This window comes from Solibacillus sp. FSL K6-1523 (genome assembly GCF_038005225.1).
Lineage (GTDB): Bacteria > Bacillota > Bacilli > Bacillales_A > Planococcaceae > Solibacillus.
Genome location: NZ_JBBOSU010000001.1, coordinates 3,108,917 through 3,166,587, shown reverse-complemented (window position 1 = coordinate 3,166,587; position 57,671 = coordinate 3,108,917). Strand labels below are relative to the sequence as shown.

The window sequence follows — 57,671 nt, the reverse complement described above, 5'->3', positions numbered from 1 at the left end:
ATGGGGAAACGAAAGTAGTGAACCAAGAAGATGGACAAGAAGTTGCGTGGAATGGGCAAGAACTTGGTGAAATTGTTACGCGTGGAAATGTGGTCATGGATGGTTATTATAAAGATCCGGAAAGAACAGCGGAAGCAATTAAAGACGGTTGGTTCTACACAGGGGACTTAGCCGTAACGTATCCTGATGGTTATATCGAAATTCAAGATAGAATAAAAGATATGATTATCTCTGGCGGTGAAAATATTTCATCCACAGAAATTGAGGGGGTACTATATAAACATCCGGATATTTTAGAGGTGGCAGTTATTGCGATTCCTGATGATAAGTGGGGGGAAGTTCCAAAGGCAATTGTTGTCCTACATGAAGGAAGAACAGTTACGGAAAAAGAAATAATCGACTATTGTCGTTCGAATATGACTCATTTCAAAGCGCCAAAAGTAATCGAATTTGTAGAGGCATTACCAAAAACAGCTACAGGGAAATTGCAAAAATTCCGTTTGCGTGAAATGAACTTGAATTCCCCTAACAAGGTAAATTAACAAATAAACTCACTCAGGTATTATTTGTGCACGGGATACAAGAATAATTTACTAGAAAAGAGAAACTCAATCGTATAGGTGTACCTAATTATTGCAATTGCGTTATGTTTGGAGCGGCGGTAATTATTAAAGAAATATTTAAAAAGGACTTGCATATATGAATTTTAATCATATATGCAAGTCCTTTTTGTCTTCAACTAAAGAATTCTTTATTGATAAATAAAACTCAAATCAATGTAAAGTTACACCAATCAAAAATGTACTGACTCAAGACTATTTAACCAGCTATGAACTAATGCATTAAATACATCGGTTTGTTCAATTTGCAGATTGTGACCAGCCATATCTAGCACTGCAAAGGTTGCTCTCGGATAATCTTCAATGAGTCGCCAAGCATCGTGGTATCCGACTACATTGTCTTGACGACCCGTAATAATGAGTGTAGGATATTCAAAATTAGACGCAATTTCGAATGTAAAGCCATATCCATTTTGACGGACTTGGTTTAAGAATTCATAATTTGTTTCCTTAGAAGGAATTAAAATTTCATTTCGAAATCTCTCCCACTCAGCTTGACCTTGCACGACCCCAATGGAGCAAAATTCATTAGCATCCTCAGGTGACAAATTTGATATCAAGTTGCTATCCCTTTTTAGAACGGTTTGCTGTGGTACCTTTCTATCATCGAATTCAGGTATCGTCATCGGTGCTATTAGCAGTAACCCGCGAACTGTGTCTTGCCGTGAATGGATTAATCCTCTAGCAATGTACCCGCCATATGAATTGCCACAAATAATAAATGGTTGATTAGGGATAATCTCGTCCAAAAGACGCAATATCGCTTCCAACATATCATCAGAGTTTTGAATAGAAGGATTTGACTTGGAAAGCCCCATACCTGGTAAGTCTATGTATATTCTTTTCCAACCGCTACGATTCTCGAATAATGGTTCCATTGCATGTAACATTACTTGATGGTCAAGTGTCCAACCGTGCAACATGACGATGGGATATCCTTCGCCAATTACTTCATAGTGAATGGTCATATATTTGCCCCTCCTCTTCCTGTGAACGGTTTTACAGCTACTAGTTTGTTCGCGGCATGACAGTGATGAATATTGTTTTCGTGCTCATCTTCAAACGTATAAGATTTGTATAAAGGTATTGTCCAATCTTTATACAAATTTTGTAACTCGCCATCTTTAAAAATACCATGAACAAATGGTGCTAAGTCATCGGGAATAGGGATCTCATCCGTGAAAACGGTGATAATATTGCAACCATTTTCATTTGTATGCTTCTTCATTTGATGAATTAAATGTTCCCAATCATTGCGCGGCATAAAATGAAAGACGCCATGCGAAATAATGAGATCAAACGTTTTTTCAAATGGGTAAGATGCAGCATCCAGTACATATGCGTTTAAATTATGTAGTTGATGAAGCTCTTTATACCGGTTAATTTTAGCAATTCCTGATTCTGAAACGTCAATTGCTTCCACGTTAAATCCTAATTTAGCTAAATAAATAGCATGTCTTCCATCTCCGCAACCAATATCTAATACGGTAGCGTTGGGAGGTAAATTTTTAGTTTGCTCAATCACTTCAATACTTGGATTCCCAAAAGCGTAATACCCATCTTCTTTATAATCTTTTTCCCAAAACGGTTGCATAAATATAGCCCCTTTTCTTAATTAACTGTAAATTCTCTTAGCAAAAAAATTATATCATGGTAAAATATAGATTGGTATATTTATGGTAAATTGCATAGTGAAGTATATTCAAAATCCAATACAAGGAGCGAAAATACATATGGCAAGGAAGAGAAAAACGTTACCGAAAAATTTTAATGAACTAATCGAAGCGGGCGATATTACAGCATTACAAGAGGTATTTACAAAGTGCGAGCTCGAAGCATATGGCGGTTATAGTAAAACAACAGCCTTAAGTTTTTTCAAAGTACCGGATGAATTGGTTCGTTGGCTCGTGGAACAAGGAGCAGATATAAATGCGAGAGACAATTATAAAAGAACGGCTTTACATAATCAGGCGATAAGTTGGCATGGGAATATAGAATTACTTCTGGATTTGGGTGCGGATATAGAAGCGTTGGATTCTCAAAATGAGACCCCTTTATTTGCCGCGGCTACTTTTTTTAAACCGAATGCGGTGCGCACGTTAGTTGCTAAAGGCGCAAATATTAGCGCGGTAAACAGGATGAATGAGACGCCTTTAGAAAAAGCTTTGGCAGTATGTAGAAATTCAAATATTGTTGATATGGTGGAAGTTGCTGAGATTTTGCTTAACGCAGGTATAACTGTAACGCTGGAAAAGCAAGAAGCGGTTAAGCGAATCGGAAAAAACTTTGAATTTCATAGAGAAGGGTTTAATAAAGAATATTTGAACGAAACGGATGAGGCACTTTCCCGTCTTTATGAGCTATTTAAAGTACCCCCAGTAGTGAAGCGAAAAACGCATGATGGTATGTCTCCAATTACCGTTAGTACAAAGGGCTGGCAGGCGCAACATAATGAACTTTGGAATTTACTAATCCCTTCGCGGGGCCATGCGCAAACTGTCCAAGGAGAGATTATCCGTATTACTGGTAAAGTTTCGTATGAAATATTAAATAACGGCGGCATGAATTGGGATAATGATTTCCGTAAAATGCTCAAAAGTTTGAACGACTATTTTAGCCTAGGGACGCCGTTAAATCCCGATGCACTTCAGGAGGCAGTCACGTTGGCGAAAGAACTTCACAAAGGGGATGGAGATGAGGAACCTGCGAGACTATGCGAATTGGCCGTGCAATGGGTACTCAGCAATCCGAATCCGATTATTTTAGAACAGCCTGAATATACGCGCTAATATTATATACGACTTATTCATGAGCAGTGGAAATGTGGCATTATCGGTTAAGTAAAGAGTCATTTATTAGAATGGAGGGAACTTACTTTGATGAAATCCGAAATTCCTAAACTTTTGAAAGAACATGAAAACCTAATTAAAGGCACTTTTAGGTATAGTAACGAAATAAATTTTAAGCGTGAAGAAACAAAACCTTGGGATAGTAAATTAGGTGGATGTCCCTATTTAGAAAATAGTAAAGATTATCCAACAGATCAAGTTGGAAAACCTATGTTGTTTTTAGCGCAAATTAATCTGGCGGATCTTGAAAGTATAGATGAATTACCAGAAAAGGGATTACTACAATTTTTTGTTGCGAACGATGATATGTTTGGTTTGGAAGACCCAATACTAGTGAAATACATTGAAGGTTTTGAAGAAGATGAAGAACGTTTAGTAAAGAAACATCCTTATGAAAATGAAGAATATAACTGGAATCTTCCTTTTTCACATAGCGGTAAAATGTATTTTAAATCAAGGGAGATGCCGATGTCTTCCTCATTAGATTTATTTCGAGAAACTTTTGTAAATAAGCTTTCAGAAGTAGAATATGAGAAGTTGAGCGATGAGTGCTGTAGTAGCAATAGTAGAATTGGCGGTTATCCTTATTTTGTTCAGAATGACTATATCGGTTTTGATGATGACGATTTTCTTTTATTGCAACTGGATATTGATGAAGAATGCGGCATTATGTTTGGTGATTCAGGGAATTGTGTTTTCTCTATTCCTAAGGAAGCTTTAAAAAATAGGGATTTTTCAAAAGTAGTGTATGACTGGCAATGTTGCTAGTAAGTTGCCAGTATGATGATCTATTCACAGTACAGGCGTGGATGTTCAGCAATTTTCAGGAAATCGACTTGGAGGATAAAAAATGACTGAAGAAGTAAACACAACTGGATGGGATGCCATTGAAGAATCATTAACGAAGCTATACGGGGAACAGGAACCGAAACATTATGGTACTGCCATTTCATATATGCTTGGTGGTCCAGATCCATTAGATGGTCTTAGTGCTTATAAGGCGGAAACACCTTCTCCACACTGGCATATTGTAACGTTTGGTTTTTCAGAGCTTTACGAGAAGGAATTGGAGAATATCGAATATAGCGGCTATGGGTTTGAGCTTTCTTTTCGAGTGACCCACAGTCAAGAGGAGGAAGAGCCTCCAGCATGGGCATTGAACTTGCTTCAAAACATGGGACGCTATGTGTTTAACAGCAATAATATTTTCGCTTCAGGTGATTATTTAGATGCAAACGGTCCAATTTGCTTAGGAGCCGATACACAGTTAACTGCTCTTGCCTTCATACCTGATCCAGAACTAGATACACTGCATACGCCTAACGGACGCGTGGAGTTTCTTCAAATGGTTGGGATTACAGAGGATGAGCTAGAGGCAATGAAAGTATGGAATACAAGAGGGGTACTTGAAGCTGGAAAAGCCGAAATACCTGGCTACATTACAGATTTATCTCGAAACTGTATGCTGCAAGTGCCAGCAATTCAGGAAAGTGTTCAAATCGGAATCGATCGTGACGGTTCGAACACAGGCTATTTATTTGTGGATCAATTAGCTTGGGAACCTGGTAAAAATGGTTTGTTCAAAAAGAAGCCAGCTGTGTTTACATTAGGAGCGAAGCAAGCGAGTACGGTTGGAAAACTGTTGCGCGGTCGTTTACTTAAGGGGAAAGATTTGATGTTAGTGAGTGAAGGTTTAAGCGTAACATTAGAGCACGCTTCAACAACTGAACTCGAAACAGGTGAGGGGACGGTTCATTTAAAACTGGATGAAGCGGTTGTCAACGAGCTCATACATAAACTGCTGCCTAAAGAAGGAGAAATTCGAATGTCTTCATCTAAAGACTTAATGATACAAGTTGTTAAAACGTACATTAAGGATCAAGATGGAAACGTGACATCTACTATTGGATAAATGAGCGAAGGTATCCATTATCTCTTGTTGTGAATTTTTTGATGGACATCAGTTTCTAATTGTAAAGTTGAGTGAATTATATTCCGAATATGGATTTCAAAGATTATTGTACATTTGGTAAAGGAAGAACGTTTGGCACCTTGTTAATTGGAGGGGCCAAGCGTCTTTCTTTTTCTAAAGAAAGAATATCTATGCAACCTGTAAGTAATAAACTGTCGATCTCATCAATATTCAATTTATCCATACATACAGTACTACAGGCTTCTCTCCTTGCATTAGAATGGATGGTACACTACAGTAAGTTGGACAGAAAAAATAAGGGCTAGTAAACTTAGACTCTACTTATAAGGGAGCGTGCTATTATGACACGTGAACGTCGAACTGGAGTAGAAAAAAGGAGATAGAAGATGAAACCCAAAAAATCATTAAAATATAAAATTATTACTGGAAGCGCGATTTTTTTCATACTATTAATTTCTGGATTTTTTATTTATGTGAATTCATACTACAAGGCTGGTTCGTTAGCTTTAGATAGTTTGAAAACCGACGCTTTTGTTAAAGTTGAGGAAAATGGAGATATATTATTTGAACCCGTATCTCATGCAAAAAATATAGGATTTATTTTCTATCCAGGAGCAAAGGTAGAAGCTTCAGCATATGCAAGTTTAGCAAATGAAATAGCATCAAAAGGGTATCCTGTGATTATTGCAAAAATGACATTTAACTTAGCCATTTTATCGCCTAATAGAGCAGATCATATAATAAGTAATTATGAAAATATTGATACTTGGGTTATAGGTGGACATTCTTTAGGGGGAGTGATGGCGTCAAATTATGCTCTTGAAAACAATAAAATAAAAGGCTTAGTATTGTTAGCATCCTACCCACAAAATAAAGTAGATTTTACTAATAAACCAATGAAAGTATTATCATTATGGGGAAGTAATGATCAAGTTGCAGATTTAAATAAAGTAAAAAAGGCTAAAAATGTAATGCCAAGTGACGCAGAATTTATAGAAATAAAAGGTGGAAATCATGGAGGTTTTGGAGATTATGGACATCAAAAAGGTGACGGTGAATCTTCCATAACAAATAAACAGCAAATGATGGACTCAGCAACTTACATTATTGAACTTTTGGATAGTTTAAACTTTGAGTAACATTTTAACGGTGTATCTGTAGTCTAAATTATGCTTAACATCGGTAAGTCCCCCTCGAAATAAGGAAAAATAAAGTATGAGGTTATGGCATCTATTGTCTCGGCAGTAGAATAATATGAAAACCATAGCATGTGCAAACGGTTCATCATACATATGACTGAACAATTTGTGGTGATGAATTCACAACTAAATTAGCACGTACTAGCAAGCCTTACAGCCATCCCGGTTGCAAGGTCTTTTTTCATTTAGCTGCATAAAATTATCCGTGCCCCCCCAAGAACAATCCCTACTCAATAAAACGAAATTTAATACTTAAAAATAATATGGAAATAAATCAAACGGGAAAATCATTTTATGATAAAATATTCTATAAAACACTTAAATTTTCTCATATTTCTATGTTTGTTGTAAATTTCGAGGAGGTTGTCAATTGTGGGGATGAATAATTATATACAGCAAGTGATTGATGAATATAAAAACGATATTCAAAATTTTTTCGTATTATGTATTTTTGATGAGCTTGAAACGCATTATGATTATCTAACTTTATACGAACAGCATATGGCAGACGGATCGATTATTGCTTTAGATCACCATGATAGTACTGCTAATTCAAAAAGGTATGTATTAAGTGAAGAAGCATACTTACAAAATGAGGAGCTGTTTTATAAACTGCGCATTGAGGCGAGAAACCGTACCATCGAGAAAATGGCGAAATCGGTTATTTTTTATGTTGTGGCACAAAATGACGATGCGAATCATTCCATTTTAAGTAATAAACAGTTACTTGATGAGGCACTTAACAAGACGAAAAGAATCATCCGAAAGACAACATTCATTAGTGACCCGATAACATGGGATTATTTTTATAGCTGGTGTAGAGCACAGCTAACGACATTTGTTTTTGAAGAAATGATCATTACAAATGGAGTGAATGGTTTGAAAAATTTAACTCCAACCGAATTAAATGAGTTATTTGTCGAACGGTTAACGAGTAATTTGACGAGTAATAGGGAGTTTATTAATAAATTTTCACGTGCCATCGATTTATATATTCAAGAATGGCAACGGAAAATCATTCATGAATTGAACAATAATATTCAAACGTATTTACGAATTGAGCATGCTGTTGAAAAGCAAGAGGTTGCACGAGTAGAACGTGAAAATATACAAATAACAACGATACCAAATTATATTTTTGTATTAAATAGTGTCGTTTATCATGCAGTGCGAGAAGCCATATATCGAAGAAGTTTTACACAAGGTGAACCGGATTCTTGGCCACAGTACAACTTTATTAAAGGCAAAACAAAAGGGCATATACGAATTATTCCAAAGCTTGAAAATGATAAAAATACGATGAATTTAAACGAAGAATCTATAATAATGGCGCATAATATTGTGCAGCAATTATCGACGATTGATGTCGATGTATTGGATATTTTATGTAGCATATTTTTGCACAGGTCCAAACATCCTGATGAAATTATCGAAATTGAGTTAGCCGATATTTTAGTAATGCGCGGCTTAAAAGCAAAGTTAGGTGGCGAGGGAAGACGGGGTGGCTTTGAAGCAAAACAAAAAGAGCAAGTCATCACGGCTTTAAGTAATATTCAAAGTTTATGGTTAACAATTGAAAAAACGGTCATATATAAAAACAATCAACCGATTCAAGTTGGCGTGCAAGGGAGAACGATACTATTTAAACAAAAAGATGGAAAAGAATATAGAGTGAACAAAGAAAATTGTAGTAAAACAATTTCATTTACACTCGACAAAGTATTGGCAAAATACTTAACATCCTCGCAAAGGCAAGTAGCCTTGTTACCACTACAGGCACTTACGTATCATGCCTACCGGTTTAGTTGTGAAAAGCAGCTATGCCGCTATTTGAGCTGGCGTTGGCGTACGCAAGCTTATAAAGGAGACTTTTTACAGCTAAATAAAATTAGCACTTTACTCGAGGCAAGTGGTGAAACTTTAAACAAACGTTCCCCAATGCGTACTCGTGAACGATTTGAGAAGGCATTGGATCAATTAACTGCCGATAAGATCATTGCAGATTGGCATTACGTGAATTGGGACGAAGATGTAGCGTTAAGTAGAGGTTGGACAAAATATTGGCTCAATACATCTGTTGTCATTGAGCCATCGCATGTTGTGAAGGACCATTATCGCTCCATTAAAAAAGTGGATAAAAATGCAGTGCTACAGGAAGAAACGGTGATGAAAAAAAATGCCATGCTTAGAAAAATAGGTGAGCGCCTTCTAGAAATTCGAAAGGAGCATAAACTCACATTGTTAACAGTAGCAGAGGCACTTGAAGTGTCAGCTTCCTATGTTAGTAATATTGAACGTAGTCAGGCAAAGCCATCTGCAAAGTTAAGAGGAAAAATCGTGAAGTGGATGGAAGCGTTTGATTGAGGGAACATTAGATCTCCATTAGAGAAAATAATTAAAAAAGTGCAAGGCTTTGCTGAAGTTAATAACTTCTGGCAAAGCCTTTTTTGTATGAATGCGCTTACAGGGTGTTAGTGTCGAGGTTAACTCGCGTAGTTGTCGGGGTTATAACGTGCATAAATTTTTTTGCTCATTTTTTTAGCCCAGTCATATCAACGGCTGAGGTACTTTATTTTGAAATAGTATGGTCTTTATAAGTATATAAGTTTATACCTAACAATTTTCTGATTATTTAAAATTCTATTGGTAAAGTAATGCTACAGATGTTAAATCTGATGAAACACTAGGGGTGTGAGTGGATGACTCAAGAAGTAGTAGGTTATGAAACTTTAAGACCGTTGTTAAACCCAAAGTCAGTTGCTGTATTAGGTGCATCAGAAAATAAATATAAAATCGGACATTTACAAATCAGGGCGTTAATTGATGGTCAGTTCCAAGGAGAAATTATTCCAATTCATCCGACCGCGACTGAAATTGCAGGATTAAAAAGTTACTCATCCTTAGCAGATGTGCCAGGTGAGATTGATCTCGTTATTTTTTGCGTAAGTTACCATCAAATAAAAGCAGGGCTCGTTGACTGTGCCAAAAAGAAAGTAAAATCAGCCATTATTTTTGCGGCAGGTTTCTCTGAAGCAGGTGAAGAAGGTCAAAAATTACAAGAAGAATTAGCCCAGTATGCAAAAGAGCATGGCATCCGTTTAGTTGGTCCTAACTGTGTAGGTCTTGTAAACACATCAAACGGCTTAATCGGTACATTCTCTCCATCTTTTTTAACAGTACCGATGGATGGAAAAAAAGGGGTAGGGTATGTTTCGCAAAGTGGCGCATTTGGTGTTTTAACGTATATGGCAGCAGCGCAAAATGGGGTTAACTTTAACTATTTCATTAGTACAGGCAATGAGATGGATACGAGTTTTGAAGATTTTGTGGAATACATGGTGCACGACGAAGAGACGAGCATGATTAGCGGCTATTTAGAAGGTACAAAAAAACCGGAGAAATTCAAGCAATTAGCGAAACAAGCGTTAAATAAGAAAAAGCCTATTGTGTTAATGAAAACGGGACGCAGTGATGCAGGAAGTCGTGCTGCAGCTTCTCATACGGGTTCATTAGCAGGTTCGGATATGATTTATGATGCCTTTTTCAAACAAAATGGTATTGTCCGTGCTGAGGATTTTGATGATATTATCGCCTTTTCAAAATTATTTAATCCAGAAAGACTGCCGACCGGGAAAAATACGGTCATTATTACGAGCTCAGGGGGGCGTGGCATTAATGAGGCCGACCGCTGTGAAAGTTATGGATTAAATATCGTGCAGTTATCTGAGGAGACAAAAGCGGAAATTCGCAAAACTTTACCAGATTATGCAAGTGTCAGCAATCCGATTGATTTAACAGCTGCCGCTTCCGTAACGAATCCAGAATTTTATTTAGAAGCAATGAAGGGGTTAGTGAATGATCCGGGTGTGGATAATATTATTTTCACGGATTTTCCATTCAATTGGGATGCAAATACACCTCAACTACAAGAGTTTGTATCGGTTGCAAAAGCAAGCAATAAAGTAATTGCTGTTTTCCCGTTCCCACTAGAAGGACTGACGTACCCGAAAGCGACGAATACGCTTGTAGCAAACGATATCGCGGTAATTTCATGTGCTTTAAATCCAGTTCGAGCGCTATCAAAGCTTGTGCAATATAGCAAGTATGTGCAGGAAAATGAACAACTATCAGATGTTGCTGCTGATTTTGGCTCGGCAAAAAATATAGATACATTATTAAAGCCTGGTGCGACTTTAAGTGAATCAGAAGCGAGTGAAGTGCTTGATCATTACGGTATACCTACGACAAAACGCTCTATCGCAAGGGACGCTGAAGAAGCAGTGAAAATCGCGAAATCGGTTGGATTCCCAGTTGTGTTAAAAATCGATTCACCTCATATTCCACATAAGACGGAAGCAGATGCGATACGTTTAAATGTAGCATCTGAAGAGGATGTACGAAATGCATTTGAAGAAGTGATGACTAATGCGAAAGCGTATAACCCTGCAGCAACATTAAATGGGGTATCCGTGCAAGAAATGTTGCCAAGTGGTGTGGAAATTATTATCGGTGCCCACAATGATGAAACATTTGGTCCAGTCATTATGGCTGGTTTAGGTGGAATATTTGTAGAAGTGTTTAAAGATATCGCGTTTAAAGTGGCGCCATTAACACGTAAAGATGCTGTTGATTTACTAGAAGAGCTACAAGGGAAAGCGATTTTACACGGCGCACGTGGGAAAGCACCAGTAGATAAGGAAGCGATCATCGACGTACTTTTAAAAGTGTCCAATTTAATGACCGACAACAAAGAAAAGATTAAAGAGCTCGATATTAACCCATTGATCGTGTATGAAAATGGGATAAAAGCGGCGGATGCCATGATTGTCGTACAAGAAAAAGTGGCAGAAATACAAGTAGTAGGAGGGTAAGTTTCATGGAATTAGCACATTTAGTTGGAAAAACGAGTAATCCCTTTATCTTTCAAGTGGACCAGCGTCATATTCGTCAATTTGCCCAAGCAATTGGTGATACCAACCCTTTATATATAGATGAAAAATATGCAAAAACGACGGTACATGGTGGCATTATTGCACCGCCAACATTTCCGGTTGCGATTAGTCCAGATAATGGAGAACAGTTCGATTTAGGCTTGGATTACCGTCGTATGCTTCACGGCGAGCAACAATTTATTTATACGCGTGCGATACGACCTGGGGATGTATTGCACTGTCAATTAAAGGTGACAGATGTATACGAACGTGAAGGGAAAAATGGCATGATGGAATTTTTAGTGCTCGACACAGAAATAGTGGACACGGTAGGAAATCATGTCGTAACGAGCCGTATGAATATTATTTATCGATCATTAGTAGTGAAATGATTTTTTATGGGCTGAGTTTCTATACTCAGCCCGATAGAGAAAGGGGAATGCTTAATGGTTCAACTGGATCAGTTAGTAGAGGGGCAACAGCTACCAACACATACAAAAGAAAAAGTGACGAAAGTGCAGCTTGTGAAATATGCAGGAGCATCAGGAGATTTTAACCCGTTACATACGGATGATGCATTCGCTCAAAAAATTGGTTTACCCGGTGTCATTGCACACGGCATGCTCGTAATGGGATTCCTTGGAGAGTACGTAAATAAACTAGCTGGTGATGTGGCAGTTGTAAAGGATTTCAAAATGCGTTTTGGTGCCATGACAGTGCCAAACGATGTCATCACTTGCCTAGGTGTTGTAAAGAAAATTTATGAAGAAGACGGTAAACAATTGGCTGTTTTAGAGTTGTTTGCAGAAAAAGGTCCACAACAAATCGTCGGTTCAGGCGAAGCGATTTTACAATTTAATTAGAAGGAGTGCTAGACGATGAATAATATTCGGAATAAATATGCCATTGTTGGCGTAGGTGAAAGTAAACGTTCTAAAAATTCTGGTGTAACGCCATTACATTTAGCATTAGATGCGGCACGGGCAGCGATTGCAGATGCGGGGTTAGAAGCAAAAGATATCGATGGCTTTATGAGTTATTCAGAGGGTGATTCTTGTACACCGCATCAAGTAGCGACTTATTTAGGGGTACGCCCTGGCGTAGTGAAAGAAATCGTTGGTGGAGGTAGTAGTACAGAATTATTAATTGCAGATGCTATCGGTTTAATCGAAACAGGGCAAGCAAAAACGGTGTTAATTTACCGCGCGATGAACGGACGCTCGGGCATGCGTATGGGGGGTGGCGGTTGGAGTACGGATTTATTACAAAATGCTTTTGATGGCGGTAGCTTCCTTATTCCATACGGCGCCGGGAGTCCTGGGCAATGGTTCGGATTATTTGCGACACGTCATATGCATCTAAACGGTTTAACACAGGAACATTTAGGTCACGTTTGTACGAGCTTTTATGAACATGCGCAGCGCAACCCAAACGCGTTTTTCCACGGCAAGCCTTTAACATTAGAAGATTACATGCAAACAGCACATTTAAGCTCACCGTTTACGAAACATGATTTTTGTTTAGAGTCAGATGAAGCGAATGCGATTATCGTCACTTCTGCGGAGCGCGCGAAAGATGGTAAGTCCACACCCGTTAAAATTATGGGAATGGCAGCACGTCAAACCGTATCTCATGCGCACTACTGGAAAAACTTAGATGAGGTTGCATCAGATTATGTGGCTCCAGAGCTTTACAAGGCTGCTGGTATTTCACCAGAAGATATTGATGTCGCGTCGATTTATGATTGCTTTAGCTGGGTAGTGTTACGCCAACTAGAGGCATATGGCTTAGCACCAAAAGGCGAAGTAGGTGACTTTGTAGCAGCAGGGAACTTGAGGCTAAATGGAAAACTACCTACAAACACAGCGGGAGGCATGTTATCGGAAGGCTATACACATGGCATGAACAATGTGCTCGAAATTGTGCGTCAAGTACGTCATGAATATGCAGGCACGAACCGACAAGTAGAAAATTGCGAAATTGGCATTTGTACAGGCTGGGCTGGTCCAGACATTGCAGGTGCGATGATTTTAAGCAAATAGGAGGATATGAATATGAGTGAAGAGACAAAAGTGAAATATGAAAAGCCAATTCCATTAAAGACAATGGATAATACGCCATACTGGGATGCCGCGGATCGCCATGAACTTGCATTGCAAAAGTGCGAAACCTGCAATTCATATAATCATCCTCCTGGCCCAAGCTGCTCAAATTGTGGAAGCGTAGATGTTGTTTGGAAAAATCATGGGAGTGACATTCAAGGAACGGTGTATTCCTATGTTGTGTCTTATCGACCATTTTTACCTGGCTTCCAAAATGATATTCCGTTAGTTATTGCGGTAATTGAATTGACGGATCTTCCAGAAGTAAAAATTATGGGGAATATTCTACATGGCAATGCAGAAAATGTCACAATCGGCACAGCTGTAAAAATGGTATGGGAAGATGTCACGGAGGATCGTGCAGTGCCACAATGGAAGCTTGCATAATTCATATTGAATAGGGGGTAGCAGCAATGGATTTTTCATATACAGCGCAAGAAGAACAGTTTCGAATGGAGCTACGTTCTTGGTTAGAAGCTAATTTACCTGAAGGTTGGGTAGAAGGTACTTTTGAAATGCCAGAGGAGCAAGCCGCTTACGGTCAATTTTTACGTGATTGGCAAAAGCAACTTTCTGACGGACGATGGGCAGCAATTGCTTGGCCAGAAAAATACGGTGGTCGTAATGCGACGCTAATGGAGGAAATTATTTACCACCAAGAAATGGTACGCGTAAAAGCACCCCCATTAGTAAACTATGTTGGATTACATATGGTAGGACCAACATTAATACAATCCGGTACACCGGAGCAACAGGAAAAATATATTCCGAAAATTTTATCGGGTGAAGAAGTTTGGTGCCAAGGATATTCTGAACCAAATGCAGGTTCTGACTTAGCAGCAGTCCAAACAACGGCTGTTAAGGACGGAGATAAATGGATTATTAACGGTCAAAAAATTTGGACGAGTTTTGCGCACTTTGGCGATCGTTGTTTTTTAGTAGCACGTACGAGTAAAGGTGAGAAGAAGCATCATGGTCTTACATGTTTCCTACTGAATATGAATCAACCTGGCGTAGAAGTTCGCCCGATTATTCAAATGGATGGGGAACATGATTTTAATGAAGTGTATTTAACAGATGCGATTGCTTATGACAGTGAAGTGATCGGTCATGTAGATGATGGTTGGCGCGTAACGATTTCGCTACTTATGCACGAACGTACAGGAATCGGTGCGCAAGTATTCTCTTTAGAGCAGCAATTTAGTGAATTAGTCGGTTTAGCACAAACGGTTACGGAAGATGATGTTCCGCTAATTCAAAATGGAGATGTTCGTAAACGGATGCTCGATTTATATATTAAATCGCGCGGCTCACTATTAAACTATTACCGTAATTTAACGAAGCAACTGAAAGTCGGACATCCAGGCGTTGAAGGCTCGATGGATAAGTTATTCGTAAGTGAAGTGACGAAAGAGTTATTTTCAGAGGCGATTTCTTTGCAAGGGCAGCAAGGTTTATTGTGGAAAGATGATGCGATTTACGGCAAGTCTTATTGGCAAAGAAATTATTTATATTCATTTGGCCAAACAATCGGTGGGGGTACGAGTGAAATTCAGAAGAATACTATTGGAGAGCGTATTTTAGGCTTACCTAAAGATGTAGGACGATAATAGAAGAAGAAGGTGAATACGAATGGATTTTTCATTAAGCCAAGAACAAGAAATGTTTCGCGAATACGTAAGAAAATATTTAACGGACATGGAACAAATGAAAGTAGCACGCGATTATATTGACAATAAAATCGAGCAGGTAAAAACAGTACTTTCAGAGTTACATGAGTTAGGTTGTACGCAATTGAATATTCCCGAGCAATACGACGGTATGGGTTTAGGGAAACTCGATTTAGTACCGATAATGGAGGAAATGGGTCGCGCATTAGTGCCAGGTCTCCATTTGGAAACGAGTGCATTTGCTGTGCCGATCATTGAACAATTCGGTACTACTGAGCAAAAAGTAATGTATTTACCGCAAATTGCAAGTGGTGAGGCAAGCTTTACGATTGCATGGCTAGAGCCAGGTCGTAGCTATAAACAACAAGGGATTCAAGTGAAAGCCACCCTCATAAATGAAACGGTTGTCATAAATGGTGTGAAAACACAAGTACCAGATGTCGAGTTAGCACAATATTTAGTTGTCCCCGTCCTTATTAACGACGAAGTGACAGTAGTGATTGTTGATAAGAGTACATCTGGCATTACTTTACGTGATCAAAAAGGATTTGATGAAACACGAAAGTTAACAGAAGTAACATTTGACAATGTGGAAATTCCTGTTCACCAAATTATCGGTCCGATTGGTGATGGTTGGGGGATTATTCAGGAAGGGTTATTGTCTTACAATGCAGCCTTGTCTTCGGTTGCGGTAGGTGCAATGGAACATATTGTTGAAATGGCAAGTGAATATGCAAAAATTCGTGAACAATTTGGTAACCCAATTGGACGATTCCAAGCGATTAAGCATCGATTGGCTGATATGAAACTAGATTTAGAAACAGCGAGGTCGCTTTCGTATTATGCGAACTGGGCACTTGAAACAGCTTCAGAAGATCGAATCGAAGCGATTTGTAGTGCGCGTATTTTTGCAACACAATCCTTTATTCGATTATCTGCACAAAATATTCAAATCCATGGTGGTATTGGTTTTACGGAAGAAATTGATTGCCATTTATTCGTCAAGCGTGCTCGTTTTTATGAAAATTATTTAGGCAGTATTGAGCAATATTACGAGCAAGCAATCGAATCATTAAACTGGGAAGTATCAGAAAAATCGATCGAGAAAGAAACAATCTTAAGCACGCAATAAATATGTTTTGTTTTAGCAGTCATTATTAAATAAATTCCATAAGTGAAGTTGTCGCAATGTTTCCGAGAGATTTCGCCTTGTAAAATACGTATTTCGTTTCTTACAGGAGAAATCTCTTTTTGTACTTGTTTTCATCATTAGCTAACAAAAATGGAGAGGGTGATATGTTTGGTCTTTAAAACAAATCGAACGGTTGAATCTTTATCGTACAAGCAAAAAGTGCTATTAATGGTTGGTATATTCCTATGTATGGAACTTGGTCTGATGGTTTCTACGGAGTTTTCTGTAGCACTACCAAAAATTATTGAAGATATTGGCGGAGTAGAATTTTATTCGCTTGTATTTACGGCTAACTTAGCAGCTTCCGCCATTGTGACACCCATTGTCGGAAAGCTGAGTAATATGTACGGGCGTCGTCAGCTATTAATTATCGGTATTTTAGTTATTTTAGTTTCAGAATTGCTGACACCGTTACTTGTTTCAAACATTTATCACTTAATGATTTTCCGAGGTATACAAGGTTTAGGGGGCGCAGCAACAGCTGTCGTAGGCCTTATTGTTATTAGTGATATTTTTGATATTGAAAACCGAGCGAAGTTTTTAGGGTTTTATGGTGCGTTAAGTGCTATAACAGCCATTATTGCTCCAACTGTTGGCGGTATTTTCGTGCAATACATGTCATGGCATTGGGTATTCTACTCAATTTTACCAGTTGGATTACTGGGATTATTTTTCGTCATTAAATTCATGCCAGAAATTCCAAAATCCAACAATTCAAGTTTAGATATTAGAGGCATAACGATTTTAAGTACCGCCATTTTAATTTTCATCGGGATTACAACATTCGGTGGAACAAAAGTGCCGTGGTTATCCGTAACAATGCTCGCATTAGTTGTCGTTTTAGTAGCAACAATTTTTATCTTTATCAAGAGCCAAAAGAAAAGTATCGATCCAATTATTCCGTTACATTTATTCAAATATCGCGTATTTATTATTTGTTTATTATCGGTCATGTCGATGATGTTTGCTGTAACGGGTTTACTTTACTTTTTACCAATGTTCTTACAAAACATGTACGGGTTCACACCGACTGAAACCGGCTTATTTTTAACTTATCGTGGGATTACATCATTTATTTTTGCTGCTGTAAGTGGCTTTGTAGTAGCTAAATTAAGAGACTTCCGTTTAGTTGCCATTGTTGCAATGATTATTTTTGCAGGATCAATCTTTGCGTTAACATTCTTTACGACAACGATTACAACATTGGCGATAACGACAATTTGTTTAGTTTGGGGTACATCAAGTGGTGTTTTAGTATCGATTTTCCATACAGGCATTCAAATGAACTTGCCGAATAAAGACATTAGTATTGCAATGGGTGTTATTCAGCTGTTTGTTGCAATTGGTTCACTGTTTGCCACATCACTATTAGGTCTATTTTTACGCAATGCGGATTTAAGTGCAGGATTTAGTTATATATTATTCACATGTTTCGGTGTCGTTTTATTTGCATTAGTCGTATTTATCGCTGTATTACAACGCCGTGATTTACGAGCTGAATCAGAAGCAGAGGGGATAAAACAACAGAGTTTAAGAGGAGAGCTAGTTTAGTTGAAAATATTTTTACTTTGAGGAGGAATTGACATGGTTGCAGTAATAGCCGAAAAGTTACATGAAATTTTTGAAAAGCAATCGAAATATCAATGGGAAGCACGAAAGTCTACTGCAAAACAGCGCGCGGACAAATTAACTCGCTTAAAGGAAGCTATTATAAAGCGGGTGGAGTGCTTTGTAAATGCTGCAAATAAAGACTTTATGATACCTGCTTCTACCGTACAAAATCAAATTTATTCCGTTATTCATGCAATTGATTATGCCATTGAAAATGTAGAAAACTGGATGAAACCAGAGCGGGTAGAGCAACCACAAAATGGTGAAGCGTATATTTTATATGAAGCGCGCGGTCGTGTTTGTATTTTTGGTACTTGGAACTCACCGATGTCTGTTACAATTTATCCACTTGCAGAAGCACTTGCTGCTGGCAATTGTGTTGTCATCAAACCAAGTGAATTTAATCCAAACCATAATAAAGTATTACAAGAAGTGATTGAATCCGTATTTGAAGAGCGGGAGGTAGCGCTTGTACAAGGGGAAGCTGATGTATCGGAACAATTATTGAAGTTACCATTTGATCATTTCTTCTTTACAGGTAGCCCGCGTGTTGGAAAAATTGTTATGCGTGAAGCGGCCAACCATTTAGCGGCAGTAACGCTTGAATTAGGAGGTAAATCTCCAGCTATTATTGAAAAAGGCTATGATTTAGAAAAGGCCGTTCAAAATTTAGTTTTTGGCAAAGTATTAATGGGTGGTCAGTTTTGTATTTCTCCAGATTATATTTGTGTGCATGAGGATGATGTTACTGCGCTTGCCGAAACGTATCGTCAAAAAACGTTAGACATGCTTTATGATGAAGGAAAAATTCGCTTGACGGAGCGTACACAAATTGTGAATGAGCAACATTACAAACGCTTAAAAAACTTATTTGAAGATGCGCTTGCTAAGGGGGCCGTTATTTTAAGTGGTGGTACTTTTGATGATGAAAACCGCTTAATTGAACCGACGTTACTCGGTGGTGTGACGGGAGAAATGCTTATTGCGGAGGAAGAGATTTTTGGTCCGTTAACATTTGCGCACACATACACGGATGTAAGTGAGGTTCTACAATATATCCAATTGAATCCGAAGCCACTCGCGTTATATATGTTCAGTGATCAAGAGGAGTTCCAGCAACAAATTTTAGCATCGACTTCTTCCGGCGGTGTCACAATTAATGGTATATTCATGCATAATGTTCACTTGTCATTACCGTTTGGTGGCGTCAATAATTCGGGAAATGGTAGCTTCCATGGTATTCATGGATTTAAAACTTTTTCTCATAACCGCGCGATTTACAAGGTGGACTAGTTAAGGTTGAAAGTAATATTCTCGATAAAATGGCACTTGCTCTCGGTAAAAGAGCAAGTACCGTTTTGTTTTATTTGTGCATCATTATTTAAATCTATTCGAATAGAGGGATTTTTTGATCTATTCCATAACAATGAACAAGCATAGCGTGTAATTGCCCTCTGTGATGATAAAGGTGCGCTACAATTTCTAATAACCATTCGTATCGTGAGTACGTAACACCCCAATAAGAAGTAATTTTCTATTGAAGTTCGATTTCTGTATAGCTCATATATTTCTCTTCTAATGATTGATAATTTTTTACCAATGCATCTTTCATTTCATTTGGGTTTTTATAAGAAACACTTGAATAAAACGTATTCATCTCGTCTTGAGACGCTCCATCAGAGATGAGTGAATCAGCTATACAAATCATCGCAATATGTTCTAATAGCTCACCGATGGAATATTTATCTGGTGAGGGTCTTTTTTGAAAGTCATGTTCTGCTAATTTTTCGATCATCTCAACAATTGTTGTTACTGCGAATTTAATTTGATTTAATGCACTCGTGCAATAGATATTCATCGTAACCAGCTTTCTATTAAATTATTTGAAATACTTCTCATAACAGACACACTGATGTTTACGGGTAGTATCGTTGAATTGTTCAATATCATTGCCAACATAGTGAGAGAACGATGAAACCGGGAATAAATTTGGAATATTTGTTGTCATTCTATTGTTCATTTCATTGCCCTCTAAATAGAGATGATAATAGGAGTCGACTTGATTGAATTCCATTTTTTCATACCACTTTTGAACCCACTTATCATCACGAGTCCATGCTTCCAAGCGATTTAGATTTAGTTCATTCGCTCGTTTTTCAGCAACTTTTAATAGACCTTCACCGATACCTTGCCGCGCATAATCAGGATGAACCGCAATATGCCAAATCATACCACCTAGGCCCTTACCTCTTGAACAAACTGTAGCTTCTTCTACTTCATATTCAACATCAAGCAAACCTACAATGATTCCATTTATTTCAGCTACTAATTCGATGGAAGAATGCGTATAATTTTCTTTTTGATTTAGCACATTATCATAATAACTTGTATTTAGAAACGCAAGAACTCTACAGCGTAGCCACCCTTGCTCATCTTCTTTTTTGTATTCTCTAATTATCAAATTAATGCTCCTTCATATTCTGTTTTATTGATTAAATGGAGGCTATTTCTATATTGGATTGTGACATAGCGCGGTTTGCTTTCAAATAGCATTACTTTTCTGTTCCATCTATCTTATTTGCTGAAACAAATATGGCAGTGGCTACTATAAAGATACCTGTACATAACCACATGGCAATGCCGTTCCACTCACTTCCGAAAATTGTAGTAGTGCTTAACAAAACAAGTTGCATTAAACAAATCGAAATATAAAGTTCTCGGGTTGGATTCATTCTTATGCCCCTTTTCTTATACAGAAGTAAAATATTGCAAACGAATTACTCTTTAATATCTAAAACCAACTGATCAAAAAATTCCCCATCAGTATACAGCAAAACCGCCCATTGTCCTGCTTCTGGAATGTTAACGGCTGAAGGTGCGTGTGCATCGGCTCCGTTATTCGCTCCACTGAGAACTATCGTCCAACCATCGGCTAGAATGGGATGGGCAGTTCCGGTTTCTCTGTGAAGACCAACGACTGTTAGTTTCGTGTCCGCGGGATTCTCGATTCCCCAAAGGTGCCACATCCATTTTTGGTTAATATTTATGCTTGGCATATCGGCGCCAATAACACCCGATTTATTTTCATTCCCTAAAATATTGTTATTGAAAGTCACCGCTTTTTTAGCCCAATCGACGGACTCCAAATCACTAACTTCAACAAAGTCTGGTAGATTTTCAGGTAAAATCAGCTTGTCTCTAATTGTTTCATTTGTAGTGCAACCTACAGTCAAAAAAAGCATACTCAAGACAATAAACAGCTTTGATATTCGTTTCAAAAAATACATTCTCATAAAATAATTTTCTCCCCAAGATTGTCTAAATCCCGTTTTAAGTTGAAAATAATAAGTATTTTATGGGATCTCTCTGTAACTCGGCCAAAATCTACAACTTGCTGAATTTCAACGATGTCATTTGTATAAATTTTTTGTGAATCCCTCACTTCTGTAATCGTTTCCCCAAGATTCGTAGCGTCCCAATGGATAATGTTAAGCTCAACAAAACCCTGAAAAGAAGCAGCTATGTTCAAATTATCATCCCCTCCACTATAAATACAGAATATTAAGTCTAATGAAATTGTAACATAACAGCGATTTATATAAGTTCAACAAAAGTTTCTATCTTTTCATTGTAAGGATTCTAATAAAGTATGCGCTAGGTTGGGCTGGCTAAGCACATGAGGCGCACAGACAATGTTAGCACAAATCTATACGACTCATCTGTGTGCGCATGTAGCAGGCCAGCCCTGAATTAAATTTTTCCGTTCTAATAAAAGCCTCCTCAATTGAGTGCGTCGCTGCCGTGGGAGGCGACGTATCCTGATTTAGATATTCATTCTAAAGAGATGTTAGTTTCATAAGTTGAACCTATATAGTTGGTAAATTAATGAAATCCTAATTGTGAAAGTGTCTAGTTTATGTAGCAAAAAAACATCAAATTTCCTAGAAATATACGTAAATACGAAACCATAACGTGACACTTTTCGTAATATTACTATACGTTAAACTACTAAAGGATGAGAACCATTTGTTACATTATAAAATATATAGCCAACAACACGAAGAGTGGGTCGTTTTAGTACATGGTGCTGGTGGCAGCTCGACGATTTGGTATAAGCAAATTCGTGCGTATCGTAAGCATTTTAATGTGTTAGTAGTCGATCTTCGCGGGCATGGTGGTTGTGTCATTACAAACAGTCCGACTAAATATACACTTGATTTAGTTAGTCAAGATATTCTAGAAGTGCTTGATTCATTAAAGATTGAAAAGGCTCATTTTGTAGGAATTTCACTAGGGACGATGTTAATTCGTCAATTAGCTGAAACGAATCCAGAACGATTCCATACGATGTTGCTTGCGGGTGCTGTGATACGAATTACTCCAAGACTGCATTTTTTACTTGGAATAGCCAATACTTTTAAAAAAATGATTCCATTTCTGTGGTTATACAAAATATTTGCGTGGATATTAATGCCGAGAAAAACGCATGAGTCTTCACGTCATTTATTTATACAAGAAGCAAAAAAAATTAAGAATAGGGAATTTTTGCGTTGGTTAACATTAACGGCTGGTATCGCAAAATATTTAGTGAAAATTAATGAAAAGGACACAAAGATTCCGTCACTCTATATTATGGGGGACGAGGATTATGTATTTTTAGAACCAGTGAAGCGATTAGTAAAAGAGCAAGTATCAAGTAAATTAGTCATTTTAAAAGACAGTGGTCATGTATGTAATGTCGATCAAGATGTGAAGTTTAATGAAGTGTCATTACAATTTTTATGTAACGCAACGAATTAGCACGGAAGTTTCCTTTAAAGGAATCATAGTTAGCTCAAACAATCTAGCAATCTTCATTCCTTATAGGATTGGAGAATTGCTAGATTGTTTTATAAATCGAGATACATAAGCCACTTTTCTGCAAGATGTTAAATCGTATTAACGCTCAAAATCCAGCCTGTTATATTCAATAAACCCGATAATAATTAGTATTGCCTCATCAAATGCTTTAACATATGTATATGAAGGGAATCAAAGAATGAAGTAAAAGGGATCTACCTATACATAACAGAAAGAGGGAAAAATAATGACACTACAACAATTAAAATATGTAATTGAAGTTGCGCGAAGTCGTTCGATTAGTAAAGCGGCTCAAAATTTATTTATTAGCCAACCGAGCCTTTCGAATGCGCTAAAGGAGTTAGAAAATGAAGTGGGCATTGTGATTTTTTTGAGAACGAATAAAGGAATTATATTGACACCAGAGGGAGCAGAGTTTTTAGGTTATGCTCGCCAAGTAGTTGAACAAGCCGCGCTTCTAGAAAATCGGTATTCAACTACGCAATCATCACAGCAACACTTCTCTGTATCCGCTCAGCATTATGCATTTGCGGTAAGTGCATTTGTACGCTTGCTAAAAGATTACGATCGCGATGAATACGAATTTGCGTTAAGAGAAACGAAAACGTATGAAATTATTGAAGATGTGAAAAACTTACATAGTGAAATTGGCATTTTATATGTAAATGATTTTAATAAAAAAGTAATTCATAAATTTCTTAGAGAAGATAATCTCATATTTCACGAGCTATTTGAAGCCAAGCCGCACGTATTTATTAGCTCACAAAATCCACTCGCCAAGCAAGATTTTGTGACATTAGCAGATTTGATTCCTTATCCGTATCTATCCTTCGAACAAGGGGACTATAATTCTTTTTATTTTTCTGAGGAAATTTTAAGTACGATTTCTAGACCGAAAAATATTCGCGTGAGTGACCGGGCTACTCTTTTTAATTTATTAATTGGATTGAATGGTTATACAATTTCTACCGGTGTGATTAGTCATAAACTAAATAGCAAAGATATCGTTTCTGTTCCTTTACATGTAGATGAACGGATTACAGTAGGGTATATTACACACAAAAATGTGAAAAATAGCCCTTTAGCAAATGTTTATATTGAATATTTAAAAGAATCCATTGCTGAAGAATTAGTTTAGCCATAGTTTTAAGCTATAGCTAGTGATACATTTTATGTGTTATCTACTAGCAATTTTCTCGTGCTACAATCTCCTTACATTACAAATTAAAGGGGATATACACAATGACAGTAAAAAACATCACTTCACCATTTCGATATGATCATGTAGGGAGCTTATTACGTCCTACAAATTTATTACAAGCACGTGAGCAATATAAATCAGGTGCAATCACATATGACGAATTAACAAAGGTAGAAAATGATGAGATTATCCGCATTGTTGAAAAGCAAAAAGAAAATGGTGTACTAGCCGTTACGGATGGCGAATTCCGTAGAAGCTGGTGGCATTTTGATTTCTTAGGTGGGCTTGATGGCGTTGAATTATACGCGAAAGAAACGGGTTTGAAATTCCACAAAATGGAGACGCGTAAAGGCGGTATCCGTGTTGTTGGAAATATTGATTTTTCAACACATTCATTTGTAGAGCATTTTAAATTTTTAAAAGAGCATGCGGGTGATGCAGTTGCAAAACAAACGATTCCAAGTCCAAATATGCTTTTATGTCGCGCGGATATCGAATTCGAAAAATACGAGGACCGCGAGAAGTTCCAACAAGATACGATTTTAGCTTATCAAAAAGCAATCCAAGCATTTTATGATGCAGGATGCCGTTACTTACAATTAGATGATACAGCTTGGGCAGATTTCTTTTCAGAAGAAGGACACAACAAGCTGCGTGATCGTGGGTTAGAACCAGCGGAAGAATTAAAAGTATTACAACGTATGATCAATGAATCCATTGCACATAAACCAGAAGATTTAATCGTAACAATGCACATTTGCCGCGGTAACTATAAATCAAACTACTTCTCAAGTGGTGGCTATGATTATGCTTCTGAAGTAATTTTCGGAGGTTTACATGTAGATGGTTTATTCCTAGAATTTGACGACGAACGTTCAGGAAGTTTCGAATCATTAAAATATGTTAACCGCAAAGATTTAAAAATTGTATTAGGCTTAATTACTTCTAAGTCAGGTGAATTAGAAGAGAAAGAATATATTAAAGCGCGTATTGCAGAAGCGGCAACATATGTACCACTTGAACAGCTTTGTTTAAGTCCACAATGTGGCTTTTCATCTACGGAAGAAGGCAATATTTTAACAGAAGAACAACAATGGGAGAAACTTCGCTTTGTAAAAGAAATTGCAGACGAAATTTGGCGATAAGGTATTCTCTGCAAAGAAGATAGCCATTACCATAAATACAATTTATATCGGAGGATATCATGAATACAGTCAACCCTATTGAAATAGTTAATCACAGTAAATTAAAAGGCTTTCATTATATTTTAATCATTTGTTTGTTTTTTATTATGATGTTCGACGGCTATGATGTTGTTATTTATGGGGCGACCATTCCTTTTTTAAAGGATGAATGGGGATTCTCTAATATCGTAGCGGGGTCAATTAGTAGTTATACAACGATCGGTACGGCAATTGGTGCGGTGTTATTCGGCTTGTATGCAGATCGTTTTGGAAGAAAAAACATTATTATTTTTACAACCTTCCTTTTTAGTTTATTTACATTATTATCTGGATTTGCAACAACGCCTCTCTTATTTATCATTTGTCGTGTCATTGCAGGATTAGGATTTGGGGGAGTTATGCCGAATGTTGCTGCTTTAATTTCAGAATATGCCCCGACAAAACATCGTGCGGCCATTATTTCATTCATTTTTTGCGGGTACTCTGTAGGTGCGATGCTTGCCTCATTTAGTGGCCAAGTATTTCTAGAAAAATTCGGTTGGCAACCTGTTTATTGGATTGCTGGTTTACCACTTCTTATTTTGCCTTTTATCGTGCGTATCATTCCAGAATCCCTTAATTCTTTAGTTCAACAAAAGGATACGAAAGCGCTTGCTGCTGTTCTTCGAAAAATAGAGCCGACGCTTCCGAAAGATGTTCAATTTACATTTGCCGAGCAGCTAGCAAGTCAAAAGTCTCCAGTACGTGATCTGTTCAAAAATAAACTTGCTTTAAGTACAACGATGTTTTGGTTATCATGCTTCTGTACATTTATCTTAATGTATTCTTTAAATACATGGCTTCCAACATTAATGATGAATGCAGGCTATGACTTAAAATCGAGTTTGATGTTTATTGTAGCGCTACAATTCGGTTCAATTGCTGGCACAATGGTATTCGGTAATTTCATTAAATATTTTGGTTTCAAACGTGTCCTTATCCCGCTTTATTTAGTTGGAGCGGTATCACTGACATTGATTGGTTTTTCAAAAAATATTTATCTTGCTTATGGGCTAATTGTTATTATTGGTGCTGCTTCACTTGGTTTACAAAATATGTCGAATGCTTATGTGGCGGAATATTATTCAGTCGATGTTCGCGCTGCAGCACTTGGTAGTACAATGGCTTTTGGACGTATTGGTTCCATCGTTGCCCCAACGTATATGGGCATTTTATTAACGTTTAATCTCCAGCCACAAATTAACTTTATGGCAATTGGTATTGCGGCAATTTTTGGTGCAATAGCGATGAGTTTTATTCGTGAAGAACGTGCAGACTACGCGGTGGAGAAGCGCGTAACGTCTAATAAAGTCACAAAAGTAAAAGCTCCTGCGAATAGTTTATAATCTTTGTCAGCTGAAAAATAAAAAATTCCATAGCAGTTTAGCGAAGCCTTATAAAAAATCAGGGACGGTTGAAAAGCGTCCCTGATTTTTTATTGCTGGGATTTCCGGTTAATAGCCAAGTAGTCGGCCTTGATAGCCAAAATTACGCAAATTATAGCCATATTCTGATCGCTAATAGCCAAACATCAGCAGGTTATAGTCAAAACAATGCAGTTAATAGCCATTCCACGTTATAATAGCCAATTTCCCTCATTTTATAGCCAAATTTGCCAACCTCTTATACTTTGCAGCTGATTTCCATTCTAAAAAGGGCTATGTGGCAAGAACAGATTTTGGTGTTGCTCCATTTATGATATACTCTATTTTGGTAAAAATTTTGATGAATTATTATACTAAACCAATACATATTTATGGTAATCGTTATTTGAGATTTACTTTTCATTTGAAGGATGGTACACTAAGGGCTATCCAACAACAATATATTGTGTTTGTTTTTTGAAGGTACTACTATATGTAGTTTAAAAGGGAAGTTCGGTGCAATACCGACGCTGTCCCCGCAACTGTGAAGCTGACGATGATTAAATCCACTGTACATTCGTATGGGAAGGTAATCAGAGAATGAAGCAAAGCCAGGAGACCTGCCTTTAGAAAACCAATCAATCATTTCTTCGGGGACTGGGAAATGGGGACGTCACCACTTTTAGGTATTATTAACGTTTCCATTTTAGGCTGTCTCTGTAAAAAGAGACGGCCTTTTTATTTTATTATTTAAGAAAAGAGGAATTTATTATGAAACTTTATACGAAAACAATTTGTCCGAAATGTCTTTGGGTGAAATCTGAATTGCAAAATGCAGGACTTGAAGCGGAAATTATTAATATTGATCATGATGAGCAAGCAAAACAAAAAATTATGGAAGCTGGGCTTTTGAGTGTACCTGTTCTTGAAGTGGATGGAACGTTTACAGCAGATGTTAAGGAGATTATTGCTCAAATTGAGTTGATTACGCAATGATTGTTTACGCGAGTCGTACAGGGAATGTGCGTAGTGTTGTTTCGAAGTTAGAAAAGGAATCCATTGAAATTTCGGAAGGATTACTATTGAAAGAGCCTTATTTATTAATCACTTACACAGATGGATTAGGAGCTGTCCCTGCAAAAGTATCTCATTTTTTAGAAGAGAACCGAGCATTTTGTAAAGGGGTAGTTGTGAGTGGTAATAGTAATTTTGGACATACGCAATTTGGCGCTGCTGGAGAAAAAATTGCGGACACTTATGAAGTACCTTTAGTGTGTAAATTAGATTTAAGGGGTTATCAGGCAGACTATGACGTGATACAAGCATTTTATGAAACGAGGGTATTAGCATGAAAACATATTTAAAGCTGAATAATGATGTATTGAATCGTTATAGTACAACGGGTCAACTAGAGTTAGAAAAAGATCATGAGGCAACGCGCCGTTACTTTTTAGAATATGTAAATGTCCGTTTACGTTATTTTATTGATCTAGAAGAAAAAATTCGCTATTTAGTTGATGAAGGTTACTATGAAAAAGAATTTATCGACATGTATGAGATGGAATTTATTAAACATTTGTACAAAAAAGCGTATGATTATAATTTCCGTTTCCCATCTTTTATGAGTGCGAGCAAATTTTACGATAGCTATGCAATGAAAAGTCGTGACGGGGAAGAAATTTTAGAAAAATATGAAGACCGCATTGTCATTATTGCCTTGTATTTAGCAAAAGGTGACAAAATTTTAGCAGAACGTTCTGTAGAAGCGATTATGGAAGCGTATCAACCTGCAACGCCGACTGCATTAAATAGTGGAAAAAAAGCACGTGGTGAATTAGTAAGTTGCTTTAAATTATCGATGGATGACTCGATGAATAGTATTTCTGAAAATATTGGCTATTGTTTAGAACTTTCACGCCTTGGCGGTGGGGTTGGCGTGAACTTAACTGATTTACGTCCATTAGGAGATCCAATTAAAGAAATTTTAAACCGTGCAAGTGGTGTAATGCCAGTAGCGAAACTTTTGGAAAACTCGTTTAGTTATTCCAATCAGCTGGGACAACGAAATGGTTCGGGCGTTGTCTATTTAAATATTTTCCATGCGGACGTTGAAAATTTCATTTCTTCAAAAAAACCGAATGCGGATGATAAAATTCGCCTCGCTACTTTATCGACAGGTATTATTATTCCGAGTATTTTCTTTAACCTTATGAAACGTGATAAAGATATAGTGCTATTTAGTCCATACGATATTTTTAAAGAATACGGCAAGCGCATGTCTGAGATTTCAATTTCGGAAATGTATTATGAGTTACTAGACAATCCGAAAATTCGTAAAATCAAGCGTTTAAATGCACGTAAACTTTATACGGAAGTGAAAAAAGCACAATTTGAATCGGGTTATCCATTTGAAATTTTTGATGATAATGTCAATGATGTGCATCCACTTAAAAATATTGGCCGTGTGAAAATGTCCAACCTATGTACTGAAATTTTACAAGTACAGCAAACAAGTTTAATTACGGACCAAGATCAACCGAATGAATACGGGCTAGATGTATCTTGTAACTTAGGTTCAATCGATATCCATGCAGCAACGAAAGTGAATGATTTTGGAGCGTTAGTCGATACGGCGATGCGTTTATTAACGAATGTTTCCCAAATGACGAACATAAAAAATGTACCGTCTGTTGTAAAAGCAAATGAATTAATGCATTCCGTAGGGCTTGGTTGTATGAATCTTCATGGCCATCTTGTTACTGAGGAAATCATGTACGGCTCGAAGGATTCTGTTGATTTTATAGATCGTTTTATGGAAGCGATGAACTACTACTCACTTCAATCATCAATGGAAATTGCCAAAGCGAATGGCGAAACATTTTACCGATTTGAGGATAGTGAATACGCTTCAGGCATTTATTTCGATCAATATGTAAATGCAGAAGAAAAAGAACTTTCGCCTGTCGTGTTAAAAGCACTTGGAAATATTCCAATCATTACGACAAAAATGTGGGAAACGTTAAAGCAGGATGTGATGCAAAACGGTTTATTCCATTCGTATCGTTTAGCGATTGCACCAACAGGTAGTATTTCATACATTCGTAGTTGTACAGCTTCTATCGCACCGAGTACAGAGCGCGTAGAAGTTCGTGATTATGCAGATAGCCGCACAATTTATCCGATGCCACATTTAACAAATGAGAACAGTCATTTATATGTGGAAGCGTACGATGTCGATCCTTATGACTTAATTGATTTATACGCAGCTTCTCAAAAACACGTAGACCAAGGGATTTCGATGACGCTTTATGTGACGGACAATTGGACTACCGAGCAATTGGCTAAAGTATATATTTATGCATGGATGAAGGGCATTAAATCCGTTTACTATGTTCGTCAACGTTTACAAAGCCTAGAGGAGTGTGTAGCATGTCAAATTTAATTTATGAAGCGGTCAATTGGAATAAACCAACGAGTGAACTTGCACAAGTGTTTTGGGATCAGCAGTGGAAGCAAATTTGGTTACCAGAAGAAATTGCTGTTAGTAAAGATATTAAGCAGTGGAGTAATTTTGAGCATCAAGACACGTATAAAAAAGTGCTTGCTGGTTTAACTTTACTTGATACGATTCAAACTAACATCGGAATGAATCAAGTTGTTGAATTTACACCTGATTTACAGGAAAAGGCGGTTCTAACTGTTTTTGATGCTTTTGAAGCAATCCATGCCAAATCGTATTCGTATATATTCACAACGCTTTGTAAAAATGAGGAAATCGATGAACTTTTTGAATGGGTCAAGAAAAATGAATTCCTTCAATATAAAGCGAATAAAATTTCGGAAGTTTACAATAGTATCGAAAAAGGCGATTCAGAGAGTCTTTGGAAAGCAAAGTTTGCATCTGTTATGCTAGAGTCGTTCCTATTTTACTCTGGCTTTTTCTACCCGTTGTATTTAGGTGGACAAGGTTTCCTAAGAAATAGTGCAGAAATCATTTCACTTATTTTACGTGATGAATCCATTCATGGTGTGGCTGTAGGCTTCTTTGCTCAAAATCTATTTAAGCAATTTTCACCGGAAAAACAAGATGAGCTTAAATTATGGGGTTATGAATTATTATTGGATTTATATCAAAATGAAATGAATTATACAGATGATGTATATGCGGAAACAGGTTTATCGCCTGAAGTAAAAGCCTATGTGCGCTATAATGCCAATAAAGCGTTAATGAATATTGGGTTTGATCCAATGTTTCCAGAAGAAGAAGTGAATCCAATTGTTATGAATGGTATTCGTAATGAAGGTTCTACTTACGATTTCTTTTCACAAAAGGGTGCGACCTATGCAAAAGCAAAAGTAGCACCAATTACAGATGATACATTTAATTTTAATCGTTAGGATGAAGAATAATGAACTTAGAAGTAAAAATTAAAAGAACGCACCCAGATGCATTGCTTCCTATGCAAGCCAATCCGGGTGATGCTGGAATGGATCTGTATTCAATTGAAGCAGTAGACATTCCGGCGGGAGAAGCGAAACTAATTAAAACAGGTATACAAATCGAATTACCACAAGGAACGGAAGCTCAAATTCGTCCGAGAAGTGGCCTAGCATTAAAACATAGTGTGACAGTTCTTAATAGCCCAGGCACAATTGATGAAGGCTACCGCGGCGAAATCGGTGTTATTTTAATTAACCATGGTAAAGAAACATTCATTGTCGAAAAATCAATGCGAATCGCTCAAATGGTCATTCAATTTGTCCCATCAGTTCGACTACTAGAAGTAAATGAGCTATCTCAAACAGTACGTGGCACATCTGGATTTGGAGCAAGTGGTACAAAGTAGGATGGTTAACACGTTAAAATAAAGTTTTAAAAAGCCCTGAAATCCTGATGAAACAAGGATTTTAGGGCTTTTTAATAGTCTGTCTGAAATAGTGCTAACTCAATCCATTTGTCGACATCGCAAAGTTTTGTAAATCATGAGAACTAAGACTATACGATTCAACTTTCTTCTTGTTTTGCTTAACTACTTCAATCGCATCTTCAGAACGATAAACAAAGAAATGAATATCCTTTTTGTCGTTTTTTACATTCATCACAAAAGGTGTAACATCCGTATCAGGATGGAGAAATAACTCTTCTTTCCCTTTTAAAATAACATGTCTTTTTAAAATGTAAGCTTCATTAAAGTATTCGATAAATGTCTTTTTTTCTTCTTCGTCCAAATATTTTCCATTAAATGTTACGGTGACATCTTTTGGATCAAGTTTTGAATATAGTTCAAATTTCTTTAAAGCCCAGGATACATACGTACTCGGTGCACTAAAGAAAAAGTTAAAAAGAAAAAATAGTACTGTAATAATGATAATCCAAACCATATTTGATCAACTCTTTCATTAATAATTCTCATGATGATATTTTTCAACATAAACACAATCAAATTTTACTTTCTTCCTATTTTAATAGTACCAATCACATCTAGTTTACAATATGACAATAGTGGAAAGTCCAATTTAGTTTTATAATAGCCTCCTCGAATTCGAAATACAAGGAGTTAAGATAGATAACACAAAATGTTCTTAAACGTAATAAAGTTTTTTGGTATAATTTTATTCTTAAAAATAGGCGCCAAATCAACGTTTTTATATGAAAATGTGGATTGAAAGTCAAAATGGATGGCTAAAGTAATGGTGAAGTGGATGGTTATTTGCTGAAGGATTTAGATTAATATTGATATTTTTTAGCAAGAATACTTAAAATTAGTTTATAAAGAAGTAATGGGGGAGTATATATGGATTGGATGCCTGATAGAAAAGCGAAAAAAGCGATCTATAAACAACTCGCGGAACATATAGAGAAGGGGATTGCGGATGGGACATTTCCACCGGATAAACCACTACCATCAGAGCGGGCTTTAGCGAATGCTCTACATGTAAATAGAAGTACTGTAGTCAATGCATATGATGAATTACAATCGATGGGGCTCATTGAAAGAAATAGAGGAAGCGGAACGACCATTAGTAAAGATATATGGGGGATAACAAAAAAACGGATTCCGAGCTGGAATAGATATATTGATGCGGGTTCTTTTTTACCTAATTTACCAGTTACACAAAAAATAAGAAAAGAAGCGATTGAACATCAATTAATCAATTTAGCTAGTGGTGAATTGTCAGAAAACCTTTTCCCGAAAAGCTTTTTAAGGGAGATCACCTCAACGCGTTCTTTTATAGGAAGTCTTGGATATGACCATCCACAGGGCAGTGAAATCCTGAGAACGACCCTTACAAAGCATGTAAAAGAATATCGGGGAATTGAAGCGGAACCTTCATCCATACTTATAACATCAGGAGCACAACAAGCTTTGCATTTAATCGTACAATGTTTGTTAAAGCCTGGAGATGCAATTGCAATAGAAGATCCTTCCTATAATTATAATCTGCCATTTTTTAAATCAGCAGGCATACAAGTACATTATTTACCTGTTGGGCAGGACGGCATTAACCCTGAAGAATTACATGGATTATATAAAAAACACCGTATTAAAATGATCTTTTTAAATCCAAACTTTCAAAATCCAACAGGTTCCTTAATGAATAGGAAGAAGAGAGAAGCAATTTTAGATATATCTTCTAAGCTTGGGATTCCAGTTGTAGAGGATGATCCATATAGTTTAACCGCTTTTTCAGGAGAGAAAATCCCTACGCTTAAATCATTAGATAAGAACGGAAACGTGTTATACATTAGTTCTTTGTCCAAAATTGTTGCCTCAGGATTAAGAATAGGCTGGATTATTGGCCCAACTTCGGTGATTGAAAGATTATCCGATGCTAAGCAGCAAATTGATTTTGGTCATTCCAGCTTTACACAATGGATTGCGAATGATTTTTTAGAATCGAATAATTTCGATGTTCATATAAAAAGGTTAATTAAAGAATTAGAAAAAAGGCGAAATCGAATTATTAAAAGCCTGGATGTTTATTTAAAAGACCAGGTTGAATACTCCATTCCTCAAGGTGGTATTCATATATGGTGTAAAATTCTTAAAGACTATAATGAAACCCAATTGCTTGAAGAATCGATTAAAAGGGGCGTCATTTATGTTCCAGGCTCGACAATGGGATCTAAAAATGGCTATGTTCGTTTTACTTTCGCAAAAGAAGAGGAAGATTCGATTGATGATGGAATTCAAAGGTTTGCAGAAGCGCTTAATTTTATATAAAATAGAGAGGTTAAATCTTCCGGTAGAAGCGCTTTTTTACGTTAACAAAGTATGTTTGAAAGTAACGAATTATAATTTAAAAATAAATTTAGCTTAGGACTAGCCAAATCGAAGTTCATGGTATATAATAAATGTAATAACATCGTTTGTAAGGAAATAATGAATTCACATATTACAAAGAGTAATCATGTATGTTTTCGATACTTTTTGTAATATGTGGATTTTTTTCTTTTGTTGAAGAATGGTATTATTAATACAATTAATGGAGGTCATTTAAATGACACAACAAGGTACAGTAAAATGGTTTAACGCAGAAAAAGGTTTCGGTTTCATCGAAGTTGAAGGCGGAAACGACGTATTCGCTCACTTCTCAGCTATCCAAGGTGAAGGTTTCAAATCTCTTGACGAAGGTCAAAAAGTTGAATTTTCAGTTGAAGATGGTCAACGTGGCCCACAAGCTACAAACATCGTAAAACTTTAATTTTAATGATGTAACCATATAGGGTTGCCCCAAAAGTCATTTATATGGCTTTTGGCGGCAGCCTTTTTTTGTTGTTTTTATTTTGAGATAAAAATGGAATATAATTCTCATAAGTAAATAAACAAGGGGAGAGAAGTATGAGAATGGGCGTACTTAAATGCATCTGCTCTCTATTCGATGTTGGAATTACTGCTAAATATCTTTAATCCAGACAAAATATTAAACGCCCTTGAAAATGAATAGATTTTCAAGGGCGTTTGCGTATTTCTACAACTGATTAGTTATTGTCGATTATCGATATTATTTGAATCAAATTCCCTTCTACTTCAAAAGCAATTGCGAGTGTATAAGGACCTTTTTCCTCTTCTGAAAGGTCGATTATAAATTGCTCAGCATTTGCTTCTAGTTGCTTAACATCTACTGGGATTTCTTTAAACGTCATATTATGTCTAAGCCCAATTTGAGTAGGGTTAACGTGTTTTCCATCTAATCCTTTTACTACATTGATCACATTGAAAATGGCGTCTTGTCCATTTGGAGCAAGCATTTCAATTATTTGTGGGTCAGCGATTAGATTTTCGAAATTAGTTAATCCTTGAAGTGGTGAGAAATCTGTAACTTCATTACCTGTAATATCTAATGTAACTAAGTTTTTAGCGTATTGTAAGCCTTCTAGACTTGTGATTCGTTCCGTTCTCATTGCAGGACCATTCAGAATAGTAAGCTGCTGCATATCACCTAAAGTGATTTCACCTGTAAGCGCTAGTGTTTGCTGGATATATGTTTTTAAAACGTTATCTGGTATGTGGATGATTTGTGTTAAATCAATTTCCACTAATGCTGCGATTGCTTGATTTAGCGTCTCTAGAGCGTAGTCAATTTCTGTTTGAGTCGCTTGCTTATTAGCAAGTACTTCTTCAGCATTTGCTAGGTTAATAAGTAGGGCATCCATACTTTCGACTGTATAGTTTTCAGCATCAATTTCATTTGCATCGTTAATAGCTGTTTCTAAATATTCCGTGAAAGTTCTCTCTGCATTCGCAAAATGCAATTTCGCATCACCCCATGTAGCATGGTCAGAACCAATGCCATTACCGCCATCAGTAACGGCTAACTTTAATTCCCCCGCGCCGCTAATATTCACTTCAACGAACTGTTGAGGATCTCTAGAGTTCATTAAGCCACTGTCGAATTGTTTTTCACCATCAACATATACTTGGAAAATAACAGAAGCTACAGAACCATACATGTTTCGGTCTACACCTACAAATGAAGTGAAGTAATCGGCATCTTTATTTGTTAAATCATAAATAATAGTTGAATTCGCATGTGCACCAATCCCTTTTTCGTAAGCGACTTCGCTACCATTCTCAGCTGTTAAACGTAATGTATTGCCGCTTATAGAAATATCTTTCGTAGGAGCGGTATAGCTGTTTTGAGTAGATGTCCAGTCAAAATTAGATAAATAATTGTAATCATCCATATTTACGACGGAAATCGTTCTCTTCGCAGTTGTTTCATTGCCGTCGCTATCTGTAACAGTATACGTAATCTCATATTTGCCTGTTCGATCGAAGTTTACTTGATCTGCCCCTGTTACTTGTACAGCAGCTGTTAGATCACCATCTTCTGCATCAAACGCAGTATATTGCTCATTGATGTCAATTGGAGTGCCTACTTTAGTTGTAACTGATTTTGGAATCGTAAGCTGAGGAAGGCCATTTGAAATATAGAACTTCGCATCTGCAAAGTCAGCATGATCAGATTCATTTCCATTACCCGCATCACTTGCAATCAGTGTTAATTCATTTACATTCTTTACCGATAGTCTTACAAGTTTTGCTTCTGTATTATAATTCATAACATCGCTGTTATAGATTTCTTCGCCATCTGCTAAAACTTTGAAAGTAATACTCGATTTATTGTTTTCTGGAATATTTCGATCTACACCTACTAATGTTTCGAAATAATCATAGTTTTTACCTGTAAGATCGTAAACAATTTCTGAGCTTGCATGTGTACCGATACCTTTAGCAAATTCTTTCGTTTCCCCATTAACGAGTACTTTGATCGTTTCACCAACTGAAGCCTTATCTTTGTTAACCGTTTTCCAAGCAGTTTGTGCAGATTTCCAATCTGTGTCACTTGCAAATGTAGCATCACTGTACACATAGATTTCTTTTGCTTTCGTAACTGTATTGCCATCACTATCCGTTACAGTGTATTCCACATTGTAAGTGCCTGTTTTATTCACATTAAAGCCATTCATTGTCACGTTTACTTGTTCAATTAAATTGCCGTCTTCCATATCGAATGCCTTTACGTCTTGAAGTACGTCAAAGTCGCTGTTTAGCTTTACGAATGTAAGATTCTCAGAAACAGTTATTGTAGGCTTACTAGAATCTTGCGTAAATTTAGCATCCGCCCATACGGTATGATCGGACGTATTTCCGTTATTATTTGCATCTGTTGTTATTAATTTCACTTCTTTTGCACCAGTGACAGGAATCTTTACAAGTTGATGTTCTGTACCCACTTTGAAAACGTCACTAGCGAATTTCTTTTCGCCATCTACCCACACTTCAAACGTTGCTGATGAAGGTTTTCCTTTCACTGATTGGTCGATTCCGATATAACTTTCAAAGAAGTTAAAGTCTTTTCCATCTAAGTCATAAACGATTTCGGAATTTGCATGTGCACCGATACCTTTAGCATAAGGAGTATCAAAACCTTGTCTCATTAATGTAATCGTTCCACCGGAAACTGATTTATCTAATTGTAATGAACCCCAACCAACTTTTACAGATTGAGCAGTTAAATCCGAGACATATGCAAAATCGCTTACTACGGTAACTTTTGTTGTCTTTGTTGCTGTAATATTTGCGTTTTTCACTTCGTAAACAATTTCGTATTCACCTTTTGTTGTAACATCAACATTATTCGATTTTACAACGACATCTGCTGTTATATCATTTCCTTGATACGAGGAAGCTTTTACATAATCCATTGGATCAAACGCTTGTCGTAATTTTAGCGTTACTTGTTCCTCAATAGATATGTTTGGTTGCTGTGAATTTATTTTTACAGGTTTTAAACTCTTTAAATTTTTATCATAAGCAACGATTTCATAAATATAAGAGTCATTCGTATCTACATTTTTATCGACAAATGAAGTATTTGCAGTATATCCAACTACTTTGCCGTCTCTCAGTATTTCATAACCCATGGCAGCGTCTTTATTAGCCGAATCTATGCCATATGTTAATGTAATCTCTTTCTTACTTTTATCTGAAGTTAGTGATTGTACAGTAATTTTCGCATCTTTTGAAAAGCCAGAACCTTTATAATCGCGTCCTAAACTATGCATGTATTCTAATTTAACATCAGGTTTAGGTAAATGAGCAACCTTTTCCTTCATCTTTTCAGTAGCTGTTACATATCCCCAGTCGTCAAAGAATGTTGTTAAATCTGTTTCAGTCGCTAAAGAGAGACCTACAACTAGTCTTTGTAAGTTACTACCTAAACCATCCATAACGCCATCTGGATTTGTTCTTGCGATTCGAGAAGCTTTTCCATAACTGTCTTCACCATAGTAATATTGTACTTGCTCCAGTACACCTAAGTAAGTCCAGTAACCGTGATTCACTTTTTCACCTGAAAATCTTTTATACATTGAATTCCAATCTACGCGATCGTCCGTACTGTTATTAAATAATTTTCTTAAGATGACAGAATAAATATTATTCGTTACTTCTGTATGTTCCATAGTAGAGTTATTTATATTATGACCCCATTCATGATAATAGGCCCATCCATCGTTTCCAGGGGTACTAAATGGTTTAACGATTTGTTTGAAGAATCCATCATCTCTTCTAGGTGAATTTCCACCGTTATAGCCTGTATATCCCCAGTCAGACCAGCCATAAGGACCTTTTGTGAATACCCTCGAAGTGAACTTTTCATTAAATTTTTGCTCGTTTTCTGTATATCCACTAATTTTTTGGAACTCTTTCCACATTAATTCCCATTCATCCATTGTGTCAGATACAGTTTTTCCTATTGGCTTTAATTCCTGAATGCCTTTTAGTGCACCAGCAGCACTTGTTGAGATTGTATTATTTTCTGAAACAAGTTCTGCGACATTGAAAACAACATCATTAGGTTTTCCATTTGCGAAGTCATTATCGTTTACACTAATTTTCGCCACATATTGTTCTAACTCTTTTTCAAATGCTGCAGGATCTGTTTTCCCATGATAGTAAACAGGGAAGGCTGTCCCACCAATTAACCTTACTTTAGGTGCATAAGCTTGTTGGCTTGGTAAAGCAGGGTTTTCTACATAAATAACTGCAGGTTTCATATTTTCATAAGAAGGGGCCGTTATTGTATTTAAACCAGGGTGTAATGGATATCTTCTTATCCAACCATTTTTATCGTCAGCGATTTGACCTAATATTAAGTTAGGCATTACACCTTTTTCATCGGCATCAACAAATACTTGAATTGTTTCACCAGGTACGGCATATTTACCGAAAGTTTCTAGTGAAAATGACGTTCTTGGAATTTGGTGCGTTTTTGCTTCTGCATTTGGATTTCCACGCTGAGAGGCTACTACGATTGCTTCGTCAGTCACAATTTCGTTGCTTAGTAATTTTTTTGCAATCGTTAAGTTTACTTGTAATTGCTCCTTAATTGGATGTTTCGCGACTTCTTTTTCTAATTGATTGATGATATCAATTGACGCAAACTCTGGTTTTAATTCATTCATTAAACCATTTGTAAATAAATTATTCACTTGATCTTCTAAAGTATCTTCTTTATAAAATGCAAGTTCTGATAAAGTCGCCCAGTTTTGATTTGATTTTTTAAACTTAAATTTAACGCGTTTAAAAGTTGTAGGTGCAAATTTAGCTTCTACTAATCCTGCCACCATGTTATGTTGACCAGTTGCAACTAGTTGATAAGTATTTCCTATTGATGTTTGAGAGGCATAAATTTCGAACTCTTCTGCAAACCCTTTGCGGTCAGAATTTCTTGCTCCGTACATAATACGATTTAACGTAACGGATTCTTTGAATTCTACTTCTACTTCATTCGAGAAATCTTTTGAATTGCTTCTATTTGTTTCCCAGTACGTATCTAAGTTGCCATCTGTGGCATTTCCAATTACAGCGCTACTATAGTGACCACCATTGTTACGGATATTCTTAATGTTTCCAATATCCATTTTAAATAACTTTGAGTAATCTTCGTTTGAATAGTGAGTAAATGATTTTGTAATGGCTGTTGTAGCTTCTGTATTTACGCCACTTATTATTGCCTTTGCATTGGCGATTCCGTCTTTAAAATTTTCATAAAGCGGATGACTTTTTGCTTCTTCTTCTAATTGGTTAAGAGCCTCAATTGTATTAAATGCTTCACTTACTTTACTGAATGTGTCATCTGTAAATAATGTCTTCATTTTTTGAGATACAGAATCTTCTTTATAGAACATAAACTCCGAAGCACTTGCCCAGTCTTGATTGGCTTTCTTAAACACAAATTTTACTCTTTTAACTTCAGTAGAGGGAAACTGAATCTCGACGATATCCCCTGTAGAGCCTTTATATTCGCCAGTTGAAAGTAATGTGAAATTATCGCCTTCATCTGTTAACGAACTATGTATTTCAAATTCTTGGGCAAAGCCTTTCCCTTTTGCGCCTGATTGACGACCAGCGTACACAATTCTATCGATTGAAATTGTGTCATTAAAATTAAATACAACTTCATTTTTGAATGTAGAGCTGTTTGGTTTACCCGTTTCCCAGTGCGTATCTAGCTTGCCATCTAAAGCATTTGCAAGAGGGGAACCAGAATAGTTTCCACCATTGTTTGTGATCGATTTGATACTTGTATGGGCAATTTTAAATGCTTCATCGTATGCATGTAAAAGGTTTGATCCGTACAAATCAAACTTACTCACAACCGCTTTAGTAGCTTCACTAATACTTCTTTCCACTGCTACTGTTGTCATTTCCCGATTAGGGGATTCACTTGCTAAAACATTCATTGGACCACCGACTAAATTGAAAGCCATGGCTGCTACTGTTGCAATTGCAACTACTCTCATCAATATTTCCTCCTTATGAACGAATCCCTAAGAAGCGCATTAAAAAAAGCCACTCAAAAAGAGCAGCTTTAATTCAAATAAAGTAAAAAAAATTAACATAAAAATGCTTCTTTTTTTATCAACTTTACTAAACAAAAAGTATAATGCACTCTTCGGCAACTGGCTGACATAGTGATACACCTTAGTCCCTATAGTTTTGCGTCCTTAAATTTCTTTAAGTTTGCCTATTCAATTTTACACTCCAAAGAATAGCATAATATCATTTATTTACCAAGAATACTTTGCACCATAAAGTTATCAGAAATATAAGGTAGTATGTATGGAGAAATCAAATAGTTGGTAAATTTATCTACCTATTATAATAGGAAATACGATGTGGATGTGTGAGGATTTATGTTTTACTTGTCAATTAACTTTAAACAAGCTATTTTTCAAACGCTCAAAAGCTCGTTTGTCAAATATCAACTAAATAATCGTGTCTAACTTACGGGGGGCACATCACTACCAAATACCTAAGTTAGCACTTATTTAAAAATATGTTGCATGTCAAAATCAACAATTTGGATAAATGAGATTTTTTTAGTCTCGAAAAAAGTTTCCGATGTAAAATGAAAAATACCTCAATTCAGTTTTGAATGAGGAAACGTTGCTAAAAGTGGATTTACAAGGGAATTTAGTTGAGCGGAGCGGGAAATGTGAAAACAAAAATAAAATAATCAATTGTGTTTAAATAATCTGAGTTGAAGCGGAATAGGGTGAAAAAGTATCCTTTTTAACGAGATTTCACATTTTTATTGGCAATTTAATTGAAAAATAGCTATGTCTTTTGATCTGCATATTGGATGTTGTCTTTTGATTATAGAGGCGATAAATGCTCTGTTTTGAGTTGTTTTTGCTCCTTTTTCAATTGTTTTTGTAAGTGTGGGAGGATATGATTTAAGTAACGTGCACTTCGGAAATGAGTAACACAATGTAATACATAAGAATTTAACTAAAATATAATTAAAAAGGACTGATCTCTATTGAACTTATTTATAATAAGTGATATTCACGGTATGTATCAGCAATTTGAACAATTAATCAAAAAGTGGGATATGGAAAGTAAATTCGTCATTTTGGGTGATATGGTTGATCGAGGCCCGCAGTCATTACATGTGATTCGCAAAGTAATGGACTTAAAGCGGACTTATGGGCAGCAAGTCATTGTATGTAAGGGCAATCATGAGGAGATGTTTTTGAACTACTTGTCATCCCCAGAAGCGAATAAAGAATTTTATTTTAGAAATGGTGGGCGTCAAACGATGGATTCTTTTTTAGATCAGCTTCCAAGCGAAATGAAAACACTAAACTTTACTGAACAGGCTTCTATTATTAAAGAAAGGTTTAAAGAGGAGACTTCCTTTTTAGCAGAGGCTGAATTATTTGTCATAGTTGGGGATGTATTACTCACACATGCTGGATTCGAAACGCAGTACGACAATTTAGATAAATCCACAGAAGATGATTTTTTATGGACGCGTGACCATTACTTAAAAGAAAATCAAACGCCGTATGTGAATGTGTTTGGACATACACCGTTAAAATATATTCATGAAAAAGACGATGTTTGGATGAGTGAGAATGGCAAGTTTATTGGGATTGATGGGGGTTGTTGCTATGGTGGGCAATTGAACGCTTTATTCATTTCAGATAAGGGAGAGGTTTTGAATACTTTTTACGAAAAATCTTCAAATACTTAGCACCTATTTATATCATACCTCCAAATGAATCTTGGTTTAATCCTATTACAATGAACGGATGGATTATATTTTTAGAACTAATCATTTTGTTTGGTACATTTCTAGTTCGCCTTTTTTGTAAGAAAAGGTATATAACTTCCGCCCAAAAAAGATAGTCATATTGGTCAAAGCTGGGGAAGAAAGTACGGGGAATAGTAGGTTTCACTTAGATGGGATTATTTTCAATTAAGTCTACTCGGGTATAGTGTTAGTAAACTTAATATTCAGTCTATTTAGGGGTTCTTTTATAATGCCAGAAAATAATTTACTTAATTTAGGAATATTTTATTTCGCTTTATTAATTTAATGATATAATATTTAATGATTCAGAATAATTAACTTATTTAATTTAGAAAGGAGTAAATGCATTGGAGTTAAAACTAGATTTAACAAATATTGGTTGTACAATTAAATTATATAGAAATCAACAAGGAATTACGCAAGAAGAACTGAGTCTAGGAATATGCACACCATCTTATTTAAGTAGAATAGAAAATTCTAATATTGTAGCAAACCTAGAAATTTATGAATTATTATTTCAAAAATTAAATCTAGATTTCAGTGCAAAAAAACAGGAATATGAAATTGTAAATGCTATTTTAGAATCCTTTTATACCGATTTACTCCTAAATAATAAGTTTAATGAGTCATCCTTAGAAGTTTTGAAGGGGCAAAATCCTCTTTTTTTTGAAAGAAATTTGAATTTGAAGCGAGAGTTAGTTTTGTGTAAGTATTTAATAACTCTAAGAAAATATGATGATGCAAAAAAACAACTGAATGCGATTAGTAAAACTATTAAAACCGCAAATTCTAGAAATAATTTCTTATATAGTAATATAGCGATTTTGTTATTTTATTTAACAAATGAATATCAAAAGGCATTTGATATGATAGAGCGAATGGAGAAGAATGATCGGTTTTTTAAAGATGGCAGTAAGTTCGAAATTGCATGCTTTCATTTCAATGCTGCATTGGTTGCTATTAAATTATATAAATATCAAAAGTGTATTGATTCGTGTAGCTTAGCTTTAGCCTATTTTAAAATCTTATATAAACCATCACTCGACTTTAAATGCCATATGATGTTGGGGATAGCTAAAAATAGAATATGCCAATTTACCTTAGCGGAAGAACATTATTTTATTTGTAATAACATACTTGAAAATATTGAAGAAGTGAGAAGTTTAGAGAATTTCAATTTGTTGTATTCAAACTTAGGATACTGTAAAGAGTGTCAAGGAGACTTCAAGCAAGCGATCGTATATTATTTAAAAGCTATCGACTATCAAGAAGATGTAGAAATATACATAAACTTATTGATATGCCATTTTAAAATAGGGAATTTTAATGAATCAATTAAGTATTTAAAAATAATTCGAAATTGGGGGGATACAGACTCTAAAATTCAACATCAAGTTGAAATATTTTCGATATTATTGACAGAGGATCATTCAATGAAACTTTCAGAACTCGCACAATTAGAAAAAAGTGCATTTAAGTTCTTTGAAGTTAAAAAACTATATGTGTTAGGAGGTTATTACGCAAGAATTTTGGCAAATTATTATAAAGATTTATACATGTATAAAGAATCCAGTGATTATTTTGAAAAAGAGTTATTGTTTAATGAACTTAAAAGAAAAAGGAGAGAAAATTAATGAAGAAGTTATTATCAATGATGGTATTAGTAGGAACGATTTGGATTGGAATAGGTAATGAGTCGGTAGGTACTTTTGATCGAGACAAAGTGCCTGAACCGTTCAGCATTATAAAAGCAGATAAATTCTAATAACGAAATTAGCAAATTCATTTGTTCCGTAAGCAAAGCGACAGGGCAAGTACAGCACTCTCTCGTACTAGATGCGTACTTTAGCATCAGACGAGGGAGTGTTTTTATTTTGAAATAAAATGCCTTTAAGTGGAGTTATTCATTATCGGAGTTTAACATTTTGACTCTTGCGAAAGTTTAAAATAATGTATGCTATAATGAAAACTATCATTCTATAAAGTCATTGAGGGATAGCATAATGAAAAGACGCTCATTGAATTTCCAGTTTTTTAAACATAATATATTTTTAGTCGTAACGGTATCATTTATTATTCTTATCCCTACTTATTTTATATTGGGAGAAATTGTTGAGCACGAAATTGGAGAACGCGCTCTAAGTGTTGCAAAAGTAACCTCTAAACATCCAAATATTATAATAGGTTTAAAGAAGGAAGAAACAACGGAGGCATTACAACAACTAGCTTTAGAAATACAAGAAAGTGTCGAAGCCCAGTATGTTGTTATTGGGGATGAAAATGGAATTCGTTACGCTCACCCAGTAAACGAGCGGATTGGTGAAGAAATGGTTGGAGATGACAATGATCAGGCGTTAATAGAAGGCGAGGCATATATTTCAACTGCAGAGGGTACTTTAGGTAAGGCATTACGTGGAAAGGCGCCCGTAAAAGATGAAGACGGAAAAATAATTGGTGTCGTTTCTGTTGGATTTTTATATGAAGATATTTTTTTTATGAATATTGATTATGGTCGCTATTTAATCGTTTTATTTATAATTACCGTAGTACTGTCAATCATCATTTCTACATATTTATCTAATAAAATTAAGAAGCAGTTATTAAATTTCGAACCACAAGAAATCGTAAAAATATTAACGGAGCGAAATGCGATTTTAGAGTCGATTCGTGAAGGGATTATTATGGTAGATGCGGAAGGGACGATTACCTTAAGCAATCAGTCAGCGAGTACCCTATTAAATAGTGAAAAATCGGTAGTAGGTCAAAATATTAGCACTGTCATCCCGCATACGCGTTTAATCAAAGTGCTAGAATCGGGTCATGAACAATTAAATCGAATGATGACCATTAATGGCGTGAAAACGTTAGTTAACCGAGTACCCATTATTAATGATGGGAAAGTAATCGGTGCGGTCTCGAGCTTTAGACCTTTTGAAGAAATTGATTTAGTGGCAAATGAATTATCTCAAGTAAAGCAATATATCGCATCATTGCGCGCTCAAACACATGAGTATAATAACTTCCTTTATACGATTTCAGGTTTGCTTCAGCTAAAGGAATATGATGAGGCGCTAAATTTAATTCATTCAGAGCGTCTAGGTAACCATACGTTAATTTCATTTATTAATGAACATATTAAAGACACCTTTATTAGCGGCTTAATGATTGGATTTTATAATCGGGCAAAAGAATTAAAAGTAACACTTATTTTAGATGAGGATAGTTATTGTGGGAAATTAGGCCAATATTTCGAGAAGCATTTATTAATTTCGATTTTAGGGAATTTAGTGATGAATGCATTTGAGGCAGTCGAACATTTAGAAGAGGAAGAGCGAATCGTTCGTATATATATTTATGAATATGAAAAAGAAGTCATTTGTGAAATAGAAGATTCCGGAAGTGGCATTGATCAAGAGGTACTAAATAATTTATTTGAAATGAAGCAATCAACAAAGGATAAAGAAACGCGCGGATATGGTTTATCGATCGTAAATGAGAATTTAAAAAGACTGAATGGTTCGATCGCGATTGAAAATGGAGAATTAGGGGGAGCACTATTTATTGTTTCTATTCCTAAAGAGGGGTAAATGGTATGGAAAAAAATATTGAAGTGTTAATCGTTGAAGATGATGTGCGCATTGCTCAAATTCACGAAAAGTTTCTAGAGCAACTTGAAGGGTTTCAAACGATTGGAATGTCTCATACAATTGAGGATGCGAAAATTTGGTTAGATACAATGAAGCCGGATTTGATTTTATTGGACATTTATTTTCCAGATAAATTAGGTACGGAGCTTATTGATTATATTAAAGAAATGAAACTTGGAACGGATATTATTTTAATTACTGCTGCTGCGGAAGTTGAAATTGTGAAGAAAGCCTATGCCAGTGGGGTCATTGATTTTTTATTAAAACCTTTAACATTGCAACGGTTTAAAGAGTGTTTACAAAAGTACAAAGACAAAAGGGATATATTAAACTCTTCAGATCGATTACAAGCGAATGAAATCCAGCGTTTATGGAATAACATGACCTTTACTGAGGAGTCGAGAGAAATCAGTCCTAAAGGGATCGATCCGGTGACGAAAAATGGCGTTATTAACTACTTAACAACTTGCGCGGGCGGCATTACAGCTGAAAAATTAGGGCGGGAACTCGGCATTAGTCGCACAACAGCACGTCGCTATTTAGAACATTTAATGATAGAAAAATTGATTTCTGTCGAGCATATATATGGTTCAGTTGGCCGACCAGAAAGGCGCTATTTTATTAAATGAATAGAGTAAAAAGAGTACACAATTGTTTTTGAAAACAATTGTGTATTTTTTGTTTACAAATTTCCAAGTCGTGTGAACAGTATGAACAAAATGGACAATATAAAATTAAAGGACAATATTTTCGAAATATATAAATAATTACCGTTTTATATTTTAATAAAGTTAACGCTTACATCAAAGGGAGCGTATATTCAAGGGGGGAATATTCATGTCAATGAAAAAGAAATTGGGGGCACTATTTTCAGCAGCAACACTTACGCTAGCCCTAGCTGCTTGTAGCGATGGTGGGGGAGAATCTAGCGGTAGTAGTGGCAATAAAGAAGAGGACTATCCGAAAAGTAACTTAACAATTGTGGCACCATCTGGAGCAGGTGGCGGCTGGGATTTAACAGCTCGTTCAATCGGTAAAATGATGAATGAAACAAGATTAATCGAAAAACCAATTACAGTTGAAAATAAACCTGGTGGTGGCGGTGCTGTATTTATGGCCACTTACGCAACGAAAGAAGCAGAAAATGATCATATGTTAATGGTCAAGTCTCCGCCAATTTTAATTAACAATTTAAAGGCTGAAGGAAATAGTCCATATGGCTATAAAGATACAACACCACTTGCACAATTAACGAAAGACTTTGGTGCGATTGTTGTACGTGCAGATTCACCATATGAAAGTTTAACAGATTTATTAGATGCAGTTAAGGCAGATCCAACTTCGATTACAATGGCTGGTGGTTCGGCACCGGGTTCAATGGACCACTTAATTACGATTTTACCAGCTTATGAATATGGGATTGATCCAAAAGCTGTAAAATATGTTTCTTATGACGGTGGTGGCGAAGCGATGGCTGCATTATTAGGGAAGAATGCAGATGCAATCGGAACAGATATTTCAACAGTTGCAGCTTATGTTAAGAGTGGTGATGCTCGTGTATTAGCCGTAACATCTCCGAACAAAGTGGCGATTGAAGGGTTAGAAGATGTTCCGACACTTTATGATTTAGGCATTGATACGGAGTTTACCATTTGGCGCGGAATTTTTGGCCCGAAAGATATGTCGGAAACAGCTAAAACATATTGGGTTGAAAATTTAACGGCATTAAATGATAAGGAAGAATGGAAATCAGAGTTACAACGAAATGGCTGGGAGCAAGATTTCCGTGTAGGGGAAGATTTCACTAAATTCCTTGAAGATCAAGAAAAAACGATTACAGAAATTTTAACCGCTTTAGGTATGCAAAAGTAATAGAAAAGATGCGAGTATTTCATTTTGCTCGCATCCTCTTTTAGGAGGTGTCACAACAATGAATTTAAAATTTGATCGAATGGCTAGTGTTGTCTTCCTTGCGTTAGGTATTCTTGTAATTGTTGAATCACAAAAAATATCTACCAGCGCATATGGCTCACAAATTGGACCAAGTACTTTTCCGTTGGGCTTAGGTATTATTCTTATTCTTTTAAGTATTTTCTTGTTTATAGAAACGATTAAGCATAAGGCTACATATAAAATCGTAGGTGAGGAAGAAGATATTAAATCACCGAACTATAAGCGCTTTTTCATTATATTTATTGCGGCTTTAAGTTACGTTTTATTATTAGAAAAACTAGGTTATTTAATTACAACTTTTGCGTTCCTCGTTATCGGATTCCAAACGCTTGAAAGAGGAAAATGGGTTCCTACGATTATTATAGCGGCAGTATTTTCAGCGTTTATTTATTTTGGATTTGTAAATGTATTAGGCGGTTCTTTACCAGGATTACCATTCTAACTTGATTCAGTAGGAGTTCAAACTCCGGATAAATTGGGGAACAAAGGCTAAACCCGTCACGTCCTGTGACAACGCCTTTGTGATCAACATCGTGTTGACCCAAGCTCCAGCAGATGTCACAGATTTTTAAGGAGGCCTGCGTGATGCAGGTCAGTTAGCCGTTGTCGCATAGACGCGACGATCTTAGGCTAACACCGCTAGTAAGCGAGCTCGAAAAAATCTGGACTAAAGTTAGCCAAGGCGAAATTGATTAGAAAGGGGGAGATGTAATTGGAAACGATACAATATTTAATGAACGGCTTTGCAATCGCATTTCAATGGCATAATATTTTATTTGCATTATTAGGGGTTATTATTGGTACAGCAGTTGGTGTTTTACCAGGGATTGGACCAATGAGCGGAGTGGCGCTATTAATTCCAGTTACTGCTACGTTAACATCTGGCTTACCTGTAGAAATGGCTGCTACTAGCTCAATCATCTTACTAGCGGGTGTCTACTACGGTGCGATGTATGGTGGATCTACAACATCCATTTTATTAAATACGCCAGGTGAATCGTCGTCAGTTGTAACGACTTTAGATGGTTACCAAATGGCGCGTCAAGGAAGAGCGGGCGCGGCCTTGTCAATAGCGGCTATTGGTTCTTTTGTTGCAGGGATTGTTTCTTTAATTGGCTTAGTTTTATTGGCGCGACCATTATCAAAGGTAGCCATTAATTTCGGTCCGGCTGAGTATTTTTCATTAATGCTACTTGGTTTAGCAGCAGTTAGTGGCTTAGCTGGAAAATCGATTACGAAAGCATTAATTATGACGGTACTCGGATTATTATTAGGTTCGATTGGGATCGATGCTGTTTCGGGTATTGCCAGGTTTACGTATGATCAACCAGTACTGTTTAGTGGAATTGAATTTTTAACCGTGGCAGTCGGGTTATTTGCTTTAGGAGAAGTATTTAAAACAATTTTCGAGAAGGAAGGTAATGACGAGCCAGTTGCGAAAATTACTCGTATATTACCAACGAAGAAAGATTTAAAAGATAGTGCTGCACCAATTGGCCGTGGCTCTTTACTCGGATTCTTTTTAGGTGTCTTACCAGGAGCAGGTGCTACACTCGCGTCATTCTTTGCTTATATTACGGAGAAAAAAATTAGTAAAAATCCAGAATCATTCGGTAAAGGAAACATTGCGGGAGTAGCTTCACCAGAATCGGCAAACAATGCAGCTTCGGGTGGTGCAATGATTCCTCTTTTAACGTTAGGAATTCCTGGTTCGGGTACGACGGCTATTTTAATGGGTGCTTTTATTATGTACAACATTCAGCCAGGCCCCTTATTATTTGAAGAACATCCGCAAGTTGCTTGGGGATTAATCGCAAGTATGTTTTTAGGAAACTTAATGCTACTTATTTTAAATATGCCTTTAGTGCGTGTATTTGCGAAAATCATCCAAACACCGAAGAAATATTTATTACCGATTATTATTGCTATCTCCATTTTTGGTGTTTATGCAGTTCAGTATACAGTATTTGATTTATTATTATTATTGGGCTGTGGTGTGTTAGGTTATTACTTTGCAAAAAATGATTTTCCTGTTGCCCCGCTTGTTTTAGCGTTAGTATTAGGGCCGATGATTGAAAATAATATGCGCCGTGCATTAACGATTTCAAATGGTGAGTACAGCATTTTTGTAGAGAAACCATTATCACTTGTCTTTTTAATCGTGGCATTTTTATGGATTAGTATTCCAATAGTTTTAAAATTGCGCGGTAAAAACGTTATTATTAATGAAGAGGGTTGAGTAATACGTGTCATTGTAAAAGTGAGCATCCCATGCAGTAGTGTGGATGTTCGCTTTTTTGCTTTTATACAATATATTTCCATTAGCAATTTGAAAATAAAATGTGTCAAACAAGAAGCCACCTCATGACAATCTTCATGAGATGGCTGCTAATTAAATATCAATTACGCCTCGGCGTAATTGCGTCCAGATTTTTTCGAGCTCGCTCGAAAAACTTCCCTTAAAAATCTGTGGCATCCGCCGGGGCTTAACTTGATTCAGCCGGGGTTTGAACCCCCACTGAATAGAATTGCCTTTTTGGCATTCATCCCCCACTTATAGAAGTAGGGGAATTCTGCTGAATTAAGTTAAATGGTTGTGTTCTTTAACGCATATTTGGATTGAATTATATAGTCATTCACAAAAGCTTTTATATAAAATAGTTCATCATCATTTGGTTCTCTTTTATTTTCTAACTTAAAGGATTCGATTGCCTGTTCTAAAGAAGATGATGTAACTGCCTCACTTGCTGCTGTTAGCTCTATCCAAAATTGAGTCATTTCATTTAAATCACAAATTGATTCATGACCTAGTAGGAACATTTCAGCATCATACTTTTGAATGTCTTCAATCATTGGTAATAACAAGGACTGCTTGTAATGAAATAAAGAATTGGTCGTTTTACCATAGACACAATCAGCTAGAAAAACAACTTTTTCATCAGGAATATAAACGATTGTAGAATCATCAGTATGAGTACTTTTGATTTTTTCAAGTATGCAAAGTTTATTTCCTAAATCAACCGTTAAAGTATTTTCAAAAATCATATTTGGAGAGCGCAATTTAAAACGATCCCTGTTAGATATTTCATCTTGAATAATCTTCATACACATCGCACTCATTTGATTATTATTCACACAATTTTGAAGGGAATTATCATCAAATGTATAACTTTTCCATTCCTTTAATCGTTCGTTTGTTTGACTATTAACAATAACCGTTGCGTCAAATTCATTCATACCAAGGAAGTGATCCCAATGTGCATGTGTAATGACCAAATATTTAACTGGGGGTACATCGAGCTTTGCAATTTCTAATAAAAAATCTTGAGCATGTTGAGTAGAATTACCAGAATCTATTATAAGACTAAATTGATCACCACATATTAGTCCTAGTGTTGGGCGGTCTTTATCATCTTGATGTGATAAATAATAAATCGTATCGCTTAATTTATTTAACATGTTATTTCTCCTCATTTCTAGATATAAATTCTATGAATCATATGAAAGAGAAAACCTATGTTTATAATCTAAAATAAATAATAGATTTCCTCATTTTATTTTTTTACCATTGGACTTGTACCTCCTGTTTTTGTTAAGGTAAATTATAACATATAATGCAATGAATTGATTTTATTTTTGTAAACATTCAGAAACGCACTGTATAGGGGGAGCGCAAAATGATTAAGGCGGTTATTTTTGATTTAGATGGAACTTTATTAAACCGTGACGAGTCCGTGAAAAAGTTTATTGATAACCAATACGAGCGCTTGAATAAATGGCTAGCCCATATTCCAAAAGAAAAATACAGTGCCAGATTTATCGAACTTGACAACCGTGGTTATGTTTGGAAGGACAAAGTATATCAACGATTGACTGAAGAATTTGAGATTACTCAGGTTACTTGGGAAGAACTACTACAAGATTACATTAACCAATTTCAGCATCATTGTGTGCCATTTCCTAACCTAATTAGTATGTTAGAAGAATTGCGAAGTAACAATTTTATTTTAGGGATGATTACGAATGGATTTGGGCAATTTCAAATGGACAATATTAAATTGCTAGGTATTGAAAGCTATTTTGAAACGATTTTAGTATCTGAATGGGAAGGAATGAAAAAACCTGACCCACAAATATTTAAGAGAGCTTTGAATCAACTTAATGTAACACCAAACGAAAGTATGTTTGTTGGAGAACACCCAGCAAACGATGTGAAAGCAGCTAAAAATGTAGGAATGATAAGTATTTGGAAAAAGGATTTTCAGTGGGATAACGTAGACGCCGATTTTGTTGTGGATGATCTTGCCGAGTTGTTTTCGATTATTCATAAAGCGAATAATGATAGCATCTTGTTCAACTAGCTTGTGCAGGAATAAATAGAAGAGAAAGGGCATGCTTTTTTATGAAGGATGCCTCTTTTGCATTTATTTTTTACAATTTACCAACCCAAATCGCATTACATAAAATTAAATTTAAAATATTTAAGCCAAATCACCTTCCCGTTTGTCTAATAGATGTACAACCAAAACGAAAGGAGGAATAAAGATGAAACTTGAAAGCTTAGTAAAGAAAGCACAAAAAGGAAATGATAAAGCTTACTTAATGCTTTTCCAGCAGTATGAAGCGGATATTTATCGAATGGCATATGTCTATGTAAAAAATAAAGAAGATGCATTAGATCTTGTACAAGAGGTGGCTTATCAGTCATTTAAGAAAATCCGTACATTGGAGAAGCCAGAATATTTTAAGACATGGCTGATGAAAATTACGATAAATTGTGCTTTGAACTTAATCAATAAAAATAAAAAAATCATCCCAATAAATGCAAATTTTGAAGTACTTACTGGGGCAGAAGATAAAGACATTGCACTTACATTGTCTTTACATAAGCTGATTGATACTTTGAAAGAAGATGAGAAAAGTGTCATTTTATTAAAATATTACGATGATCGTACATTGAGGGAAATTTCAGAAATACTAGACATCCCATTAGGAACCGCAAAGTCCGTGTTATACCGTGCTTTAGATAAGCTTCGCCAAAATGTAAAGGAGGTTGATAATTATGCATAATCATCTTAAGGAAGAGTTATCAAAAATCGAAATTCCTATAGAGATTCAAGAAAGAAGTAAACGGGGCATTACGAAAGCAAAATCTGAAATGGGTGGCAAAATGAATCGCTTTTTTAAGAAACGATTGGCTATAGCAGTTATTTCGGCATGTTTAATCATTCCAACGGGTGTATTTGCGTCTCAAGCGTTACTGGTCGATGATTTTTATGGATCATTTGATAATCTTAAAAAACATGCGGCGAGTGTTACGATGAAAAGTTACTTATTATTTGATGCAAAATTAAATCAAGCAAAAGGCGATCTAAGTAAAGAAGAGTTTAAACAATTTAAAGCGTTATTAAATGTATTTACAAGTGCAAAACTTGAATATGGTGATAGCAATGGAAATATAGATTATGCTCTAGTCCCTGTAGACTCCTTAGAAAAAATTAAAGTAGCTATGTCCGAAATTCAAGCATACTTTGATCAATTAAATGGGCTTCCATCTAGCAAAGAAGTTTTAACAGCTGAAGAATTTGAACATTATATACAAGCCTTAATGACGTATGAATCCATTATGGCACAAGTAGGCGTTTCGAGTGTTCCAGATATCGATATCATTCCTACACAGTTACAAGCGGAATTTTCCGAAGCTCAAGAATACTTATATTACGTAAATGAAAAACAAATTGGAAATTGAATGATAGATAGAATAATGCAAGGAATTTGTGAGGGGGCGTAGGGTATTTAATATTGGGGCCTTGTAAGATTTATGCATAATTTTATGCATAAATAAAGTGTGTATCGTTGTAAGGAAAATGTACGACAGCCATTGCCCTAACTGAATTTGAGCGTTCTTGTATATAAAGTTGTATAAATGATATTTAGAGAAGAAGCCACGAAACATTGATTTAACAGTGTTTTCGTGGCTTTGTAGTGTACCCAAACTCTGATTTTGGAACGTTATTTAGGTTTGTTTTGTATATGCTATAAATCCTTATTGCACTAAAGCGCCCCGTTAGTTGAAGTAACTTATTTCATCAATTCTTTTTTTACAAGCGTGTAATGATAATGTAGTTGGTTTTCTATCTCAATATTTCCTGTAAGATGAAAGCCACATTTTGCTAGTACTTTATTTGAAGCTAAATTGCGTGGAAGAACCACAGCATTCAATTGTTCAACATCGGTGTTTGCAAATAGGTAATTTACTAATCCTTTTACTGCTTGTGTTGTGTACCCCTTATTTCTATAATGCTTAGAAATAGAGTAAGCAACTTCTCGATTTGGTCCACTTAGTTCCTCTTTAATACCCGTATTACAGAAACCAATAAATTCATCAGTTTCTTTTAAAACAATTCCTAACTTCATCCATCTTTCACCTATACTTGGAACATTAGCTAAAAATTCTTTATTATCTGGTATCTCATAATTTGTAACCCAATCTAATCTTTGTTCTCTAGTCGAACGCCAATCTGGCAAAAACTCATAAACTTCGGGTTGTGAAGTCAGTTCATAAATAGCATCTACATCTTCTATTCTAAATTCTCTTAGTAGTATTTCACCACAGTCTAGTGTAAATAAATTGTCCATATTCATTTTCCCCCCTGTAATTACATTCTTTTCTAAGTTTAATAATTCCTTCTTCAACTAAACTGTCCGTTAGTTGAAGAAGAAACGTCCCCAAAGCGTGGTTTAGTTACCTAACTTTCATTTGGGAACGTTATTGAGATTTGTTTTGTATACGTTATAAATCCTTGTTACACAAGTTAGTTGAAAAGTTTCTCTTTTATTTAGCTCCATCAGCAACAATATCAGCACTTTCATAAGGCTTATGTTTTTCCACATAAATATCTTCTGAAATCATCCAATTATTTTCCCACATTTCACGGGCTTCTTCTCCGTCTCTATCTAGACCCCTTGAAAGACGTTTTTCTCTTGGACAATCAACCCATACTTTAAAATCGTATCTATCTACTAATTCTTTTCGAATAGAATATACGCCTTCGATTATTACAATGCCACCAACAGGAACAGTATGCCACTCTGCTAAACTATCCGTATCCCAATCGTACCGTTGATAATGTCCCTCTTTTTCTTGGCTTAATGGTTCTAGCACCTGAGTTAAAAGACGTTTCCAATCAAAATCAGCACCAATAGGTTTTTTTGTTGGATGTGTATTAATAATTTCAGAGGAAGGAAGGTAAAAATCATCCTTATGAACAATCGTTACATTAGAACATTCTTCTTTTATTTTGTCAGCAAATGTACTTTTTCCAGAGCCTCCACAACCGTCTATCCCGATTAAGAGTGTAGATTTCTTTTTAGAACTTTCATTTATGCTATCTACTAATTGTTTGAGAGAATTAAATTGACCTTTAATTATTTTAGAATTCATCTTAATTCACCACCTTCTGTTATTCACTAATTTTGTTAGTTCTCTATGCGTCATATAAAAACCTTTATGAACCGTTAGTTTAAGTAAAAAAAGTGCCCAAAGCGGTGTTTGGGAAGATTGTAAGGTTTGTTGCACTAAAGCACTCGTTAGTACAACAAGAATGACTTTCTCTATTAAGTTAGTTCAATAAGCAAATCAAACTTAATGACTATAACTAAGGTAAGTAAAAATAAAATCCCTTCGCTAATAGTTAGAATATATTGTTTGGGGTTCTGCGAATATTTACACTCGAAAAATGCCCTTACTGTGGAATCTAATAATATGTAGAAAAACGATGCAATTAGTATCAGGTTTATCGAATAACCTTGAATTATGACCAAGTTATAGGTAACGATAAATGCAATTATCCAAGTAATTCTGATAGCCCACTCAATTTTTCTGTGCAATTCGTTTATCGGTTTATTAGAAAAAAGGGAAGAAAGAATGGATTTTTTTTCTTTTTCTATCTTGAATAGCTTTCTTAAAAGTAACCGAACTATTGTATTTAATACGAACACAATTAGCACAGTGAATACAAAATTTCCCCAAATCATGCAATCCCGCCCTCCTCTAACTAAATTGCTGCGTTTTTTGAATTATAACCTTCCCCAACCCTCGTTTGAGAAGGTTGTAAGGTTTGTTGCACTAAACCCTCCGTTAGTAGAAGAAGAACAGTTTATATTTCTATACGTCAAAAGATAAACTGTTAATCTTCCATTCATTGTTATACATTTTAAAATTTAAAATTATGAATGTTGGAGGACTTTCATCTTTTCCATATGAACTCAATTAAGTAATTACCTTTTATTTTTAAAATCTAAAAGTAAAGGCGCTATATTCAGTAAGATAGAAACAATTGTCAGAAACCATAACGCCTTTTCCATGGTAGGTACAACATCCAATAAAGCTGCCCAGTCATTCACTTCTACCCAATCAGCTATCAGACTATTTTCTGCACAGAGTGTCAATGCTGTAAATGATAACCCCATTGCCATCGCAAGTTTGTAATCTTTACCTGATGTATACATATATAGATTGATAAAAGTTGTTACTATTGCAATAAGACCTAATATTAACCACATAATGATCCCTCCATTATACTTTTTCATTTCTCAGTATAGACGTGAATTGTAATTATATGGTTGCTAAATCCTTGTTTTTATTTTAGTCAATTTGTGCAAGTGCACCTTATTGGTATGGACTCAAACTAATCTCTTCTCCATTGTCCAGAAAGTATCATACCAACCAATATGTACATATCCTAGTTGATCATATAAGCGACAAGCTGGATTTCTTGGATCCACGCTTAAACATAATTTCTGATACCCATAATTTTTTGCTTTTGCTTCGAGCGCCCGCATTAAAGCACTTCCAATTCCTTTACCCCGAAAATCTTTAAGGAGGGCAATGCCGATTTCTGGCGTTTCATCATCACCATATCCCTTTTCTTCATTATCAAACAGGCGCAACCAAATAGCGCCAATTGCTTGTTCGTCATTTTCCGCAATTAGCCCAATATCACCGTCTCGTTCCCCCCAGCGCTCTATATATTTTGATACAGATGGCTCGTCTAATATTGTTCGTGGGAAAGGTTTTTGTCCTTCTGGTACAAATGCGGACTCATACACCATATCCCGTAAGAAGGGGATATGGTGTTTTTCAAGATTTCTTATTTTGAAACTCACAGTATTGAACCTCCATTCTTTTTATCATTACCGATGAGGCTGATGTTAAGAGAGTCGCTGTTCCTATCAACCCACTATGTTTTAACCAAAATCCAATCATTATTTATCTAATTTCATCAATAACAAAAAATCCTTACTTTGCTTGTATTCAACATGATATTGTTCACAGTATGCTAGTAAATCTGTATAGAACGATTGTGGTTGAAATAACATTAATCGAATAGGGAACTTAGATTTTTGCTTAATAATTGCGGTTTTAGTACTCCAACCGCGTCTAACAAAGTTAATTTTTAAAATCGTACTTGAAGAAATATCCTTTTTGTAAATCGGAAATGAAAATAAATAAATTTTGTACTTGATGATGTCATTTTCAATAGTAAGATGGAACATTAAAAATAAAGATGAAAATAAAAACACAATGAGAATACCGCTTAAAATATATAATAACGGGGATGTTTTCATTGTGATTGATACAATAGATATTAAAAAAAGTTGAAATGTTAATAATAAATCATAGCTAGCATGGGTCTTTG

General features: G+C 35.9%; 53 protein-coding genes and 2 riboswitches (2 of these 55 running past the window's edge). Of the genes, 37 read left to right on the top strand and 16 right to left on the bottom strand.

The window, feature by feature from the left end; genetic code table 11:
* Positions 1–542, top strand: the 3' portion of a protein-coding gene (locus MHI10_RS15275; RefSeq protein ID WP_340786871.1) for a long-chain-fatty-acid--CoA ligase. The gene continues 1,054 nt to the left of window position 1, outside the view; the window shows 542 of its 1,596 coding nt (coding positions 1,055–1,596); its start codon lies beyond the left edge, outside the window; its stop codon occupies positions 540–542.
* Between the two features lie 251 nt (positions 543–793).
* Here the strand turns inward: MHI10_RS15275 and MHI10_RS15270 are convergent, their stop codons facing one another.
* Together MHI10_RS15270 and MHI10_RS15265 are read right to left on the bottom strand one after the other, a co-directional pair.
* Positions 794–1,588, bottom strand: coding sequence for an alpha/beta fold hydrolase (locus MHI10_RS15270; RefSeq protein WP_340786868.1), 795 nt, complete (start codon positions 1,586–1,588; stop codon positions 794–796).
* Positions 1,585–2,214, bottom strand: coding sequence for a methyltransferase domain-containing protein (locus MHI10_RS15265; protein ID WP_340786864.1), 630 nt, complete (start codon positions 2,212–2,214; stop codon positions 1,585–1,587). The genes MHI10_RS15270 and MHI10_RS15265 overlap by 4 nt, the downstream gene beginning before the upstream one ends.
* Positions 2,215–2,353: 139 nt before the next feature.
* On the opposite strand from MHI10_RS15265, the gene MHI10_RS15260 reads away from it, so the two are divergent.
* The 14 genes from MHI10_RS15260 to MHI10_RS15195 all read left to right on the top strand — a co-directional run bounded on the left by MHI10_RS15260 (position 2,354) and on the right by MHI10_RS15195 (position 19,400).
* Positions 2,354–3,409, top strand: a complete 1,056-nt coding sequence (locus MHI10_RS15260) for an ankyrin repeat domain-containing protein (protein WP_340786861.1) — start codon at positions 2,354–2,356, stop codon at positions 3,407–3,409.
* Positions 3,410–3,499: 90 nt separating this feature from the next.
* Positions 3,500–4,237: a YwqG family protein gene (locus tag MHI10_RS15255; RefSeq protein ID WP_340789263.1), complete on the top strand. Its 738-nt coding sequence runs from the start codon at positions 3,500–3,502 to the stop codon at positions 4,235–4,237.
* Positions 4,238–4,319: 82 nt separating this feature from the next.
* Entirely contained in the window at positions 4,320–5,381 is a 1,062-nt protein-coding gene (locus MHI10_RS15250; protein WP_340786859.1) for a suppressor of fused domain protein, read from the top strand.
* A gap of 407 nt (positions 5,382–5,788) precedes the next feature.
* Entirely contained in the window at positions 5,789–6,541 is a 753-nt protein-coding gene (locus MHI10_RS15245; protein ID WP_340786856.1) for an alpha/beta family hydrolase, read from the top strand.
* Between the two features lie 438 nt (positions 6,542–6,979).
* Entirely contained in the window at positions 6,980–8,965 is a 1,986-nt protein-coding gene (locus MHI10_RS15240) for a helix-turn-helix domain-containing protein (RefSeq protein ID WP_340789261.1), read from the top strand.
* A 335-nt stretch (positions 8,966–9,300) separates the two neighbouring features.
* Positions 9,301–11,472, top strand: coding sequence for an acetate--CoA ligase family protein (locus tag MHI10_RS15235; RefSeq protein ID WP_340786854.1), 2,172 nt, complete (start codon positions 9,301–9,303; stop codon positions 11,470–11,472).
* Between the two features lie 5 nt (positions 11,473–11,477).
* Positions 11,478–11,924, top strand: a complete 447-nt coding sequence (locus tag MHI10_RS15230) for a MaoC family dehydratase N-terminal domain-containing protein (RefSeq protein WP_340786853.1) — start codon at positions 11,478–11,480, stop codon at positions 11,922–11,924.
* A gap of 54 nt (positions 11,925–11,978) precedes the next feature.
* Complete coding sequence (locus tag MHI10_RS15225) at positions 11,979–12,395, top strand: MaoC/PaaZ C-terminal domain-containing protein (protein ID WP_340786851.1); 417 nt, start codon at positions 11,979–11,981, stop codon at positions 12,393–12,395.
* A gap of 15 nt (positions 12,396–12,410) precedes the next feature.
* Positions 12,411–13,574, top strand: a complete 1,164-nt coding sequence (locus MHI10_RS15220; RefSeq protein WP_340786849.1) for a thiolase C-terminal domain-containing protein — start codon at positions 12,411–12,413, stop codon at positions 13,572–13,574.
* Positions 13,575–13,586: 12 nt separating this feature from the next.
* Positions 13,587–14,021 carry a Zn-ribbon domain-containing OB-fold protein gene (locus MHI10_RS15215; RefSeq protein WP_340786848.1) on the top strand — a complete coding sequence of 145 codons (435 nt, stop codon included), beginning with the start codon at positions 13,587–13,589 and terminating at the stop codon, positions 14,019–14,021.
* A 26-nt stretch (positions 14,022–14,047) separates the two neighbouring features.
* Entirely contained in the window at positions 14,048–15,244 is a 1,197-nt protein-coding gene (locus MHI10_RS15210) for an acyl-CoA dehydrogenase family protein (protein ID WP_340786845.1), read from the top strand.
* A 22-nt stretch (positions 15,245–15,266) separates the two neighbouring features.
* Positions 15,267–16,436 carry an acyl-CoA dehydrogenase family protein gene (locus MHI10_RS15205; RefSeq protein WP_340786842.1) on the top strand — a complete coding sequence of 390 codons (1,170 nt, stop codon included), beginning with the start codon at positions 15,267–15,269 and terminating at the stop codon, positions 16,434–16,436.
* 168 nt (positions 16,437–16,604) lie between these two features.
* The gene (locus tag MHI10_RS15200; RefSeq protein WP_340786840.1) at positions 16,605–18,047 is read left to right on the top strand and encodes an MFS transporter; all 1,443 of its coding nucleotides are present in this window, start codon (positions 16,605–16,607) and stop codon (positions 18,045–18,047) included.
* Between the two features lie 33 nt (positions 18,048–18,080).
* Positions 18,081–19,400, top strand: coding sequence for an aldehyde dehydrogenase family protein (locus MHI10_RS15195; protein WP_340786839.1), 1,320 nt, complete (start codon positions 18,081–18,083; stop codon positions 19,398–19,400).
* Between the two features lie 241 nt (positions 19,401–19,641).
* Here MHI10_RS15195 and MHI10_RS15190 read toward each other — a convergent pair whose 3' ends face one another.
* The 5 genes from MHI10_RS15190 to MHI10_RS15170 form a co-directional block, all read right to left on the bottom strand.
* The gene (locus MHI10_RS15190; protein ID WP_340786838.1) at positions 19,642–19,965 is read right to left on the bottom strand and encodes a DinB family protein; all 324 of its coding nucleotides are present in this window, start codon (positions 19,963–19,965) and stop codon (positions 19,642–19,644) included.
* Between the two features lie 21 nt (positions 19,966–19,986).
* A complete protein-coding gene (locus MHI10_RS15185; RefSeq protein WP_340786836.1) occupies positions 19,987–20,568 on the bottom strand; it encodes a GNAT family N-acetyltransferase in 582 nt (193 codons plus the stop codon).
* A 91-nt stretch (positions 20,569–20,659) separates the two neighbouring features.
* Entirely contained in the window at positions 20,660–20,839 is a 180-nt protein-coding gene (locus tag MHI10_RS15180; RefSeq protein WP_340786834.1) for a hypothetical protein, read from the bottom strand.
* 45 nt (positions 20,840–20,884) lie between these two features.
* Positions 20,885–21,400: a DUF4871 domain-containing protein gene (locus MHI10_RS15175; RefSeq protein WP_340786832.1), complete on the bottom strand. Its 516-nt coding sequence runs from the start codon at positions 21,398–21,400 to the stop codon at positions 20,885–20,887.
* On the bottom strand, positions 21,397–21,636 hold the full coding sequence (locus MHI10_RS15170; protein ID WP_340786829.1) for a hypothetical protein: 240 nt from the start codon (positions 21,634–21,636) through the stop codon (positions 21,397–21,399). The genes MHI10_RS15175 and MHI10_RS15170 overlap by 4 nt, the downstream gene beginning before the upstream one ends.
* Positions 21,637–22,133: 497 nt before the next feature.
* Between MHI10_RS15170 and MHI10_RS15165 the strand changes: the two genes are divergently transcribed.
* The 9 genes from MHI10_RS15165 to dut all read left to right on the top strand — a co-directional run bounded on the left by MHI10_RS15165 (position 22,134) and on the right by dut (position 31,602).
* Positions 22,134–22,907, top strand: a complete 774-nt coding sequence (locus MHI10_RS15165; RefSeq protein ID WP_340786828.1) for an alpha/beta fold hydrolase — start codon at positions 22,134–22,136, stop codon at positions 22,905–22,907.
* 286 nt (positions 22,908–23,193) lie between these two features.
* On the top strand, positions 23,194–24,105 hold the full coding sequence (locus tag MHI10_RS15160; protein WP_340786827.1) for a LysR family transcriptional regulator: 912 nt from the start codon (positions 23,194–23,196) through the stop codon (positions 24,103–24,105).
* 104 nt (positions 24,106–24,209) lie between these two features.
* Positions 24,210–25,313: a 5-methyltetrahydropteroyltriglutamate--homocysteine S-methyltransferase gene (locus tag MHI10_RS15155; protein WP_340786824.1), complete on the top strand. Its 1,104-nt coding sequence runs from the start codon at positions 24,210–24,212 to the stop codon at positions 25,311–25,313.
* Between the two features lie 59 nt (positions 25,314–25,372).
* Positions 25,373–26,737, top strand: a complete 1,365-nt coding sequence (locus tag MHI10_RS15150) for an MFS transporter (RefSeq protein WP_340786823.1) — start codon at positions 25,373–25,375, stop codon at positions 26,735–26,737.
* A 482-nt stretch (positions 26,738–27,219) separates the two neighbouring features.
* A riboswitch (cobalamin riboswitch) is annotated at positions 27,220–27,397 on the top strand.
* A gap of 129 nt (positions 27,398–27,526) precedes the next feature.
* A complete protein-coding gene (locus MHI10_RS15145; RefSeq protein WP_340786822.1) occupies positions 27,527–27,751 on the top strand; it encodes a glutaredoxin family protein in 225 nt (74 codons plus the stop codon).
* Positions 27,748–28,107 (top strand): class Ib ribonucleoside-diphosphate reductase assembly flavoprotein NrdI, encoded by a 360-nt coding sequence (nrdI, locus tag MHI10_RS15140; RefSeq protein ID WP_340786820.1) that lies wholly within the window; start codon positions 27,748–27,750, stop codon positions 28,105–28,107. Before MHI10_RS15145 ends, nrdI begins: the two co-directional genes overlap by 4 nt.
* The gene (gene nrdE, locus MHI10_RS15135; protein ID WP_340786817.1) at positions 28,104–30,197 is read left to right on the top strand and encodes a class 1b ribonucleoside-diphosphate reductase subunit alpha; all 2,094 of its coding nucleotides are present in this window, start codon (positions 28,104–28,106) and stop codon (positions 30,195–30,197) included. The genes nrdI and nrdE overlap by 4 nt, the downstream gene beginning before the upstream one ends.
* Positions 30,185–31,153, top strand: a complete 969-nt coding sequence (nrdF, locus tag MHI10_RS15130) for a class 1b ribonucleoside-diphosphate reductase subunit beta (protein ID WP_340786814.1) — start codon at positions 30,185–30,187, stop codon at positions 31,151–31,153. The genes nrdE and nrdF overlap by 13 nt, the downstream gene beginning before the upstream one ends.
* 11 nt (positions 31,154–31,164) lie before the next feature.
* Complete coding sequence (dut, locus tag MHI10_RS15125) at positions 31,165–31,602, top strand: dUTP diphosphatase (protein WP_340786810.1); 438 nt, start codon at positions 31,165–31,167, stop codon at positions 31,600–31,602.
* Positions 31,603–31,696: 94 nt separating this feature from the next.
* On the opposite strand, the gene MHI10_RS15120 is transcribed toward dut, so the two are convergent.
* Positions 31,697–32,137: a YfmQ family protein gene (locus MHI10_RS15120; RefSeq protein WP_340786808.1), complete on the bottom strand. Its 441-nt coding sequence runs from the start codon at positions 32,135–32,137 to the stop codon at positions 31,697–31,699.
* A gap of 413 nt (positions 32,138–32,550) precedes the next feature.
* Between MHI10_RS15120 and pdxR the strand changes: the two genes are divergently transcribed.
* The gene (pdxR, locus tag MHI10_RS15115; protein WP_340786805.1) at positions 32,551–33,981 is read left to right on the top strand and encodes a MocR-like pyridoxine biosynthesis transcription factor PdxR; all 1,431 of its coding nucleotides are present in this window, start codon (positions 32,551–32,553) and stop codon (positions 33,979–33,981) included.
* Positions 33,982–34,258: 277 nt separating this feature from the next.
* Complete coding sequence (locus MHI10_RS15110; protein WP_038187584.1) at positions 34,259–34,462, top strand: cold-shock protein; 204 nt, start codon at positions 34,259–34,261, stop codon at positions 34,460–34,462.
* Positions 34,463–34,739: 277 nt separating this feature from the next.
* Here MHI10_RS15110 and MHI10_RS15105 read toward each other — a convergent pair whose 3' ends face one another.
* Entirely contained in the window at positions 34,740–40,571 is a 5,832-nt protein-coding gene (locus MHI10_RS15105) for an NPCBM/NEW2 domain-containing protein (protein WP_340786803.1), read from the bottom strand.
* Between the two features lie 151 nt (positions 40,572–40,722).
* A riboswitch (cyclic di-GMP riboswitch) is annotated at positions 40,723–40,806 on the bottom strand.
* 787 nt (positions 40,807–41,593) lie between these two features.
* Here MHI10_RS15105 and MHI10_RS15100 point away from each other — a divergent pair.
* The 8 genes from MHI10_RS15100 to MHI10_RS15065 all read left to right on the top strand — a co-directional run bounded on the left by MHI10_RS15100 (position 41,594) and on the right by MHI10_RS15065 (position 50,209).
* Positions 41,594–42,310 (top strand): metallophosphoesterase family protein, encoded by a 717-nt coding sequence (locus tag MHI10_RS15100; RefSeq protein ID WP_340786801.1) that lies wholly within the window; start codon positions 41,594–41,596, stop codon positions 42,308–42,310.
* A gap of 407 nt (positions 42,311–42,717) precedes the next feature.
* Positions 42,718–44,004, top strand: coding sequence for a helix-turn-helix transcriptional regulator (locus MHI10_RS15095; protein ID WP_340786798.1), 1,287 nt, complete (start codon positions 42,718–42,720; stop codon positions 44,002–44,004).
* Positions 44,004–44,135, top strand: a complete 132-nt coding sequence (locus MHI10_RS15090) for a hypothetical protein (RefSeq protein ID WP_340786797.1) — start codon at positions 44,004–44,006, stop codon at positions 44,133–44,135. The genes MHI10_RS15095 and MHI10_RS15090 overlap by 1 nt, the downstream gene beginning before the upstream one ends.
* A 238-nt stretch (positions 44,136–44,373) precedes the next feature.
* Positions 44,374–45,957 (top strand): sensor histidine kinase, encoded by a 1,584-nt coding sequence (locus tag MHI10_RS15085; protein WP_340786795.1) that lies wholly within the window; start codon positions 44,374–44,376, stop codon positions 45,955–45,957.
* Positions 45,958–45,962: 5 nt separating this feature from the next.
* Entirely contained in the window at positions 45,963–46,646 is a 684-nt protein-coding gene (locus tag MHI10_RS15080; protein WP_340786793.1) for a response regulator, read from the top strand.
* Between the two features lie 214 nt (positions 46,647–46,860).
* Positions 46,861–47,889, top strand: a complete 1,029-nt coding sequence (locus MHI10_RS15075) for a tripartite tricarboxylate transporter substrate binding protein (protein WP_445683229.1) — start codon at positions 46,861–46,863, stop codon at positions 47,887–47,889.
* Between the two features lie 58 nt (positions 47,890–47,947).
* Positions 47,948–48,412, top strand: a complete 465-nt coding sequence (locus MHI10_RS15070; protein ID WP_340786789.1) for a tripartite tricarboxylate transporter TctB family protein — start codon at positions 47,948–47,950, stop codon at positions 48,410–48,412.
* A 270-nt stretch (positions 48,413–48,682) separates the two neighbouring features.
* Positions 48,683–50,209, top strand: coding sequence for a tripartite tricarboxylate transporter permease (locus MHI10_RS15065; RefSeq protein WP_340786788.1), 1,527 nt, complete (start codon positions 48,683–48,685; stop codon positions 50,207–50,209).
* A 347-nt stretch (positions 50,210–50,556) separates the two neighbouring features.
* On the opposite strand, the gene MHI10_RS15060 is transcribed toward MHI10_RS15065, so the two are convergent.
* Entirely contained in the window at positions 50,557–51,429 is an 873-nt protein-coding gene (locus tag MHI10_RS15060) for an MBL fold metallo-hydrolase (RefSeq protein WP_340786787.1), read from the bottom strand.
* A gap of 218 nt (positions 51,430–51,647) precedes the next feature.
* Between MHI10_RS15060 and MHI10_RS15055 the strand changes: the two genes are divergently transcribed.
* The 3 genes from MHI10_RS15055 (at position 51,648) to MHI10_RS15045 (ending at position 53,719) form a co-directional block, all read left to right on the top strand.
* Entirely contained in the window at positions 51,648–52,331 is a 684-nt protein-coding gene (locus tag MHI10_RS15055; protein ID WP_340786786.1) for an HAD family hydrolase, read from the top strand.
* Positions 52,332–52,515: 184 nt separating this feature from the next.
* On the top strand, positions 52,516–53,040 hold the full coding sequence (locus tag MHI10_RS15050) for a sigma-70 family RNA polymerase sigma factor (protein WP_340786784.1): 525 nt from the start codon (positions 52,516–52,518) through the stop codon (positions 53,038–53,040).
* The gene (locus MHI10_RS15045) at positions 53,033–53,719 is read left to right on the top strand and encodes a DUF3600 domain-containing protein (RefSeq protein ID WP_340786782.1); all 687 of its coding nucleotides are present in this window, start codon (positions 53,033–53,035) and stop codon (positions 53,717–53,719) included. Before MHI10_RS15050 ends, MHI10_RS15045 begins: the two co-directional genes overlap by 8 nt.
* A 332-nt stretch (positions 53,720–54,051) precedes the next feature.
* On the opposite strand, the gene MHI10_RS15040 is transcribed toward MHI10_RS15045, so the two are convergent.
* The 6 genes from MHI10_RS15040 to MHI10_RS15015 form a co-directional block, all read right to left on the bottom strand.
* Positions 54,052–54,609 carry a GNAT family N-acetyltransferase gene (locus MHI10_RS15040; RefSeq protein WP_340786781.1) on the bottom strand — a complete coding sequence of 186 codons (558 nt, stop codon included), beginning with the start codon at positions 54,607–54,609 and terminating at the stop codon, positions 54,052–54,054.
* A gap of 196 nt (positions 54,610–54,805) precedes the next feature.
* The gene (locus MHI10_RS15035; RefSeq protein WP_340786779.1) at positions 54,806–55,414 is read right to left on the bottom strand and encodes a uridine kinase family protein; all 609 of its coding nucleotides are present in this window, start codon (positions 55,412–55,414) and stop codon (positions 54,806–54,808) included.
* 173 nt (positions 55,415–55,587) lie between these two features.
* On the bottom strand, positions 55,588–56,007 hold the full coding sequence (locus MHI10_RS15030) for a DUF4181 domain-containing protein (RefSeq protein ID WP_340786777.1): 420 nt from the start codon (positions 56,005–56,007) through the stop codon (positions 55,588–55,590).
* A 243-nt stretch (positions 56,008–56,250) separates the two neighbouring features.
* Complete coding sequence (locus MHI10_RS15025; RefSeq protein WP_340786775.1) at positions 56,251–56,535, bottom strand: hypothetical protein; 285 nt, start codon at positions 56,533–56,535, stop codon at positions 56,251–56,253.
* Between the two features lie 120 nt (positions 56,536–56,655).
* A complete protein-coding gene (locus tag MHI10_RS15020; RefSeq protein WP_340786773.1) occupies positions 56,656–57,138 on the bottom strand; it encodes a GNAT family N-acetyltransferase in 483 nt (160 codons plus the stop codon).
* A gap of 99 nt (positions 57,139–57,237) precedes the next feature.
* Positions 57,238–57,671 carry the 3' portion of a hypothetical protein gene (locus MHI10_RS15015; protein WP_340786771.1) on the bottom strand. The gene runs 13 nt beyond the window's last position, so 434 of the gene's 447 nt are visible here — the last part of the coding sequence; the start codon falls outside the window, past its right edge — the gene reads right to left on this strand; its stop codon occupies positions 57,238–57,240.

Bases quoted from the DNA above. Each gene is read 5' to 3' on its own strand.
- MHI10_RS15225 (WP_340786851.1), top strand. From the start codon at position 11,979: ATGGTTCAACTGGATCAGTTAGTAGAGGGGCAACAGCTACCAACACAT.
- MHI10_RS15260 (WP_340786861.1), top strand. From the start codon at position 2,354: ATGGCAAGGAAGAGAAAAACGTTACCGAAAAATTTTAATGAACTAATC.
- MHI10_RS15255 (WP_340789263.1), top strand. From the start codon at position 3,500: ATGAAATCCGAAATTCCTAAACTTTTGAAAGAACATGAAAACCTAATT.
- MHI10_RS15075 (WP_445683229.1), top strand. From the start codon at position 46,861: ATGAAAAAGAAATTGGGGGCACTATTTTCAGCAGCAACACTTACGCTA.
- MHI10_RS15270 (WP_340786868.1), bottom strand. From the start codon at position 1,588: ATGACCATTCACTATGAAGTAATTGGCGAAGGATATCCCATCGTCATG.
- MHI10_RS15215 (WP_340786848.1), top strand. From the start codon at position 13,587: ATGAGTGAAGAGACAAAAGTGAAATATGAAAAGCCAATTCCATTAAAG.
- nrdF (WP_340786814.1), top strand. From the start codon at position 30,185: ATGTCAAATTTAATTTATGAAGCGGTCAATTGGAATAAACCAACGAGT.
- MHI10_RS15025 (WP_340786775.1), bottom strand. From the start codon at position 56,535: ATGTGGTTAATATTAGGTCTTATTGCAATAGTAACAACTTTTATCAAT.
- MHI10_RS15265 (WP_340786864.1), bottom strand. From the start codon at position 2,214: ATGCAACCGTTTTGGGAAAAAGATTATAAAGAAGATGGGTATTACGCT.
- MHI10_RS15070 (WP_340786789.1), top strand. From the start codon at position 47,948: ATGAATTTAAAATTTGATCGAATGGCTAGTGTTGTCTTCCTTGCGTTA.
- MHI10_RS15210 (WP_340786845.1), top strand. From the start codon at position 14,048: ATGGATTTTTCATATACAGCGCAAGAAGAACAGTTTCGAATGGAGCTA.
- MHI10_RS15235 (WP_340786854.1), top strand. From the start codon at position 9,301: ATGACTCAAGAAGTAGTAGGTTATGAAACTTTAAGACCGTTGTTAAAC.
- MHI10_RS15205 (WP_340786842.1), top strand. From the start codon at position 15,267: ATGGATTTTTCATTAAGCCAAGAACAAGAAATGTTTCGCGAATACGTA.
- MHI10_RS15180 (WP_340786834.1), bottom strand. From the start codon at position 20,839: ATGAATCCAACCCGAGAACTTTATATTTCGATTTGTTTAATGCAACTT.
- MHI10_RS15060 (WP_340786787.1), bottom strand. From the start codon at position 51,429: ATGTTAAATAAATTAAGCGATACGATTTATTATTTATCACATCAAGAT.
- MHI10_RS15190 (WP_340786838.1), bottom strand. From the start codon at position 19,965: ATGAATATCTATTGCACGAGTGCATTAAATCAAATTAAATTCGCAGTA.
- MHI10_RS15045 (WP_340786782.1), top strand. From the start codon at position 53,033: ATGCATAATCATCTTAAGGAAGAGTTATCAAAAATCGAAATTCCTATA.
- MHI10_RS15195 (WP_340786839.1), top strand. From the start codon at position 18,081: ATGGTTGCAGTAATAGCCGAAAAGTTACATGAAATTTTTGAAAAGCAA.
- MHI10_RS15055 (WP_340786786.1), top strand. From the start codon at position 51,648: ATGATTAAGGCGGTTATTTTTGATTTAGATGGAACTTTATTAAACCGT.
- MHI10_RS15050 (WP_340786784.1), top strand. From the start codon at position 52,516: ATGAAACTTGAAAGCTTAGTAAAGAAAGCACAAAAAGGAAATGATAAA.
- pdxR (WP_340786805.1), top strand. From the start codon at position 32,551: ATGGATTGGATGCCTGATAGAAAAGCGAAAAAAGCGATCTATAAACAA.
- dut (WP_340786810.1), top strand. From the start codon at position 31,165: ATGAACTTAGAAGTAAAAATTAAAAGAACGCACCCAGATGCATTGCTT.
- MHI10_RS15035 (WP_340786779.1), bottom strand. From the start codon at position 55,414: ATGAATTCTAAAATAATTAAAGGTCAATTTAATTCTCTCAAACAATTA.
- MHI10_RS15230 (WP_340786853.1), top strand. From the start codon at position 11,478: ATGGAATTAGCACATTTAGTTGGAAAAACGAGTAATCCCTTTATCTTT.
- MHI10_RS15105 (WP_340786803.1), bottom strand. From the start codon at position 40,571: ATGAGAGTAGTTGCAATTGCAACAGTAGCAGCCATGGCTTTCAATTTA.
- MHI10_RS15150 (WP_340786823.1), top strand. From the start codon at position 25,373: ATGAATACAGTCAACCCTATTGAAATAGTTAATCACAGTAAATTAAAA.
- MHI10_RS15220 (WP_340786849.1), top strand. From the start codon at position 12,411: ATGAATAATATTCGGAATAAATATGCCATTGTTGGCGTAGGTGAAAGT.
- nrdI (WP_340786820.1), top strand. From the start codon at position 27,748: ATGATTGTTTACGCGAGTCGTACAGGGAATGTGCGTAGTGTTGTTTCG.
- MHI10_RS15120 (WP_340786808.1), bottom strand. From the start codon at position 32,137: ATGGTTTGGATTATCATTATTACAGTACTATTTTTTCTTTTTAACTTT.
- MHI10_RS15245 (WP_340786856.1), top strand. From the start codon at position 5,789: ATGAAACCCAAAAAATCATTAAAATATAAAATTATTACTGGAAGCGCG.
- nrdE (WP_340786817.1), top strand. From the start codon at position 28,104: ATGAAAACATATTTAAAGCTGAATAATGATGTATTGAATCGTTATAGT.
- MHI10_RS15030 (WP_340786777.1), bottom strand. From the start codon at position 56,007: ATGATTTGGGGAAATTTTGTATTCACTGTGCTAATTGTGTTCGTATTA.
- MHI10_RS15155 (WP_340786824.1), top strand. From the start codon at position 24,210: ATGACAGTAAAAAACATCACTTCACCATTTCGATATGATCATGTAGGG.
- MHI10_RS15240 (WP_340789261.1), top strand. From the start codon at position 6,980: ATGAATAATTATATACAGCAAGTGATTGATGAATATAAAAACGATATT.
- MHI10_RS15110 (WP_038187584.1), top strand. From the start codon at position 34,259: ATGACACAACAAGGTACAGTAAAATGGTTTAACGCAGAAAAAGGTTTC.
- MHI10_RS15040 (WP_340786781.1), bottom strand. From the start codon at position 54,609: ATGGACAATTTATTTACACTAGACTGTGGTGAAATACTACTAAGAGAA.
- MHI10_RS15175 (WP_340786832.1), bottom strand. From the start codon at position 21,400: ATGAGAATGTATTTTTTGAAACGAATATCAAAGCTGTTTATTGTCTTG.
- MHI10_RS15085 (WP_340786795.1), top strand. From the start codon at position 44,374: ATGAAAAGACGCTCATTGAATTTCCAGTTTTTTAAACATAATATATTT.
- MHI10_RS15160 (WP_340786827.1), top strand. From the start codon at position 23,194: ATGACACTACAACAATTAAAATATGTAATTGAAGTTGCGCGAAGTCGT.
- MHI10_RS15145 (WP_340786822.1), top strand. From the start codon at position 27,527: ATGAAACTTTATACGAAAACAATTTGTCCGAAATGTCTTTGGGTGAAA.
- MHI10_RS15090 (WP_340786797.1), top strand. From the start codon at position 44,004: ATGAAGAAGTTATTATCAATGATGGTATTAGTAGGAACGATTTGGATT.
- MHI10_RS15250 (WP_340786859.1), top strand. From the start codon at position 4,320: ATGACTGAAGAAGTAAACACAACTGGATGGGATGCCATTGAAGAATCA.
- MHI10_RS15080 (WP_340786793.1), top strand. From the start codon at position 45,963: ATGGAAAAAAATATTGAAGTGTTAATCGTTGAAGATGATGTGCGCATT.